General features: G+C 65.1%; 42 protein-coding genes and 1 pseudogene (1 of these 43 running past the window's edge). 19 read left to right on the top strand and 24 right to left on the bottom strand.

From position 1 onward, the window contains the following. Positions 1–210: the 3' end of an NAD(P)/FAD-dependent oxidoreductase gene (locus tag ABQJ48_RS03955; RefSeq protein ID WP_367836125.1), read on the top strand. 1065 nt of this gene lie to the left of the window's left edge; only the last 210 of its 1275 coding nucleotides appear in the window; its start codon lies beyond the left edge, outside the window; its stop codon occupies positions 208–210. A gap of 119 nt (positions 211–329) precedes the next feature. On the opposite strand, the gene guaD is transcribed toward ABQJ48_RS03955, so the two are convergent. The 10 genes from guaD to ABQJ48_RS04005 form a co-directional block, all read right to left on the bottom strand. After that, on the bottom strand, positions 330–1712 hold the full coding sequence (gene guaD, locus ABQJ48_RS03960) for a guanine deaminase (RefSeq protein ID WP_367836126.1): 1383 nt from the start codon (positions 1710–1712) through the stop codon (positions 330–332). 101 nt (positions 1713–1813) lie between these two features. Beyond that, positions 1814–2866, bottom strand: coding sequence for an adenosine deaminase (locus tag ABQJ48_RS03965; protein ID WP_367836128.1), 1053 nt, complete (start codon positions 2864–2866; stop codon positions 1814–1816). Positions 2867–2954: 88 nt separating this feature from the next. Beyond that, on the bottom strand, positions 2955–3971 hold the full coding sequence (xdhC, locus tag ABQJ48_RS03970; protein WP_367836129.1) for a xanthine dehydrogenase accessory protein XdhC: 1017 nt from the start codon (positions 3969–3971) through the stop codon (positions 2955–2957). A 152-nt stretch (positions 3972–4123) separates the two neighbouring features. After that, positions 4124–6553, bottom strand: coding sequence for a xanthine dehydrogenase molybdopterin binding subunit (xdhB, locus tag ABQJ48_RS03975; RefSeq protein WP_367836517.1), 2430 nt, complete (start codon positions 6551–6553; stop codon positions 4124–4126). Beyond that, positions 6553–8127 carry a xanthine dehydrogenase small subunit gene (gene xdhA, locus ABQJ48_RS03980; protein ID WP_367836131.1) on the bottom strand — a complete coding sequence of 525 codons (1575 nt, stop codon included), beginning with the start codon at positions 8125–8127 and terminating at the stop codon, positions 6553–6555. The genes xdhB and xdhA overlap by 1 nt, the downstream gene beginning before the upstream one ends. Before the next feature lie 451 nt (positions 8128–8578). Then, a complete protein-coding gene (locus ABQJ48_RS03985) occupies positions 8579–9088 on the bottom strand; it encodes a disulfide bond formation protein B (protein WP_367836132.1) in 510 nt (169 codons plus the stop codon). Positions 9089–9210: 122 nt separating this feature from the next. Further along, positions 9211–10590 carry an amidase gene (locus tag ABQJ48_RS03990; protein WP_367836133.1) on the bottom strand — a complete coding sequence of 460 codons (1380 nt, stop codon included), beginning with the start codon at positions 10588–10590 and terminating at the stop codon, positions 9211–9213. A 122-nt stretch (positions 10591–10712) separates the two neighbouring features. Then, on the bottom strand, positions 10713–11393 hold the full coding sequence (locus ABQJ48_RS03995) for a GntR family transcriptional regulator (protein ID WP_367836134.1): 681 nt from the start codon (positions 11391–11393) through the stop codon (positions 10713–10715). 150 nt (positions 11394–11543) lie between these two features. After that, on the bottom strand, positions 11544–12896 hold the full coding sequence (locus ABQJ48_RS04000) for an MFS transporter (protein WP_367836135.1): 1353 nt from the start codon (positions 12894–12896) through the stop codon (positions 11544–11546). Positions 12897–12903: 7 nt separating this feature from the next. Next, positions 12904–13590 (bottom strand): DUF2848 domain-containing protein, encoded by a 687-nt coding sequence (locus tag ABQJ48_RS04005; protein ID WP_367836136.1) that lies wholly within the window; start codon positions 13588–13590, stop codon positions 12904–12906. Between the two features lie 195 nt (positions 13591–13785). On the opposite strand from ABQJ48_RS04005, the pseudogene ABQJ48_RS04010 reads away from it, so the two are divergent. The 3 genes and pseudogenes from ABQJ48_RS04010 to ABQJ48_RS04020 all read left to right on the top strand — a co-directional run bounded on the left by ABQJ48_RS04010 (position 13786) and on the right by ABQJ48_RS04020 (position 18541). Beyond that, a pseudogene (locus ABQJ48_RS04010) lies at positions 13786–15543 on the top strand (cation:proton antiporter). Between the two features lie 206 nt (positions 15544–15749). Further along, positions 15750–17306: a gamma-glutamyl-gamma-aminobutyrate hydrolase family protein gene (locus tag ABQJ48_RS04015; RefSeq protein ID WP_367836138.1), complete on the top strand. Its 1557-nt coding sequence runs from the start codon at positions 15750–15752 to the stop codon at positions 17304–17306. A 467-nt stretch (positions 17307–17773) separates the two neighbouring features. Beyond that, positions 17774–18541: a DUF2968 domain-containing protein gene (locus ABQJ48_RS04020; protein WP_367836140.1), complete on the top strand. Its 768-nt coding sequence runs from the start codon at positions 17774–17776 to the stop codon at positions 18539–18541. A 73-nt stretch (positions 18542–18614) separates the two neighbouring features. Here the strand turns inward: ABQJ48_RS04020 and ABQJ48_RS04025 are convergent, their stop codons facing one another. Next, positions 18615–19976: a hypothetical protein gene (locus ABQJ48_RS04025; protein WP_367836141.1), complete on the bottom strand. Its 1362-nt coding sequence runs from the start codon at positions 19974–19976 to the stop codon at positions 18615–18617. A gap of 334 nt (positions 19977–20310) precedes the next feature. After that, on the bottom strand, positions 20311–20835 hold the full coding sequence (locus tag ABQJ48_RS04030; RefSeq protein WP_367836143.1) for a GNAT family N-acetyltransferase: 525 nt from the start codon (positions 20833–20835) through the stop codon (positions 20311–20313). 321 nt (positions 20836–21156) lie between these two features. Here ABQJ48_RS04030 and tcuC point away from each other — a divergent pair, with 321 nt between their 5' ends. Further along, positions 21157–22458: an MFS transporter gene (gene tcuC, locus ABQJ48_RS04035; RefSeq protein WP_367836144.1), complete on the top strand. Its 1302-nt coding sequence runs from the start codon at positions 21157–21159 to the stop codon at positions 22456–22458. Between the two features lie 131 nt (positions 22459–22589). On the opposite strand, the gene ABQJ48_RS04040 is transcribed toward tcuC, so the two are convergent. After that, positions 22590–24437: a tetratricopeptide repeat protein gene (locus tag ABQJ48_RS04040; protein WP_367836146.1), complete on the bottom strand. Its 1848-nt coding sequence runs from the start codon at positions 24435–24437 to the stop codon at positions 22590–22592. Between the two features lie 235 nt (positions 24438–24672). Between ABQJ48_RS04040 and ABQJ48_RS04045 the strand changes: the two genes are divergently transcribed. The 3 genes from ABQJ48_RS04045 to ABQJ48_RS04055 all read left to right on the top strand — a co-directional run bounded on the left by ABQJ48_RS04045 (position 24673) and on the right by ABQJ48_RS04055 (position 28127). After that, positions 24673–24996 carry an ArsR/SmtB family transcription factor gene (locus ABQJ48_RS04045; RefSeq protein ID WP_367836519.1) on the top strand — a complete coding sequence of 108 codons (324 nt, stop codon included), beginning with the start codon at positions 24673–24675 and terminating at the stop codon, positions 24994–24996. Next, entirely contained in the window at positions 24993–26177 is a 1185-nt protein-coding gene (locus tag ABQJ48_RS04050; RefSeq protein WP_367836148.1) for a cation diffusion facilitator family transporter, read from the top strand. Before ABQJ48_RS04045 ends, ABQJ48_RS04050 begins: the two co-directional genes overlap by 4 nt. 225 nt (positions 26178–26402) lie before the next feature. After that, entirely contained in the window at positions 26403–28127 is a 1725-nt protein-coding gene (locus tag ABQJ48_RS04055; protein WP_367836149.1) for an FAD-dependent monooxygenase, read from the top strand. Positions 28128–28216: 89 nt separating this feature from the next. On the opposite strand, the gene ABQJ48_RS04060 is transcribed toward ABQJ48_RS04055, so the two are convergent. The 4 genes from ABQJ48_RS04060 to ABQJ48_RS04075 are packed head-to-tail and all read right to left on the bottom strand — an operon-like array spanning position 28217 to position 33507. Further along, positions 28217–28471 carry a formate dehydrogenase subunit delta gene (locus tag ABQJ48_RS04060; protein WP_367836150.1) on the bottom strand — a complete coding sequence of 85 codons (255 nt, stop codon included), beginning with the start codon at positions 28469–28471 and terminating at the stop codon, positions 28217–28219. Between the two features lie 7 nt (positions 28472–28478). Further along, positions 28479–31448, bottom strand: a complete 2970-nt coding sequence (gene fdhF, locus ABQJ48_RS04065) for a formate dehydrogenase subunit alpha (RefSeq protein ID WP_367836151.1) — start codon at positions 31446–31448, stop codon at positions 28479–28481. 14 nt (positions 31449–31462) lie between these two features. Further along, positions 31463–33025 carry a formate dehydrogenase beta subunit gene (locus ABQJ48_RS04070; RefSeq protein ID WP_367836152.1) on the bottom strand — a complete coding sequence of 521 codons (1563 nt, stop codon included), beginning with the start codon at positions 33023–33025 and terminating at the stop codon, positions 31463–31465. Next, positions 33022–33507: an NAD(P)H-dependent oxidoreductase subunit E gene (locus tag ABQJ48_RS04075; protein WP_367836154.1), complete on the bottom strand. Its 486-nt coding sequence runs from the start codon at positions 33505–33507 to the stop codon at positions 33022–33024. The genes ABQJ48_RS04070 and ABQJ48_RS04075 overlap by 4 nt, the downstream gene beginning before the upstream one ends. Before the next feature lie 135 nt (positions 33508–33642). Between ABQJ48_RS04075 and ABQJ48_RS04080 the strand changes: the two genes are divergently transcribed. Together ABQJ48_RS04080 and ABQJ48_RS04085 are read left to right on the top strand one after the other, a co-directional pair. Further along, complete coding sequence (locus ABQJ48_RS04080) at positions 33643–34719, top strand: substrate-binding domain-containing protein (protein ID WP_367836156.1); 1077 nt, start codon at positions 33643–33645, stop codon at positions 34717–34719. A 148-nt stretch (positions 34720–34867) separates the two neighbouring features. Then, positions 34868–35134, top strand: coding sequence for a hypothetical protein (locus ABQJ48_RS04085; RefSeq protein ID WP_367836157.1), 267 nt, complete (start codon positions 34868–34870; stop codon positions 35132–35134). A 79-nt stretch (positions 35135–35213) separates the two neighbouring features. On the opposite strand, the gene ABQJ48_RS04090 is transcribed toward ABQJ48_RS04085, so the two are convergent. Next, on the bottom strand, positions 35214–35582 hold the full coding sequence (locus ABQJ48_RS04090; protein WP_367836159.1) for a COG4315 family predicted lipoprotein: 369 nt from the start codon (positions 35580–35582) through the stop codon (positions 35214–35216). Positions 35583–36314: 732 nt separating this feature from the next. Here ABQJ48_RS04090 and ABQJ48_RS04095 point away from each other — a divergent pair. The 5 genes from ABQJ48_RS04095 (at position 36315) to ABQJ48_RS04115 (ending at position 43641) form a co-directional block, all read left to right on the top strand. Continuing rightward, positions 36315–37268, top strand: coding sequence for a lysophospholipid acyltransferase family protein (locus ABQJ48_RS04095; RefSeq protein WP_367836160.1), 954 nt, complete (start codon positions 36315–36317; stop codon positions 37266–37268). Positions 37269–37361: 93 nt separating this feature from the next. Continuing rightward, positions 37362–38555, top strand: coding sequence for an HlyD family secretion protein (locus ABQJ48_RS04100; protein ID WP_367836161.1), 1194 nt, complete (start codon positions 37362–37364; stop codon positions 38553–38555). A 2-nt stretch (positions 38556–38557) separates the two neighbouring features. Continuing rightward, positions 38558–40660 carry a peptidase domain-containing ABC transporter gene (locus tag ABQJ48_RS04105; protein WP_367836163.1) on the top strand — a complete coding sequence of 701 codons (2103 nt, stop codon included), beginning with the start codon at positions 38558–38560 and terminating at the stop codon, positions 40658–40660. Continuing rightward, on the top strand, positions 40653–42188 hold the full coding sequence (locus ABQJ48_RS04110; RefSeq protein WP_367836164.1) for a TolC family outer membrane protein: 1536 nt from the start codon (positions 40653–40655) through the stop codon (positions 42186–42188). Before ABQJ48_RS04105 ends, ABQJ48_RS04110 begins: the two co-directional genes overlap by 8 nt. A 499-nt stretch (positions 42189–42687) precedes the next feature. Next, entirely contained in the window at positions 42688–43641 is a 954-nt protein-coding gene (locus tag ABQJ48_RS04115) for a LysR family transcriptional regulator (RefSeq protein ID WP_367836165.1), read from the top strand. On the opposite strand, the gene ABQJ48_RS04120 is transcribed toward ABQJ48_RS04115, so the two are convergent. From ABQJ48_RS04120 to ABQJ48_RS04130, 3 genes are all read right to left on the bottom strand, one after another. Beyond that, positions 43638–44582 carry a cupin domain-containing protein gene (locus tag ABQJ48_RS04120; protein WP_367836166.1) on the bottom strand — a complete coding sequence of 315 codons (945 nt, stop codon included), beginning with the start codon at positions 44580–44582 and terminating at the stop codon, positions 43638–43640. The genes ABQJ48_RS04115 and ABQJ48_RS04120 overlap by 4 nt on opposite strands. A gap of 540 nt (positions 44583–45122) precedes the next feature. Then, a complete protein-coding gene (locus ABQJ48_RS04125; protein WP_367836167.1) occupies positions 45123–45374 on the bottom strand; it encodes a nickel-binding protein in 252 nt (83 codons plus the stop codon). 42 nt (positions 45375–45416) lie between these two features. After that, entirely contained in the window at positions 45417–48590 is a 3174-nt protein-coding gene (locus ABQJ48_RS04130; RefSeq protein ID WP_367836168.1) for an ATP-binding protein, read from the bottom strand. A gap of 133 nt (positions 48591–48723) precedes the next feature. On the opposite strand from ABQJ48_RS04130, the gene ABQJ48_RS04135 reads away from it, so the two are divergent. Both ABQJ48_RS04135 and ABQJ48_RS04140 read left to right on the top strand, forming a co-directional pair. Then, positions 48724–49080 carry a hypothetical protein gene (locus ABQJ48_RS04135; protein ID WP_367836169.1) on the top strand — a complete coding sequence of 119 codons (357 nt, stop codon included), beginning with the start codon at positions 48724–48726 and terminating at the stop codon, positions 49078–49080. A 262-nt stretch (positions 49081–49342) separates the two neighbouring features. Next, positions 49343–50872, top strand: a complete 1530-nt coding sequence (locus tag ABQJ48_RS04140; protein WP_367836170.1) for a CYTH and CHAD domain-containing protein — start codon at positions 49343–49345, stop codon at positions 50870–50872. A 76-nt stretch (positions 50873–50948) separates the two neighbouring features. Here ABQJ48_RS04140 and ABQJ48_RS04145 read toward each other — a convergent pair whose 3' ends face one another. Next, positions 50949–51296, bottom strand: a complete 348-nt coding sequence (locus ABQJ48_RS04145; protein ID WP_367836171.1) for a hypothetical protein — start codon at positions 51294–51296, stop codon at positions 50949–50951. Positions 51297–51798: 502 nt separating this feature from the next. Here ABQJ48_RS04145 and ABQJ48_RS04150 point away from each other — a divergent pair. After that, positions 51799–53652, top strand: a complete 1854-nt coding sequence (locus ABQJ48_RS04150; protein WP_367836172.1) for an EAL domain-containing protein — start codon at positions 51799–51801, stop codon at positions 53650–53652. Between the two features lie 270 nt (positions 53653–53922). Then, the gene (locus tag ABQJ48_RS04155) at positions 53923–54132 is read left to right on the top strand and encodes a dihydrofolate reductase family protein (RefSeq protein WP_367836173.1); all 210 of its coding nucleotides are present in this window, start codon (positions 53923–53925) and stop codon (positions 54130–54132) included. A gap of 256 nt (positions 54133–54388) precedes the next feature. Here the strand turns inward: ABQJ48_RS04155 and ABQJ48_RS04160 are convergent, their stop codons facing one another. After that, positions 54389–55165 carry an alpha/beta hydrolase family protein gene (locus ABQJ48_RS04160; RefSeq protein ID WP_367836175.1) on the bottom strand — a complete coding sequence of 259 codons (777 nt, stop codon included), beginning with the start codon at positions 55163–55165 and terminating at the stop codon, positions 54389–54391. A gap of 14 nt (positions 55166–55179) precedes the next feature. Then, positions 55180–56322 (bottom strand): DUF3182 family protein, encoded by a 1143-nt coding sequence (locus ABQJ48_RS04165; RefSeq protein ID WP_473094095.1) that lies wholly within the window; start codon positions 56320–56322, stop codon positions 55180–55182. Positions 56323–57671: the final 1349 nt, after the last annotated feature.

Here is a 57671-nt window from a genome sequence, read left to right on the forward strand (position 1 = left end):
CGCAAGGGCATCGATACGTTCCGCGCGTTTGTCGAGCGCTGGTACAGCGGCGAGTTGCAGGACATCATCTTTCACGCGGACCAGACGCCGTCGATCCGTCGCATGATTACGGCGGTGCTGGCGGGCTATGCGTGGGATGAATCGAACCCGTATGTCGCGGATCCGGTGCGGCGGCTCGCGGCGTTGCATGAGGTGTGCGCGCAGCGGTGAGCGGCCTGAAGACCTGAGTTGAACGGACTGGACCTTGTTTCAAGGCCTGAAGCGAGAACGGCGCTTCGCGAACGAGGCGCCGTTCTCATTGAACCACCCCAATTCCTGTCGCAGCACGATCAAGCCGCGATCCGCGCTGCTCGCGCCACATGCCGACGCGCATCGTCGCGACGATGCACCCGCTTGCCGGCCGCATACGTTTCATGAACCGCGCGATCGTCGCCGAGCAGCGCGAACGCGAACAGCAACTCTTCCAGCGATTCGCGGCGCGCGGTGCGGCGCGCGAGCAACGGCGTTGCCTGCGGATCGAGCACCACGAAGTCCGCCTCGGAGTCCGGCTTCAACGTGCCGGCCTTGTCCGCGAGATCGAGCGCTTCGGCGGCACCCGCGCTCGCCAGATAGAACATCCGCGTGGCCGTCAGATGATATCCGCCCAGACGCGCGACCTTGTGCGCTTCGTTCATCGTTTGCAACATCGAGAACGATGTGCCGCCGCCGACGTCGGTCGCCAGCGCGATCGGCATGCCCGCCGCGTCGGCCTTGTCGAAGTCGAACAGGCCGCTGCCGAGAAAGAGGTTCGAAGTCGGGCAGTGCGAGGCGAGCGCGCCGGTTTGCGCCATGCGCTTGCGGTCCTCTTCGTCAAAGTGGATGCAATGCCCGTACACCGCGCGGCGGCGCAGCAGGCCATAGTGATCGTAGACGTCCAGATAGCTGCGCTGGCCCGGGAACAGCTGCGCGACCCATTTCACTTCGTCGGTGTTTTCCGCGACATGGCTCTGGATGAACACGTCCGGATGCTTGCTCGCCAGCACGCCGCACGCTTGTAGCTGCGCTTCGGTCGAAGTCGGTGCGAAGCGCGGCGTGAGCGCGTACAGCTGGCGCCCGCGGTTGTGCCAGCGGCCGATCAGCTCGGCGCTGTCGTCGTAGCCCGATTGCGCGGTGTCGCGCAGGAACTCGGGGCAGTTGCGGTCCATCAGCACCTTGCCCGCCACCATGCGCAGATTGCGCGCTTCACTCTCGGCGAACAGCGCGTCGGCGGATTGCTTGTGGACCGTGCAGTACACGAGCGCGGTGGTCGTGCCGCACGCGAGCAGTTCGTCGATGAAGAAGCTCGCGGTCTCGCGCGCATAGGCGGGGTCGGCGAAGCGGCGTTCGGTCGGAAACGTGTAGGTGTCGAGCCACGGCAGCAAGCCCGGCGCCGGCGACGCGATCATGTCCGTCTGCGGGAAATGAATGTGCGTGTCGATGAAACCCGGCACGATCAGCTTCTCGCGCATGTCCTGCGCCTCGATGCCCGGCGCGAGCCGCGATGCGAGCGCCGCATACGCGCCCGCCGCCGCCACGCGACCGTCTTCGACGATCAACAGCCCGTCCTCGTGGAAGACCGCCGCATCGGGCGATTGCGCAGGGTCGCCGGTGAAGGTCAGCAGTTGCGCGCGAAATGCCGACTGCGCTGCTTTGGCCGGGCTGCCCGCGCTAGTCGGGTGAGTCGATTGAGTCATGGAAAAACCGTCTCCAATGTGAGCAGCCGACAGCGCGGACGACGGGTTCATGCTGTGTTCGAGAGCACCCGCGCCGCTGTCGGCCTTCTTGTGCCGGCCCGTCAATGCGGGCCGCTTCGATGCCAGTGCGCGTCGAGCTTCGAGATCAGCTCGCGGCGCTCCTCGGGCGTCACGAACGATGCTTCGAAGCCGTTGCGAATGATCGTGTAGACCTCGGCATCGTTGAGCTTCAACGCGTCTATGGTGGCGAAATAATTGGCGTTGACGTAGCCGCCGAAGTAGGCCGGATCGTCGGAATTGACCGTTACCGCGACGCCGCGATCGAGCAGGTCCTTCAGCGTGTGCCTCGTGAGATCGTCGAACACGCACAGCTTCAGGTTCGACAGCGGGCACACGGTGAGGGCCACGCGCGAGTCGGCTAGCCGCGCGACCAGCGCCGGGTCCTCGATGCTGCGCACGCCGTGATCGACGCGGTCCACCTTCAGCAGATCGAGCGCTTCGTAGATGTACGCGGGCGGTCCTTCCTCGCCCGCATGCGCGACGAGCTTCAGGCCGAGCGCGCGCGCCTTCGCGAACACGCGCTCGAACTTCGAAGGCGGATGGCCGCGCTCCGACGAATCCAGCCCGACACCGATCAGCCGATGCTTGTACTGCTCGAACAGCGGCCGCGCTTCTTCGAAGGTGGCGAGCGCGTCCTCTTCCGGCAGATGACGCAGGAAGCACAGAATCAGCTTGCTCGACATGCCGCGCTTTTCCGCGTCGGCGAGTGCGCGTTCGATGCCGGCCACCACCGTCGCGATCGGCACGCCGCGTTCGGTGTGCGTCTGCGGGTCGAAGAAGATTTCACTGTGAACCACGTGGTCGGCAAGACACCGCTCGACATACGCCGTCGTCATGTCGTAGAAGTCCTGCTCGTGCAGCAGCACGCTCGCGCCCGCGTAGTAGATGTCGAGAAACGATTGCAGGTCGGTGAACGCATACGCGGCGCGCAGCGCGTCGATCGAGTCGTACGCGAGCTTTACGCCGTTGCGCGCGGCGAGTGCGAAGATCAGCTCCGGTTCGAGCGAGCCTTCGATATGGATATGCAGCTCGGCCTTCGGAGCCCGCGCGGTTTTGTCGGCGAGCGATGAGATGGGTGCGGTCGTTGTAGTCATGGTCGGTTATGAGTTTGTTGGAGTGCATTCGCGCCGGATACGCTGTCATGCAGGTGCGCCGGTGCGGTAGCGGCCGGCGTGCCGCGCCTCACACCGGCTGCGTCGTGCGAGGCGCGCTCGCGTGCATATCGACGGCTTGCAGCAGCTGCGCGGCCGCCGAAATCGCGATGACCTCCGGCGACTTGTCGACGATGCCCTCGACGCCGAGCGGGCATTTCATCCGCGCGATCCGCGCCGGGTCGATGCCGCGCGCCGCCAGCCGGTGCTCGAATTGCTTGCGCTTGCTATGCGAGCCGATCATGCCGAAGAACGCGAAGTCGCCGCGCCGCAAAATGCGCTCGGCCAACTCCAGATCGCGCGCATGATTGTGCGTCATCACGATGAAGTACGTGTTGGGCGCGGCCTCGTCGATCGCTTCGTCGGGCGCGTCGTTTGGATCGAGCTTGACGTTCGGCGCGTGCAACGATTCGACCGGCGGAAACTGCGCATCGCGTTCGTCGACCCAGCGGACCGTGCAGGGCAGTGTGGCCAGCACGCGCACCAGCGCGGCGCCGACGTGACCGGCGCCGAATAGCACGACGGGGAACTCGCGCGGCACGATGGTCTCGGTGAGCAGCGCGCTGCTGTCGTCGAAACCGGCGCCGTCCCACAGCAGGCAGTCGGCGGCATCGACGCCCGGCTCGGGGTCGGACAGCATCACCGCGTCGGGCGCAGGACCGAACGACACGCTGCGCACCGTCGAAAGACCGGCGGCCACGCGCTTGGCCAGCGACGAAATCCAGCCGAGGTCGCCGATGTCGAGCCGCTCGAATGCGAGAATCACCGCGCCGCCGCAGCACTGGCCGAGGCTCGGGCCGAGCGCGAAGCGCTCGAGCCGGCGCATGTGCGGCGAGCGCGTGCCGTCGCGCAGCACCTGGCGCGCGGTCTCGATGGCCTTCCATTCGAGGTGGCCGCCGCCGATCGTGTGCCTCGCCGAGTCGCGTGTGACGATCATCTTGGTGCCGGCTTCGCGCGGCGCCGAACCTTCGACGCGCGCGACCGTCACCAGCACGGCGGCGTCGCCGTGCGCGAGCAGTTGTTGCAGCTCAGGTAGCCAGGCTTGCATCCGGCGGCTCTCCATGGGTGCCGCGCGAGGGTTCCGCGCGGCCGGTTGTGTTGATGCGCTATCGCGTCCAGGTGCGGCCCGGCACGTTCGGGTCACGTCAGGCCGTTGCTTTGTTTCGCTTCGATCGTTCGCATGACTCGACGAGCCGGTGTTCACGCCGTTGTGTCGATGATGGCCGGCTCGGTTGGGGGCTCAGCTGCGCAGCCCGCCTGCAACGTGTCCAGCGCATCGAGTATCGCTTCAGGCGTGGCCGGCGCCCGCAACGGCGGAGCCTGTTGCGCGCCCGGCACCGCCGCCGCGATGGCGTCGCGAATCGCAAGAAACACCGAGAACGGCAGCAGCAACGGCGGCTCGCCGACAGCCTTCGAGCGGAACACGGTCGGCTCCGCGTTCTCGTTGCGGTAGAGCTGTACGTTGAACGCGGCGGGCGTATCGCTCACCGCGGGGATCTTGTACGTGGACGGCGCGTGCGTCATCAGACGGCCATCGCGGTTCCACCACAGTTCCTCGGTGGTGAGCCAGCCCATGCCCTGAATGAAGCCGCCTTCCACCTGGCCCAGGTCGATCGCCGGGTTGATCGACTGGCCGGCGTCGTGCAGCACGTCCACGCGGATCAGCTTCCATTCGCCGGTCAGCGTGTCGATTACGACTTCCGATACCGCCGCGCCGTATGCGAAGTAGTAGAACGGATGACCGGTCAGCGTTTTGGCATCCCAATGGACTTTCGGCGTCGCGTAGAAACCGTCCGACCAGAGCTGCACGCGTGCGAGATACGCCGCGCCGACCAGCTGCTCGAACGGCATCGCGCCGCCGTTCACCGACACCACGCCGTGGGCGAACGTCACGTCGTGCGGGTTGCCGCCGAGTTGTGTCGCCGCGAGTTCGGCAAGCCGCGCGCGGATCGTTTGCGCGGCGGCCTCGGCGGCTTTGCCGTTTAGATCGCTGCCGGTCGAGGCCGCGGTCGCCGATGTATTGGCGACCTTCGATGTGTCGGTGGCGGTGACGCGCACGCGCGAGAGCGGCAAGCCGAACTGATTGGCGACCACCTGCGCGACTTTCGTGTTCAGCCCCTGGCCCATCTCGGTGCCGCCGTGATTGACGAGCACCGAGCCGTCCTTGTACACGTGCACCAGCGCGCCGGCCTGGTTCAGAAACGGCACGTTGAAGGAGATGCCGAACTTGACCGGCGAAAACGCAAGGCCGCGCTTGAGCACCGGGCTCCGTGCGTTGAAGTCCGCGAGCGCCGCGCGGCGCGCGCGATAGTCGCTGCTCCGGAGCAGCGCGTCGGTGAGCGGCGCGATGATGTTGTCCTCGACGCGCTGACCGTAGGGCGTCGTATTGCGCTCGCCGACGCCGTAGTAGTTGGCGACGCGCACGTCGAGCGGATCGCGCTTTAACTGACGCGCGATGCCGTCGAGCATCACTTCCATCACGAGCGCGCCTTGCGGACCGCCGAAGCCGCGGAACGCGGTGTTCGACTGCGTGTTGGTCTTGCAGCACAGCGCCACGATGTCGACATCGGACAGGTAGTACGCGTTGTCGAAGTGGCAAACGGCGCGCGTCGCGACGGCGCCGGAAAGATCGGCCGAATAGCCGGCGCGCAAAGCGATTTCGACGCGCGCGCCGAGAATGCGGCCGGCGTCGTCGAAGCCGGCTTCGTACTCGTACACCGCATCGTGCCGCTTGCCGGTGATCATGAAATCGTCGTCGCGGTCGGCGCGCAGCTTGACCGGACGGCGCAGCCGTTTCGCCGCCAGCGCCGCCACGCACGCGAACAGCGCCGACTGCGATTCCTTGCCGCCGAAGCCACCGCCCATGCGCCGGCATTCGCACACCACGTTGTGCGCGGGCCAGTCGAGCATGTGCGCGACCACTTGCTGCATTTCGCTCGGATGCTGCGTCGAGCTATAGACGAGCATGCCGTCCATTTCCTTCGGCACCGCATAGGCGATCTGCCCTTCCAGATAGAACTGCTCCTGGCCGCCCACTTCGAATGTGCCGCTGATTCTGTGCGGCGCGGCGGCGATCCTCGCGTCGGGCTCGCCGCGTCTGAGATGCAGCGGCGGCAGCACGAACTGCCTTGCGGCCTTGGCCTCGGCCGCAGTAAGGATGGCTTCGAGCGGTTCGTAGCGGACCACGTCGTCGCTTTTCGCGAGCGCGGCGGCGCGGCGCGCCAGCTCGTGCGTCTCGGCGATGACCGCGAACACCGGCTGGCCGAGGTACAGCACCTCGCCGGCGGCGAGAATCGGGTCGTCGTGCAGCACCGGGCCGCAATTGTTTTCGCCGGGAATGTCATCGGCGCTCAGTACGGCGATTACGCCGGGCGCACGTCTGACCGCGTCCAGATCCATCGACAGGATGCGTGCATGGGCATGGCGCGACAGGCCGAGCGCGGCGTGCAGCGTGCCTTGCAGTTCGGCGATGTCGTCGGTATAGGTGGCCTCGCCGCTCGCGTGCAGCGCTGCCGATTCGTGCGGCAGCGGCACGCCGATCGCCGCGTCGGGTTCGCGCTCATGCGCGGACGCGGGCTGCGCGGCAAGCGTGCCGCCGGCGTGTTCGACGAAAGCATCAGTGCGGTTCATCATGACGGCTCCTTCGCAACGGCCCCGTCCGCTGTGCGCGAGACTTCCGGCAAGCCCGGCATCGCGGCTGCGAACGCGAACGCATTCACGTCGAGAAGGGCGAGCGGTGCGTCAATGCGCGTTTCGAGGTGGAAGCGCCACAACAGGTTGCGCGCCACCTTGAGCCGATAGGCGCTCGATGCGCGCATGTCGGTGAGCGGCTGGTAATCGGCGACGAGTGCGTTCATGGCTTGCCGCGCGGTGCCTTCGTTCCAGGGCGCGCCGTTCAGCACGGCTTCGGTCTGCGCGGCGCGTTTGGGGGTAGCCGCCATGCCGCCGAATGCGATGCGGGCTTGCTGAATCGCGCCGTCGTCGCCCAGTTGCAGTGCGAACGCCGCGCACACTGCCGAGATGTCCTGATCGTAACGCTTCGACACCTTGTACGTGCGAAAGCGCAGATGGCCCGCCGGACGCGGCACGCGCAGCGCCACGACGAATTCTCCGGCCGCGAGCGCGGTCTTCTGATAGCCGACGTAGAACGCGTCGAGCGGCAGGGTGCGCGTTGTCCCGCCGTGGCGCAGGACGACCTCGGCGCCTAGCGCGAGCAGCGCCGGCATCGAATCGCCGATCGGCGAGCCGTTCGCGACATTGCCGCCGAGCGTGCCGGCGTTGCGGATCGGCAGCGAGGCGAAGCGCGTCCAGAGTTCGGCGAGTTCGGGATAGTCGGCGGCGAGCGCGGCGTACGCGTCTTCGAGCGTGACGGCCGCGCCGATCGTCAGCGTTTGCGCATCGCGCTCGACGGTCTTCAGTTCGGCGACGTTGCCGATGTACAGGACGTCGCCGAGATCGCGGAACTGCTTGGTGACCCACAGGCCGACGTCGGTGCTTCCCGCGAGCAGCCGCGCCTGGGGATGCGCCGCGCGCAGCGTGGCAAACGCGTCGAGTGTGAGCGGAGCCCGGAAGGTGGGCGAGCCGAACGCCGCGCCGCGCGTGTCGGGCGCGCTGTATTCGAAGGTGTCGTCGCGTTGCAGGCTGCGCAGTGTGTCCACCACGGCGTCGCGCTGGAGCGTCACCCGAGGGTATTGCGCGTAGTCGAACATCTTCTGCGACGCGTCGACGATCGGCCGGTAGCCGGTGCAGCGGCACAGGTTGCCGGACAGTGCGGCGTTGATTTCGTCGCGGGTGGGCAGGCCGGCGTCGGGCGGCTGGTTTTCGTAGAGCGCCCACATCGACATCGCGAAGCCGGGCGTGCAGAAGCCGCATTGCGAACCGTGGCAGTCGACCAGCGCCTGCTGCACGGGGCGCAGCGCGCCGTCGGCTGCGCGCAGGTCTTCGACGGTGAAGAGCGCCTTGCCGTCCAACGTGGGCAGGAACTGGATGCACGCGTTGACCGCCTTGAGCGCGAGCGCGCCGCGCGCGTCGAGTTCGCCGACGACCACGGTGCAGGCGCCGCAGTCGCCCTCCGCGCAGCCTTCCTTCGTGCCGGTGCAATGGAGGTCCTCGCGCAGGTGCTGAAGCACGGTGCGCGTGGCCGGGACGCCCGCCACTTCGCGGATGGACCCCTGGTGATAAAAGCGGATGGTGTGCGTTGTCATGGCGAATCCAAAAGACAGTGCGGACCGGGCGCGCGTTACGCAGGGGGTCGCCAAAGCCCACCTCGCGCACGTAGATCGCCATCCAGTTGCGAAGATAGCATTAGCGCGCGCCGAAAATATTTCCGGTGTCGCATGAAGCTTATGCGGCAGCGGTCATGATCCACGCGAACCAGGGAAGTTGCTGCGGGAGCGGACGGATTGAGCGAGCCCGGGAGGTTGCGGTGCTTGCGAGCGGGCTCGTGCGAAGCCGGGAAGTTCCAGCGCAAACCAGCGGAGTGCGCGAAGCCCGGCGGCGCGGGCCTTGGCGGGCATGGACGGCGGGCCATTGGCCGGATCGCGCGGCGGCGCGTCAGGGCGGGGACGCCGCACGCACGAAAAGCCGACCTGGGCGACGCGAAGCCGTGCCTCGTATCAGCGCTCGGAGCGACGACTCGCCAACCGCCCAGCCGAATCAGACGAACCGGCGGCGATTGCGCAGCAGGCTCAGCGCCAGCGGAATGAACGCCGCCACGAACGCGACCAGCGACCACATCGGCAGCGTCAGGCCGAGAATCGGCGGATAGGCCGTTTCGCATAAGCCCGCGACCTTGAACACGCCCGGCAACCAATGCGCGGGCGGCAGGCTGTCGACCGCCGGCTGCAGCGCGTCGAAGCCGCAACTGAAGCCTGGCCGTGCCTGCACATACACATGCCGTGCGGCGGTGACGATGCCTGCGAGCGCCGACAACGCCGCCAGCAGTTCCAGCAGGCGCACGCCGCGCCAGCTGTGAAACCGCGCGCCGAGGAACGCGAAGACCGCAATCAGCAGGAAGAAATAGCGCTGGATGATGCACAACGGGCACGGGTCTTCGTGCAGGAAATACTGCAGATACAACGCGCCGCCCACCAGGGCGACGCAGATCAGGCCAAGCAGAACCAGCAGGGAGCGCTCGCGGCGCAGCATCACAATGTCGTTATTCATGGATCTTTGGAGCGCTCTCGAAGCAAAAAGTAGGGGCGGGTGCCCGCGATTCTAGCGCGAACCCTCATCCCGACGCTTATCGCACTATTGCGCGCCTGCCCGCGCCGCCCCGCCCCGCTGACTCAGCGGATCGCGCTGAGCACCGCCTCGGCGCCGCGGCCGATCGCCAGCAACGCGTCGTCGGCGTACGGCGCACCGGCGAGCATCAGACCGACCGGCGCATCGCCACGCAGATGACAGGGCAACGACAGCGCGCAGCTGTCGAGGAAGTTGAACACGCCCGGGTTGCGCAGGATCAGCGCGTTAGTGCGGCCGAATGCGTCGTCGTCGTGGATCAGGTCGGCCACGCGCGGCGGCACGACCGGCACGGTGGGCGCGACCACCGCGTCAAAGCGCTGCCACAGCGTGCGGGCGGCTTCCTGCAGCATCGCGTCGCGCTCCGCGACGAGATCGAGGTAGTCGGCGGCGCTGGCCGGCTGGCCTTTGAGAATGCGGGTGAGCACGCGCGGGTCGTATTGCTCGCGATGCTTGTCCAGCAGCGGACGATGCCACGCATACGCTTCGATCGGCGAAAAGCCGAAGCGGTTGATCTCCGGCAAGCGATCGAGCGGCGCGAAGCGCACTTCGCTCACGATCGCGCCGGCGGCTTCCAGATGCTTGAGCGCGGTGTCGATCGCGGCGGCGACCGCCGGCTCGACGCCATCGGTGACGTAGTGAGTCAGCACGCCGAGGCGCACGCCTTCGAGCGGCCGGGCGGCCGGGATGCGCGGTTCGAGCCCCGCGAGCATCCGGTCGACCAGCGCGCAGCACGCGACCGACACGCCGATCGGCCCGAACGAGTCGAGCGTCGACGACAGCGGCACGCCGCCTTGCCTGGGGATGCGCGCGGCGGTCGGCTTGAAGCCGGTCAGGCCGCACAGCGCGGCCGGGATGCGGATCGAGCCGCCGGTGTCGGTGCCGAGCGCGACGGCCGCCATGCCGTCCGCGACCGAGGCCGCCGCGCCCGACGACGAGCCGCCGGAAATGCGTTCGTCGCCTTTCACATTGCGCCGATACGGCGACAGCGGGTGACCGTAGTGCGGGTTCAGGCCCAGCCCGGAAAACGCGAACTCGCTCATATTGGTGCGCCCGACGATCACCGCGCCGGCCCGCTTCAGCCGCGCGACCGCAACGGCGTCTGCTTTGGCGGCGGGGGCGTCGGCGAGCACGATGGAACCGGCGCGGGTCGGCTGGCCTTCGATGTCGAACAGGTCCTTGACCGACACCGGAATGCCGGCGAGCGGCGAGAGCACCGTGCCGGCGGCGCGCAGACGGTCGTGCGCGTCGGCGGCGGCGCGAGCGTTGTCGGCGTCGACGTGCATGAAGGCGAGCGCGCCCTGGCCGGCTGGATCGGCGATACGCTCGAGCGCGGTTTCGACGAGCGCGCGGCTCGTGGTGCGGCCGGCCGCGAGGTCGGCGGCCAGTTGGGCTAGCGGCGGGAAGGGCGTGAATTCAGTGGCCATGATGTGGGTAGGAATCCGGTTGAGCGGGGTGAAGCCGGTTGATCGGCGAAACGCGGCGGCGCGCCAGTGGTCTGCCCGCTGCGGGTCGTGGCAAGCCGCGCGGCTCGCCGTGTTGCATGCGTTCAGATCCGCTTGAACAGCGTCGCGCGAAACGCCTCGATATGCTTTTGCACCGATCGACGCGCGCCTTCGGCATCGCGTTCGCGCAGCAGGCCAAACAGTTCGAGATGCTCTTCGTGCACGTCTTCCAGATGATGCGGCTGCGACAGCGAAATGAACCAGAAGCGCAGCGAGCGTTCATGCAGACCGCGCAGGATATCGGCCAGCACCGGGTTGCGCGAGGCGGCCGAGATCGCCAGATGGAACTCGCGGTCGATCTCCATCATCCCTTCGATGTCGTGCGCGGCGACGCAGCGCGAGGAACGCTCCAGCAGCGCCTGCATCGCGTCGTAATCGTGCTGCTGCGCGTGGCGTGCGGCCAGTTCCACGCAGTAGCTTTCGTTGACGAGGCGCACGTCGATGATCGCCAGCACGTCGTCGAGCGAAACCGGCCTCACCATGATGCCCTTTCTCGGCATGATGGTCAGCATGCCCTCGTGGACGAGGCGATGCAGCGCCTGGTGAACCGGGGTTCTGCCGATCCCGGTCAGCGCCATCAGTTCGGCTTCGTTGAGCACTTCGCTCGGCCGCAGCCGCATCGTGATGATCTCGCGCTTGACGAATGCATACGCCTGCTCGGCGAGGCTCGCGGCGGCGCTCGCGCGGGTGGGCTGGGAAGGGCGGGCGGTCTGCGAAAGCGTCATGGCAAAGGCGGGCGGGCAAGGTCGTCCGCATTGTAGAGCAAGGTTTTGCTTGAGCGGGCAGGCGAGGGCGGTCGGCGCGCCCTCCACCCGCGCCCGCGCGCAACGCAGTCGCAATCCGGCGGCATGTCTGTGACAAAGGTCGGCGACAACTCAGGCACGCCCCGGCGACACCGCCGCCGCATGCTGCACCTTCACGCGCGGCATCGTCAGCGTCACCAGTCCGCCGACGATCAACGCCCCCGCAATCAGCACCAGTCCGAAAGTCACGCTGTGCGTCGCGTCCTTGACGATGCCGAGCACGTACGGGCTCACATAGCCCGCGAGGTTCGCAATCGAGTTGATCACCGCGATGCCGGCGACAGCGGCGGTGCCTTGCAGGAAGGTCGTCGACATCGACCAGAAGATGCCGAAGCCCGCGAGGATGCCGATATACGCGATCGACAGGCCGGTGACGGCGAGCGGAATCGAGTTCGTCACCGACGCGCTGCCCAGCAGCCCCGCCGCGCCGACGAAGCAGCACACCGCGTAATGCCAGCGCCGTTCGCCCGTGATGTCCGACGAGCGCCCGATCACGATCATGCCGATACCCGCGGCCAGATACGGAATCGCGGTGACGAAGCCATTGCTGACGAGATTGGTCACGCCGAGGTCCTTGACGATCTGCGGCAGCCAGAACGAGAAGCCCGCGTTGCCGGTGACGAGGCAAAAGTAGATCAGCGTGAGCAGCCAGAAGCGGCCCGAACGCAGCGCGGTGGCGAGACTATGCTCGGCGCCGGCCGCCGCGGCCGCGCTGTCGTCTCGCGCGATGCGGCTCGTGATCACGCGCTTTTCGTCGGCGCTGAGCCACGCCGCTTCGGCGGGTGTGTTGCGCAGCACGGCGAGCGCCCAGCAGCCCGCGAGGATCGACGGAATGCCTTCGATCAGGAACATCCACTGCCAGCCGCGCAGGCCGTGCGCGTCATGCAGGGCCGACATCAGAAAGCCCGACAGCGGTGCGCCGATGATCCCCGCCACCGGAATCGCCGCCATGAACACCGCGACCATCCGCGCGCGCCGGTCGGACGGAAACCAGAAGGTCAGATACAGCACCACGCCCGGCACGAGCCCCGCTTCTGCCACGCCGAGCAAAAAGCGCAGCACGTAGAACATCGTTTCGCTGCGCACGAACATCATGAGGCACGACAGCAGGCCCCACAGCATCGTGATGCGGGCGATGGTGGCACGCGCCCCGAACTTCTTGAGCAGCAGATTGCTCGGCACCTCGAACACGAAGTAGCCGAAGAAAAAGATCCCCGCCCCAAGTCCGTAGGCCGCGTTCGACAGGCCGAGGTCGCCGGTGAACTGCAGCTTCGCGTAACCGATGTTGACACGGTCCAGGTACGAGAGCACGTAGACGAGAAACAGGAACGGCATGATGCGCCAGGTGATCTTGCGCAGCGCGGCGGCTTCGAGCCACGCGTCGGACGAGGCGTTGGCGCTGACGGAGGGCGAGCGGGAGTTCATGCGGGCCTCATTCGACGATGGGTAATGCGCGCACGCGATACGTGTGGCGCAGCGAGCGGTTCAGGATGGGGTCGTGCAGTTCGAGTTCGAGCGCGTCCCCGTCGGCCATTCCGACGATGTCGCCCTGCACCGCCAGCGTGCCGCAGAACATCGCGGCGCCCGGCGCGAGCGGCGCACGCGCGACCAGCTCGGCGGCCGGCAGCAGGGACGCGACGCTGCCTTCCTGATACACACGCCGCGCGCCGTTCGCCAGCGCATAGGCGCGCAGTTCGAGCTGGTCCCAATGCCCGGCGATCTCATCGAAACGCCATGCGTCGCGTGCGAGCGGCTTCGGGCAGACCTGCTTGGAGACGGTTACGCCGTATGCCTCGAGCTCGCGGTCGGTGTGGTCCGAGCCGATCGTGACGAGCACGCCGGTGTGCGACTGCACCAGCACGCATTCGGCTTCACCGCTCGACTTCACGCCGACCACGTCGATCTGTTCGGCCTGCGTCAGCAGTTGCGCGCCCAGGCGGTAGAAGCACGGCGTAGTGGACGGGCGCTTCACGCCTAGCTCGGCCAGCTCGGCAATGTGGTGCTCGATGGCCGCCTGATCCCGACCGGCCCACCCCGCAATCGTCAGGCGGGCCACCTCGACGTGCACGGCGCGATTCTCTCCGGCGCGGTCTATAACATTGAACGACAACTGCGGCATGGCTCGGCTCCCCGAAAAATATTCCGCAAATATTATTGTGATATTTCACAGACGTCCAGTGTGTCAAAAACATTCCGGGGCGGCCAATGGCAGTTCGTCCGCCCTGCCGCTTGCAAGGAATTTGTGAGATTCGGTGGCGCTGCCGCGGCTGCTACACTGCGCTTCTTTTGATTACTTTTTGTAAGGAATGCATTCATGCACCACGGCATTGGCTTCATTCAGGACCTGGCGGTCGTGATGGCGCTCGCCGGCGTCGTCACCGTGCTGTTCCATCGCCTGAAGCAGCCGGTGGTGCTCGGTTATATCGCCGCGGGGGTGATCATCGGGCCGTACACGCCGCCGTTCCAGCTGATTCACGACGAGCAGACGATTCAGACGCTCGGCGAACTCGGCGTGGTGTTCCTGATGTTTTCGCTGGGCCTCGAATTCAGCCTGCGCAAGCTCTTCCAGGTCGGCGCGACCGCGATCGTGGCGGCGCTCTCCGAGATCGTGCTGATGCTGTGGATCGGCTACGAAATCGGCAGCGCATTCGGCTGGAGTTCGATGGATTCGCTGTTCCTCGGCGCGATCCTCGCGATCTCGTCGACCACGATCATCGTCAAGGCGCTGTCCGAGTTGGGCTTAAAGCGCGAAAGCTTCGCGCAACTGGTGTTCGGCATCCTGATCGTCGAAGACATTCTGGGCATCGCGATGCTCGTGCTGCTCACCGGCATCGCGCAGAGCGGGTAGCTGAGCGCCGGCCTCGCGATGGTCACGCTCGGCAAGCTGCTGCTGTTCATGACGGTGTCGCTGCTGATCGGCGTGCTGGTGGTGCCGCGCGCGCTGAACTACGTGGCGCGCACGCGCAGCGACGAGATGCTGCTGGTGTCGGTGCTCGGCTTTTGCTTCGGTTTCTGTCTGCTCGTCGTCAAGCTCGACTACAGCATTGCTCTGGGCGCATTCCTGATCGGCGCGATCATGGCCGAATCGCGCCATTTGCATCGGATCGAGCATCTGATCGCGCCGTTGCGCGACGCCTTTTCCGCGATCTTCTTCGTGACGATCGGGCTGATGCTCAACCCCGCCGTGCTGCTCGACTACGCGTGGCCGATTGCGGCGATCACGGTGGCGGTCATCTTCGGCAAGATCGTCTCGTGCGGGCTCGGCACGTTTCTGTCGGGAAAGGACGCGCGCACGTCGATGCGCGTCGGCATGACCGTTTCGCAGATCGGCGAATTCTCGTTCATCATCGCGTCGCTCGGCTTGACGCTGAAGGTGACCAGCGCGTTTCTGTATCCGATCGCGGTGGCGGTGTCCGCGTTGACGACGCTGTTCACGCCGTATCTGATCCGCGGGGCCGATCCTCTCACGCGGCGCCTCGGCCGCGGGATGCCGGACACGCTCGCCAACGTGTTCAGCCTGTACGGACAGTGGTTGCGCAGCCTCAGCACGGCGAGCGGCGAGCCGACGCTATTCAGCATGACGCGGCGCATCGTGTTGCAGATTGCCGTCAATCTGGCGCTGGTGGCCGCGATCTTTCTCGGCGTTTCATACAGCGCGCCTTACACGGGCAGGGTGCTCGCGCACTGGATCGATGCCGAACCGATGCAGCGCGCGGTGCAGTGGGGCGTCGCGCTGGTCGTGTCGATGCCGTTTCTGGTGGCGGTCTACCGCAAGACGAAGTCGCTCGCGCTGCTGCTCGCCGAAGTCAGCGTGCAGCCGGCGACCGCGGGCCGCTTCACGAGCGCGCTTCGTTATGCGATCTCGGATCTGGTGCCGGTGGTGTCGATGGCCGGCGTGTTTCTGCTGGTCGCGGCGCTCTCGGGCAGCATTCTGCCGCCGGCGGGTTTGCTCGCCGCAGTGCTGGTCTGCGCGGCCGTGCTGCTCGCGTTCGTATGGCGCTGGTGCGTGAAGATTCACGCGGCGATGCAGATCGCCTTGCGTGAAACTTTCGAGGAGCAGCCGGACCCGTGAGTCGTTGCAATCTACGGGCCGTTTTCTAGCACGCTTCTTTCGACTCGGCGACTCGGCGACAAGGCACGGGCAAGGCACAACGGCACATTCCTTTAACGCTTCGCAACAATGTGAGCAATTGTGTGCGGATTTGCCGGGCGTGCTGCGCTAGCGGATAATCAGGGCATATTCATTCCGTTCGCGTGTAAGGCGCCTGTCTGACTGTCATGAGCGAAATAAAACCCGACAACGCAGCAACGCCCGGCAGCCCACCGTCGTCATCGGCGTCACCGGTGCCGTCCGGACCCACCTCCGGCGCGCACGAGCCCAGCGCCACGCCGGCCGAACCGGCAGCTTCGCTCGCTCCCTCGCCTGAAGACGCGATCCAGTCGCCGATCAAGGAACCCCTGACGCGGGCCGCCGAAGAAGCGGTCGCGAGGTCATCGACCGACGAGCCCGCCAGCGCGTCGGCCATCACGCCCACCGCTGCGCCCACGGCCCGGCAACGCGACGCGGCCCTGGCGCGCAGTTCGGCTGCGGCATCCACCGCGAAGCAGGAAGCCGAGGTTCATGAGCGCGAAGCGCGGCGGGCCGGAGCGCCTGCGGCGCGGCCGGAGATCATGAAAGGCGCGGTGGGGTTGCAGGGGACGGCCAGTAGCCTGGGCAGCGCAGGCACCCTTGGCACCATCGGCACCGCGACCACACAGACCACGTCTTCCGCGCCGAGCTTCACGAGCAGCGAGCCGCTGGCAGGCGAGCTGACCCAGTCCGCCGACGACACCGTCGCCGAAGAAACCGCCGCGACCCGCGCGCGTGCAGCTGGCGCGCCGCCGGCCGGCTTCGGCGCGGCACCCGACTTCACCGCGGCCAATCCGCCGCCGCCCAACGCGTTGCCGCCGTCGCCGCCGCGCTATCTGAGGCAGAGCGATTCGGCGTGGACCGTGTTCGGCCGCATCGTCGCGGCGCGCGCGCGTCAGCTGTTCGATCGCGCCGGGCAACGGATCACGCAGCGCACGCTGCGCATCGGCGTATCGGCGCGCATCTTCCATCCGGAGCCGGGCGCAAAAGGCTTGCGCGGCAAGACCTTGCAGTACCTGGAAGAGTCGATCGCACATTGGGTGATGTCGCGCGACGTGCTGGTGTTCATGATCCCGACGGTCGGGCATCAGGGCATGCTGCATCCGAGCAATATCCGCCTGCGCGACTACGCGAAGCATCTCGATGGCCTGCTGCTGCAAGGCGGCGCCGACGTCTCTCCGCAGACCTACGCGGAAGCGGCGACCAGTCACGAGTGGCCGGGCGACCGCGTGCGCGACATGTACGAGCTGGAGCTGCTGCACGAGTTCATCGAGTCGGGCAAGCCGGTGCTCGGCGTGTGCCGCGGCTGTCAACTGATCAACGTCGCATTCGGCGGCACCTTATATCAGGACATCGCGACCGACGTGCCGACCGCGGGCACGCACGTCAACGAAAACTACGAGCAGCACCGCCACGGGATTCACTTTCCGGATGGCTCGACGCTGGTGAACATGTTCCCCGGCCGGCGCGATGCGATCGTCAACTCGATCCACCATCAGGCCGTGAAGACGCTCGGGCGCGATCTGAATATCGAAGCAGTATCGGCGTCGGACGGCATCATCGAAGCCGTGCGCTACCGGCGCGCGCCGTTTGTCATGGGAGTGCAGTGGCATCCCGAGTTTCATCGCGCGGGCGGTCCGGAGTTGCTCGATTGCACGCCTTTGCTCGACACCTTTCTGCGCGTTGCGCGTGAGACACGGTTTTGAGATGGATGGGGGCGTGAGGTTTGTCACTGCGCGGCGTGGTTCGGGTCTCGTCCACGCTTGAGTTTGCGGTCCCGCGCCGTTTCGTTGACGAATGCTGAAGCGCGTGGCCCACCGTCGCGGTAGAAGGCGGTGCGTGTCGCTTCGTTTCGCAATTTCAAAACACAATCGATTATCCATCGGTTCGCGTGCACGGTCCGCTTGTCCATCGCAATATTGCAAACCGGCTCACGCTTCTATTTGTCCCGGTCGATCGAAGATTCGGAACCGTCCGAGCGAGTCCGTTTGCCGTGTTTTCGCCGCATCTCGACACGTTTTGATATCCGATGGGCGGGTGCATTTGCCGGGAATCATCTCCTTCCGTTTTATCTCAATTTAGAGGGTCTTGACGCGACCTTTGCCTGCTTCGCTTAACGGCCAATCCGCGCGATAATCTGCGGCTATTTCGGCATTGCATGGAGCAAGCAGGTATGAAGTACCCCTCAATAACGCGGCGTGCGGTGCTGCTCGCGGCCTTGTGTGCGCTGTTGCCGTATGGCGGCAGTGCGCAGGCGGCGCAAAGCGTGGAAGCAGCATTGATAGCCGGTATGCGGCCGGTGGTGGGCGCGCAGTCGGCCGATGGCGCCGCGCCACCTCACACGCAGGCGGTCGAGCCGGACGCAAAGAACCCTGCGGACACAGCCAACGCCCCAGGCGCAGGCGATACGCCGGCCAACGACGCGCAAGGCGTCGTCGCCGAATTGACCCAGATGATTCACGACGCAAAGCTGAGCGAACTGCGCACCACCTACAACGGCAGTTATGGTGCGAGTCTGTTTTTCTATCCGCAGCAGGTGACGTACTACGTCGCTTTGTTTCAGAACAAACATTTCTGGCGCGTGATCAAGTCGGAGAACGTGGAGCGCGCAGAAGCGATTTACGCCGATTTTGCGCAGCAAACGGCGCAGCTCTCCGAAGTCGAAATTCGCCGCGTACGGCTGCAGGCGCAAAAGGCGTACATCGAAGACATCATTGCGATTTCGCAGGATCACGCCAACCGCTTGCAGGCCGATCTCGACGTAGCGCGCACGCAGCAGGCGGAGGTCAACGATCATCAGCGTCAGGCGCTGGGCGAGGCGCTGATGCTGCATGCCGAGAAGGAAAGGGCGCAGGCGCAACTGCGGCAGGTGCAAAGCGAAATCATGGAACTACAGCGGCAGTCCGAAGAAGGATTGCCGGCCTCCAGGCTGCCGCGCTGAATGAAGAAAGCACCGGTTACCCATTGCCGGGCTTTCTGTGCGCCGCGTTTTTCCGGCTAGCGGCGCACTCAAGCTACTTCGCGAACTGATCCGGAATCTCGGTCACGCGACGCTGTGACATATGACTCATCCATTCCGTCGAACTAGCTGCCGGTACACGGTTGGACGTGGCCGAGCGGGACGACGCCATATCGCGCACTGGCGTCGCGGCGGACATCGTTACGTCGGCGTATTCGTCGAAACCGGGTTGTGCCGGCGCGGGCGGTGAATAAGCGCCCCGTGCAGACGGCGCTGGCGACGCTCGTTGCGCGGTTCGAGGCACGGCGATGCGCGGCATGTCGTCGCTCATTGGCGCGACTCGCGCGAACCGGTTTGCTATAGCGCTGCGCGCCGTGCGGTGGTCGTTTGTTTCCCGTGGTTTGTTCACCGCTTCGCGGCGGCGCGAGAACGCATCGTTGTTCACTGCGTGCGTCGCTGGCCCGGCGCTGAGAGAAGCGGGCGTATGGGCATGCCTGGGCGCAACGCGCCCGTTTGCCGATGCGACGCTTGCAGGCGGTGCCTGCAACTTGCCGGCAGCTCCTTCACTCACTGCTTCGCGGCCCAACCCTTCCGCTGCCGCATCAGAGTTGCGCCGCTGCGCCGCCCGTGTTTCGCCGCTCGCAGTTCCATTGTCCCCTGGCTTCGCCGCGTCAATGGCCGGGCCATGCGCCAGATGAGTGACTGCTTCGCGGCTCAACGCTTCGACCGCAGCCGCATCAGAGTTGCGCCGCTGCGCCGCCCGTGTTTCGCCGCTTGCAGTTCCGTTGTCCGCTGGCTTCGCCGCGTCAGTGGCCGGGCCATGCGCCAGATGAGTGACTGCTTCGCGGCTCAACCCTTCGACCGCAGCCGCATCAGAGTTGCGCCGCTGCGCCGCCTCTGTTTCGCCGCTCGCAGTTCCGTTGTCCGCGGGCTTCGCCGCCTCAATGGCCGGGCGATGCCCCAGATGAGTGAACGCGATCCACGCCAGCATTGCCGCGCCGCTAAGTGCGCACACGCCGCCCGCCAGCACTGCCCGATGCGGCGACGAGCGCCGGGACACGGAGCCAAGCGCGGGCCGTTCCCGTTCCGGCAGCAGCGTTGGTTCGGCAAGCGGCTGCGCGGCATGCGTGCGCGGCGCCTCCAACACGGTTGCACGCATCGCGGCCGCAGCGCGATCAGGAGCCGCGGCACGCGTCGCGCTCAATGGCACCCATCTGCACAACGAAAGAATGGTCTTGTTGCTCATGCAGAACGTGTGCAGCATCGCTGCATACAGCGCCTTGAGTTCCACCCGCCAGCTGTGGCCTGGCGGCAGCAGCGCCCAGTCACGGCCGAAGGGTGCTGGCAGACGGTCGAACGGCCGCGCGCGCGGGATTGCAATGGAGCCTTCGACGAAGGTAAGCGGAATGGTGGACATGGGTCTGTCGCGGCGCCTCTTAGTGGGGCCGCCGGTGGGCGGCCGCGGGGTCGTAGGAACTCAGGCCTCGGGGCGATGCGCGCGGAACGCCTTCATGCACGCCGTGCGATGGTGCGAACGCAGATGTTCCGCATGCGGAATACGGCATGCGCGTAAAGCGAAGCCGGACATGAACGGATGATGGGTGCGCGGATGCCACGCGGTGAAGCCATCGGCTACCCACGATGATGCTTGCAGCGGGCCGATCCGACGATCAGATAGGTCCGAAAAACGTCACGGTCTGCTCAGCCACGGACGACGCACCGCCGGCGGCCCCGTCCCCGCGACCGCGCGATCAGCGTTTTAGCCTATACACGTAGCGCAATGCGGTGATGTCGACGCCGCCCATATGATCCGGCTCGGCGCCGACAAACTGCCAGCCCTGCCGTTCATAGAAGCCGATGGCGGATGTGTTGCCTTCGAGCACGTACAGATACAGTTGCGTCTCGCCTTGCGCGCGGGCCCAGTCCTCGGCGGCGCGCATCAGCAGTTTGCCGACGCCCATGCCCTGGTAGCCGGGCAGCGCGTGCAGGTTGTCGAGCAACACGCCCCACGCCGACCCCGGCTGCCGTTCGACGCACACGAAGCCGATCGGCTCGGCCGCCAACTCGGCGATAAGCACGATGCGGCGCTCTGCGCCCGGCGCGCCCAGCCGTGCTTCCCAATAGGCGGCGCGCTCGCGTGCGACTTCGCCGTCGAGGAACGCGTCCGGCAGCAACCCCCGGTACGTGGCTTGCCAGCTCGCGCTGTGGATGGAAGCGATGAGTGCGGCGTCGGCGAGGGTCGCCGGGCGCAGCGAAAGAGCGGAGGTGGTTTGCATCGGCATCATGTTCAACGGAAAGGCGGGGCCGCAAAGTCTACAGTGATGATGCCCGTCCGACGCGCCGGCGGCCAGTCGGTCAGTAAGCAAACCGTATGCTTTTCGCGACTCCCCATCAACGGTAACATGACCGGACGCGGCCCCCCCCCAAAACTACAACCTGTATCTGATGTCGCGTAAAGGCGCTCCATGTGAGAATGCCGCGCCCGCGGCGCGGCCTTTCCCGCCTGTTCGCCCGCGGCGTCCGCGCCCCATCCCGGCGGATTGTTCAAACCGCCTGCCCGTCGTCTCCCATTGGCGGCAGGTTTCTTAGAGAATCTCATGTCTACTGCGTCGCACGCGCTTTCCGTTAAGAAAGAATCCAAGCTCAAGTCAGTTTTCCGGGTGGTCAGCGGCAACTTTCTTGAGATGTACGACTTCATGGTCTACGGCTACTATGCCTCGGCGATCGCCAAGACCTATTTCCCTAGCGGCAACGAATTCGCGTCGCTGATGCTGTCGCTGTCGGTGTTCGGCGCAGGCTTCCTGATGCGACCGCTCGGTGCGATCGTGCTGGGCGCGTACATCGACCATCACGGCCGCCGCAAAGGCCTGATCCTCACGCTCGGCCTGATGGCGCTCGGCACGCTGACGGTCGCGTCGATTCCGGGCTACGCGAGCATCGGTCTCGTCGCGCCGGTGCTCGTGCTGCTCGGCCGGCTGTTGCAGGGTTTCTCCGCCGGCGTCGAACTGGGCGGCGTGTCCGTGTATCTGTCGGAGATCGCCACCAAGGGCAACAAGGGCTTCTACTGCTCGTGGCAGTCGGGCAGCCAGCAGGTCGCCGTGGTGTTCGCAGCGCTGATCGGCGTGCTGCTGAACAAGCTGTTGCCCGCCGACCAGATGACCGCGTGGGGCTGGCGTGTGCCGTTCCTGATCGGCTGCCTGATCGTGCCGTTCCTGTTCATGATTCGCCGGTCGCTGAAGGAGACCGAAGAATTCGAGGCGCGCAAGCATCGTCCCAGCATGACCGAGATCATGAAGTCGATGGTCACCAACTGGGGCGTCGTGCTAGGCGGCATGGGCATGGTCATCATGACCACGGTGTCGTTCTACATGATCACCGCTTACACGCCGACCTTCGGCAGGGAAGTGCTGAAGCTCTCGGCGATCGACACGCTCGTGGTCACGGTCTGCGTGGGCCTGTCGAACCTCGTCTGGCTGCCGCTCTCGGGTGCGCTGTCGGACCGCATCGGCCGTCGTCCGGTGCTGCTCGCGTTCACGGTCCTGACCATCGTCACGGCGTATCCGGCGCTGCAATGGCTGGTCGCCGAGCCGTCGTTCGGACGCCTGCTGGCGGTCCAGTTGTGGCTGTCGTTCCTGTACGGAAGCTACAACGGCGCGATGGTGGTGGCGCTGACCGAAGTGATGCCGGTCGAAGTGCGCACCGCCGGGTTCTCGCTGGCTTACAGCTTGGCGACGACGGTCGGCGGATTTACGCCGGCGATCGCCACGCTGCTGATCCACGTTACGGGCAACAAGGCGGCGCCTGGCCTCTTCCTGGGCGTGGCGGCGATCTGCGGGCTGATCGCGACGCTGGTGCTGTATCGCACGCAGGAGTCTCGTAATCAGTATCGGGCGGCCTGACCCGGCGATTTGGGCCAACACCCCGCGTTCGCGAGAAGGCGGGGTTTTTTATTGAAAGCAGCGCGGCGAGGTTTAATGCAGCGTTGCGTTGCGTTGCCTTGCGTGGCTTGTGCCACGAACCGCGCGCCCGGCTAGCCTTTGCGCAATTCGTTCGCCACCACGTCTACGACCGCGTCCCACGCGCCGGGACGCGGCTGACGCACCAGCGTGGCGCCCGGATACCACGGGCTGCGCGTCTCGCCGACGAACCAGCGCCAATCCGCCGCGAACGGCAGCATCAGCCACAGCGGCTTGCCCAGTGCACCGGCCAGGTGAGCGATGGACGTGTCGATCGACACGACCGCATCGAGCCGCTCGATGATCGCCGCGGTATCCGCGAAGTCGCCGATCCGCGCGTCGAAGCGATGAATCGACGCGGCGCGCGGATGCGCGTCGAGCGCCACGCGTTGCTCGGCGTCCAGTTCGGGCTGCAGCACGATCCAGTCGATGCCGTGGAGCGCGAACAGCGGTTCGAGGGCGGCGAGCGGCATGGAGCGCGTTTCGTTCTGCTGGATGCGCCCCGACCACGCGATGCCGATCTTGCGTTTGGCGTGACCCCCGAGCGAGCCGCGCCATTTGCGGCCATAGGCGGGCGGCACGCGCAGATAGGGCGTGCGCTGAGCAATGGTGTCGAAGCCGATGCCGAGCGCGAGCGGCAAACTCAGCAGCGGGCATTGCAGATCGGCGGCGGGGCGCGGCGCGCCCTGGGCGATCAGCGTCACGCGCCAGGCCTGGGCGGCGGGCGCCAGCAAGGGCAGCAGTTTCGGCTGCACTTCCAGCACGACGCGTGCGGCGCGCCGCGCGGCGAGCGGCACGAAGCGCACGAATTGCAGCGTGTCGCCGAAACCCTGTTCGGCATGGATCAACAGCGTGCGCTGGTCGATCGGCTCGCCGTGCCAGCGCGGTAGCGTCTGGATGACCGGCTGCGCGGCGATTTGCAACCGCCATTCGTACTCCGGCAGGCCGCGTGCGAAATCGCGCTGCGCCAGCCACGCGAGCGCGCGGTTCAGATGCGCGCTCGCGAGGTCGGGGCGCAGCCGCAGCGCCTGGTCGAACGCGCGCACGGCCGGCGCATGGGCGTTCAGCGCCTGGTGCGCGCTGCCCAGGCTCAGCCAGGCGAGCGCGAATTGCGGATCGAGACCGACCGCGCGCTCCAGATACGGCAGCGCCTGCGCGGGGCGTCCCTGGGCCGCCAGCGCGTTGCCCATCCCGTAGATGGCCGGCGGCAGATTGGGCTGGTAGCTCAGCGCGGCCTCGAACGACGCGACCGCTTCGGCATGCCGGCCGATGGCGTCGAACGTATTGGCGAGATTGAAGTGCGCCGCGACGAAGCGCGGCTCGACGGCGAGCGCCGCCTGAAAGCAGGGGATCGCCTCATCGGCGCGGCCCAGTGCGTTCAGCGACATGCCCATGTTGTTCAACGCGCCGGCGTGGCCCGGACGCAGTTCGAGCGCGCGCTGAAACGACGCGATCGCTTCCGTGTGCCGGCCGAGCGCGTGCAGCGCGTTGCCCAGGTTGTTATGCGACGACGCGTCTTCGGGTTGCAGACGCAGCGACTTCTCGAACGCGTCGGCGGCGTCTTCGTGGCGGCCCAGCGACGCATAGGCGTTGCCCAGGTTGTAGTGCGCCATCGGAAACGTCGGCGCCAGCGTCAGCGCATTGCGGAACTGCTCGATCGCGTCGTCGATCTGGCCGAGCGCCTTCAGCGCATTGCCCAGGTTCAGTTGCAGCGCGGCGTCTTCCGGGCGCAGGTGCACCGCGCGCCGCACTAGGTTGGCGGCTTCGGCGTGCTGGCCTTGCTGGTGGCGCAGCACGCCCAGCAGGTGCAACGCGTCGACGTGCGTGGGATTGCCGTCGAGCGTCGCGCGATAGCCGCGTTCGGCGTCGTCGAGGCGGCCGTCACGATGCGCCGCGAAGGCGCTCTCAAATACAGATTGCATGACGGAGGATGGTTCTGGATGAGGCAGAGGCCGCATTTTCCCACACTCGTTGCACGACCCTCGGATTTGACCGCTTCGGTAGCCGTCTATAACATTTGAACGGCTGTTCATATGTGGCTGCTGTCGCTGTGCCTTTTTTGGGGAGTGTGCTTTGGGTCCGTCCGCTGCTGGCGCTGTTCCGGTTGCCGCTTGCGCTGCCTCTGCCGGCGGTGGCGGTGGTGTCTGCGCTTCGGCTTTGCCGCCGGTGAGCGCGCCGGATGCCGTCGTGCCGCTCGCCGAACTGTTCCGCCTGCTCGGCGACCCGACTCGCTTGCGCATCGTGCTCGCGTGCGTCGACGGCCAGCGCGCGGTCGGCGCGATTGCGCGGGCGCTGAACCTGTCGCCGTCGCTGGTTAGCCATCATTTGCGGTTGCTGCGCGCGGCGCGGATCGTGCGCGCGCAGCGGCAGGGCAAACAGGTGCTCTATCGCGCGGCGGATAGCCATATCAGCGCAATGCTGGCCGGCATGCGCGAACACGTCGCCGAGCCGGCCGACGACTTTTCCCAGGACGAGCGATGAAGAAAGCCGATAGGCCGGACCGCGATCATGAAGCGCAAGGTGAGTTTGGCGGGCTTGCCGGGCATGAAGGCCATCGTCGCGAGCAGGGCGATCATGAGGTCGCCGGTAACCAGCTGGGCGGGCAGGACCACAGCGGTCATGAGCATAGCGGTCATGGCCGCAGTGGTCACGACTCCATTGCTCACGACCACAGCGGCCACGACCACGGCAAGCACGACCACCCAAGCTCCACCGGCAAAGTTGCTCACGCAAACCACGCGCACCATTACGCTGGCCATCATCACCACGCGCACGCCCCCGTCGAAGGCCACGGCCGCGCGTTCGCCATCGCGGTGGCGCTGAACATCGCGATCGTCGTCATGCAGGCGGTGTACGGCGTGCTCGCGCACTCCACCGCGCTGCTCGCCGACGCTGGCCACAACCTCTCCGACGTGCTCGGCCTGCTGCTCGCATGGGGCGCCGCCTGGCTCGCCACCTGGCGTCCGTCGGCGCGTTACACGTTCGGCTACGGCGGCTCGTCGATCCTCGCATCGCTCGTCAACGCGGGACTGTTGCTGTTCGCATGCGGCGTGATCGTCGCCGAGGCGCTTGGACGGCTGATGAACCCCGCGCCGGTGGCCGGCCTCGCGGTGTTCGTCGTCGCGACGATCGGTATGGTGATCAATGGCATCTCCGCATGGCTCTTCATGCGTGGTCAGCACGAAGACCTCAATATCCGCGGCGCTTTCCTGCACATGGCTGCCGATGCCGGTATCTCGGCGGCGGTCGCGCTCAGCGGCCTGGCGATTCTGTACACGCACTGGCTGTGGCTCGATCCGGTGATGAGCCTGCTCGTGGTCGCCGTGGTGGTGGGGGGCACCTGGGGCCTGTTGCGCGATTCGCTGCGCCTTGCGCTCGACGCGGTGCCGTCCGGCGTCGATCTGCAAAGCATCCACGAGTACCTCGCGGCGCAACCCGGCGTGATCGACGTGCACGACCTGCATGTGTGGGCGCTGTCGACCACCGGCAATGCGCTCAGCGCGCATCTGGTGATGCCGGCCGGCCATCCCGGCGACGAGTGGCTCGATTGCGTCGTCGTTGCATTGCACGAGCGCTTTTCGATGCAGCACGCGACGCTGCAAGTCGACCTGGGCACCACCAGGCATCGCTGCGCGATGGATCACGCGCCGCACGCGCATTGACGTTGTAACCACGCCGGGCTTTCAACGCCCGACGCCCAACGCCCAACGCCCGACGCCCAACGCCCAACGCCCAACGCCCAACGCCCAACGCCCAACGCCCAACGCCCCGGACATGCAAGCCGCATCATCCACCCCATCCAGCAAGCCCGCCAATGATGCACCGCACCGCTAGGCAGGGCCCGCGCGGCGTACACTAGAGCGCATTTGCTGCCTCCGGAGTGCCGCATGGACGCTGCTGCATACAATGCGTCGCCGGTGCTGATCGTCGGTGCGGGTCCCACCGGGCTCGCCGCGGCGATGAGTCTGGCGCGTGCCCACATCCCCGTGCGTCTGATCGACAAAGCGCCGCAGCCGAACGCCTATTCGCGGGCTATCGGCATTCAGGCGCGCACGCTGGAACTGCTCGAACAGCATCGGCTGATCGAACCGTTTCTCGAACTCGGCCATCGCGCGCGCATCGCCAATCTGTTTTCGAACGGCATGCGTCTCGCGCAACTCGACTTCGACCCGCTGCACACGCGCTATCCGTACCTGCTGTTTCTCGATCAGTCCGTGACCGAGCGCCTGCTCACCGAGCATCTCGCAACGCTGGGCGTGCAGATCGAGCGGGGCGTCGAACTGACGATGTTCTCGCAAGGCGCGGCGAGCCTGCAAGCCACGCTGCGCCGCGCCGACGGGCACACCGAAACGATCCGGCCGTCCTACATGATCGCCGCGGACGGCGCGCATAGTTCGATCCGTCATCAGCTAGGTCTGAACTTCGAGGGCAAGAGCTTCGAGCAGACTTTCCTGCTCGCCGATCTGCACGCCGAAACCGATTGGCCCGACGACGAGTTCCATATCTTCGCGTCGGGCGAGGGCCTCGTGGCGCTGTTTCCAATGGGTCACGGGCGCCATCGGCTGATCGCGGATCACGCGGCGGAGCCGCCACCCGTCGCCGCGCCCCTGACGCCCGCGGTGCTGGGCGAGCCGCCGCTCGACCGGGTGGCCGCGCCGTCGCTCGAGCAATGCAAGGCGTTGATCGCGCGGCGCGTGCGCGAACGGGTGGACGTGTCCGAGCTCGCCTGGTCGTCGTATTTCCATGTGAACAGCCGCATGGTGGACCGGTTGCGGGTCGGCCGCATCTTCCTTGCCGGCGACGCCGCGCACGTGCACAGTCCGGCCGGCGCGCAAGGGATGAACACGGGCATTCAGGAAGCCTTCAATCTGGGCTGGAAGCTTGCGCGCGCGCTCAAGGGCGCGGCCCCGGACCGCCTGCTCGACACCTACCATCTCGAACGGCATCCGATCGAGCGCGACGTGCTGCGGCAGACCGGCTTCATCACGCAGTTGGCCGAGGCCGATCATGGTCCGCTGAAACTGCTGCGCGAGCGCGTGATGCCGGTGCTGGCCGCGCTCGGCCCGCTGCGCGATGCCGCGCGGCTGACCATCAGCGAGTTGTCGATCCAGTACCGGCGCAGTCCGCTCACGCTCGAACGGGTGCTCGACGGAGGGCCGCGCGCCGGCGAACGCGCGCCCGATGCGCTGGTGCATGTGGTGGACGGACCGCTGGGTCGCGCGCCGGGTGTCGGCTGCATTTTCGATTTGCACGATCCGGCGTTCTTCTCGCTGTTTCTACTGCTGCGGCCGCTGTCCGTCGACGACACCCCGCTCGATCCGGCCGCCAAACATGCACCGGCGCAGGACGCGGAAGTGGAGCGGCTCGCCGCCGAGGTCGAGCGGCTGTTGCCGGACGCGGTGCGGATCTGGCGCATCACCGATACCACCGGCGATGGCGGCCCGCCGCTCTCGGAATCGTATGGGCGCACGCGGCCGTCGTTCTATCTGGTGCGGCCAGACGGGTATATCAGCGCGCGCGGGCGCACTGGCTCCGATCTGCTGGCGCTGCTGCGGCATTGCGAAGCGTGGCTGACGGTGGGTGGTGAGATACCGGAGCAAGCCGCGCTGTGATGCGCACCCGTGTCCGGTCGTCGACTGTGACGCACTGAACGAAGCGGCGTGGCGCGCGAGCGGCTCGAACCGCAAGTGCGCCGCGTCGCCTATGCCGGCGTCGCGGCCGCAGGCATCAACTCCTCGCGGTGCTTGACGAGCGCTTCCCGGACGAACGCCGACATCACGACGCCGTGCGCGTTAGGCGCGTCGTCGAGCGTGGCCAGCAGCTCGCGACGCATGCGGGGTTCCCAGAAGTGGCGGATATGATCGGCGGCGCCGGTGAGCGCCTCTTCGCGGTCGGGCATCGAATCGAAGAAGTCGCCGATCCGGTTCGCCATGTCGATAAGGTTGTCAGTGTCCATCGCCGCCTCACTTGCCCGACGTCGCGTTGGCCAGCTCGCGCTGTTTGAGCAGCGCGAGCTGCTCGGTATTGAAGCGCGAATACGCCTGCTGCCATTGCGACGGCTGCTGCACCGGCATCACCTGCACCGCGGTCACCTTGTATTCCGGACAGTTGGTAGCCCAGTCGGAGCTATCGGTGGTGATCACGTTCGCGCCCGACTCGGGGAAGTGGAACGTGGTGTAGACCACGCCCGGCTGCATCCGCTCGGTCACCTTCGCGCGCATCACGGTCTGTCCCGCACGCGATTCGATGCCGACCCAGTCGCCGGTCTTGATGCCGCGCTCTTCGGCGTCGTGCGGATGCAGTTCGAGCAGGTCCTCTTCATGCCAGCGCGAGTTCTCGGTGCGGCGCGTTTGCGCGCCCACGTTGTACTGCGACAGAATCCGGCCGGTCGTGAGCAGCAACGGGAATTTGCGCGTGACCTTTTCCGGCGATGCGATGAACTTCGTAATCACGAACCTGCCCTTGCCGCGTACAAACGTATCGACGTGCATGGTCGGTGTGCCCTGCGGCGCCGCGTCATTGCAGGGCCACTGGATACTGCCGAGCTCGTCGAGCTTGCGGTACGACACGCCGCGGAAAGTCGGCGTGAGACGCGCGATCTCGTCCATGATCTGCGACGGATGCGTGTAGTCCATCTCGTAGCCGAGCGCGCGCGAGAGCAGCATGGTGACTTCCCAGTCGGCGTAGCCCGGGATCGGCGGCATCACCTTGCGCACCCGCGAAATGCGCCGCTCGGCGTTGGTGAAGGTGCCGTCCTTTTCGAGGAACGACGAACCGGGCAGCAGCACGTGCGCGTATTTGGCGGTCTCGTTGAGGAAGATGTCCTGCACGACGATGCATTCCATCGACGACAGCGCCGCCGACACATGATGCGTGTTCGGGTCCGACTGCACGATGTCTTCGCCCTGGCAGTAAAGACCCTTGAAGGTGCCGTGCACGGCGGCGTCGAACATGTTCGGAATGCGCAGACCGGGTTCGGGCTGCAGCGTGACGTTCCACGCTTCTTCGAACAGCGTGCGCGTGAGCGTGTCGCCGATATGGCGGTAGCCCGGCAGTTCGTGCGGGAACGAGCCCATGTCGCACGAACCCTGCACGTTGTTCTGGCCGCGCAGCGGATTCACGCCGACGCCTTCGCGGCCGACGTTGCCGGTCGCCATCGCGAGGTTGGCGATACCGATCACCATCGTCGAGCCCTGCGCGTGTTCCGTGACACCGAGCCCGTAGTAGATGGCCGCGTTGCCTCTGGCACTTGCGCTGGCCTTGCCGCCGGTCGCATAAAGGCGGGCGGCTTCCCGCACTTGCTGGGCCGGCACGCCGCTCAGCGCTTCGGTGGCTTCCGGCGCGTTCTCCGGCAGCGCGACGAAATCGCGCCATTGCTCGAACGCGCGCGCTTCGCAGCGCTCGGCGATGAAGGCTTCGTCGAGCAGGCCTTCGGTCACGATCACGTGCGCGAGGGCATTCACGATGGCGACGTTGGTGCCCGGCCGCAATTGCAGGTGATGCGTTGCCTTCACATGCGGAGTATCGACGATGTCGATACGCCGCGGATCGACGACGATCAGCTTTGCGCCTTCGCGCACGCGGCGCTTCAGACGCGAGGCGAACACCGGGTGCCCGTCGGTCGGATTCGCGCCGATCACCATGATCACGTCGGACTTGTCGACCGACGCGAAGGTCTGTGTGCCCGCCGATTCGCCAAGTGTCGTCTTCAACCCATAACCGGTCGGCGAATGGCACACGCGCGCGCACGTATCGACGTTGTTGTTGCCGAACGCGGCGCGCACCAGCTTCTGCACCAGATAGGTTTCTTCGTTCGTACAGCGCGACGACGTAATGCCGCCGATCGAGTCGCGCCCATGCTTGGCCTGAATGCGGCGGAACTCGGACGCGGCATAAGCGATCGCTTCTTCCCAGCTGACTTCGCGCCACGGGTCGGTGATCTTTGCGCGGATCATCGGCTTCGTGATGCGGTCCTTGTGCGTGGCGTAGCCCCATGCGAAGCGTCCCTTCACGCACGCGTGGCCTTCATTGGCCTGGCCGTTCCTGTACGGCACCATCCGCACGACCTGGTTGCCTTTCATCTCCGCCTTGAACGAGCAGCCGACGCCGCAATACGCGCAAGTGGTGACAACCGAATGCTCGGGCTGGCCGAGCATGACCACGGACTTCTCCTGCAACGTCGCCGTCGGGCACGCGGCGACGCACGCGCCGCACGACACGCACTCCGATTCCATGAACGGCTGGTTCTCGCTCGCCGCCACGCGCGATTCGAAACCGCGCGCCGTGATGGTCAGCGCGAAGGTGCCCTGGGTTTCTTCGCACGCGCGCACGCAGCGGTTGCAGACAATGCACTTCGCCGGGTCGTAGGTGAAATACGGGTTGGACTCGTCTTTCTTGTCCTTGAGGTGATTCGCGCCGTCAAAGCCATAGCGCACTTCTCGCAGCCCTGTCACGCCCGCCATGTCCTGCAGTTCGCAGTCGCCGTTGGCGGGGCAGGTGAGGCAATCGAGCGGGTGATCGGAGATGTAGAGCTCCATCACGTTGCGGCGCAGCGATTGCAGACGATCGGTTTGGGTGCTGACCTTCATGCCCGCTTCGACCGGCGTCGTGCACGACGCGGGATAGCCGCGCCGGCCCTCGATTTCGACGAGGCACAGTCGGCACGAGCCGAACGGTTCGAGCGAATCGGTCGCGCACAGCTTGGGCACGTTGACGCCGGCTTCGGCGGCCGCGCGCATCACCGAAGTGCCGGCGGGAACCGTCACCGTCTGGCCGTCGATTTCGAGCGTGACGTCGACGTCCGCATGACGCGCGGGCGTGCCGTAGTCGATGTCGTCGAGGAAGGCGCCGTTCGCGCGTTGTCGGGCCTGCGACTTGCACGCGCAGTTGCCCGAACCGCAGCCGCCGGTGGGGGAGTTGAATACGTCGGACATGGTGGGCTCCTGGGTCAGGCCGCAGCGGCGTTGGTGGGCACGTCGGCGAGACCGAAGTCTTCGGGGAAATGGTCGAGCGCGGACAGCACAGGGAACGGCGTCATGCCGCCCATCGCGCACAGCGAGCCGGACACCATCGTGTCGCACAGATCGCGCAGCAACTGCACCTGGCGGGTGGACGTGTCGCCGTTGCGGATCCGCCCGATCACTTCGACGCCGCGCGTCGAGCCGATCCGGCAGGGCGTGCACTTGCCGCACGATTCGATCGCGCAGAAGTGCATCGCGTACTGCGCGAGTTCGGCGAGATTGGAGGTGTCGTCGTGCACGACCAGGCCGCCGTGGCCGATCACCGCGCCGACGGCCGCATACGCTTCGTAGTCCATCGGAATGTCCCACTGGCTTTCGGGCAGATAGGTGCCGAGCGGGCCGCCTACCTGTACCGCGCGTGCGGGCCGGCCGCTCGCGGTGCCACCGCCGTAGTCGTACAGCAATTCGCGCAGCGTCACGCCGAACGCGAGCTCGACGAGGCCGCCTTGCTTGATGTTGCCGGCGAGCTGGAACGGCAGCGTGCCGTGCGAGCGGCCCATGCCGTAGTTCCTGTAGAACGCCGCGCCGCGCGCGAAGATGATCGGCACGGTGGCGAGCGTGATCACGTTATTGATCACCGTGGGCTGACCGAACAGGCCCACGAGCGCCGGCACCGGCGGCTTTGCCCGCACGATGCCGCGCTTGCCTTCGAGCGATTCCAGCAGCGCCGTTTCCTCGCCGCACACGTACGACCCCGCGCCCTTCGCGACGAACAGCTCGAAGCGATGCGCAGGCGAACCGAGCACGCTATCGCCGAGCCAGCCTGCGGCGCGCGCGCGGGCGATGGCCGCTTCGAGCGTCGCGATCGAGTGCGGATACTCGCTGCGCACGTAGATGTAGCCGACCGTCGCGCCGGTCACGACACCCGCAATCAGCATTCCTTCGATCAGCAGGTACGGGTCGCTTTCCATCACGAGGCGATCGGAGAACGTACCGGAGTCGCCTTCGTCGGCGTTGCAGACGATGTACTTCTGCGCCGCCTGGGTCCCGCGCACCGTGCGCCACTTGATGCCGGCCGGGAAGGCGGCGCCGCCACGCCCGCGCAGACCCGACTCGATCAGCGCTTCACAGGCGGCGTCGCCGTCGGTTTCGAGCGCGCGGCGCAAGCCTTCGAGGCCGCCATGTGCGACATAGTCGTCGATGGAGAGCGGATCGGTGATGCCGATACGCGCAAAGGTCAGGCGCTGCTGCTTCTTCAGATAGGGAATCTCGTCGACCACGCCGACGCGCCGCGCATGCTCGCCGCCGTCGACGAGGCCCGCATCGAACAGGCCCGCCACGTCGTTCGCTTCGACGTTCGCGTAGCCGACGCGACCGTCGGCGGTAGCCACTTCGACGAGCGGTTCGAGCCACAGCAGACCGCGGGTGCCGTTGCGAACCAGTTCGATCTCGATGCCGCGGCGGGCGGCTTCTGTCTGGATGGCCCGCGCCACATCGTCGGCGCCGAGCGCGAGTGCCGACGAATCGCGGGGAACATAGATGCGCGTCATGCCGTCACCTCCACGCATTTGCTCGCGGCGGCGAAAATCGCGTCGAACTTCTGCGGCGTGACCCTGGCGTGCAGCGTGCCGTTGACCATCATGGCCGGGGACAGCGCGCATTGGCCGAGGCAATACACCGATTCCAGCTCCACGGTGGCGCCGTTCTGGTGCCCTGCGTCGAAGCGACAGCCGGTGTGCGCCTCGATGTGCTGCGCGAGCGCTTCGGTGCCCATGCTGCGGCACGACTCCGCGCGGCACAGTTGCACGGTGACGGGCGCGGGGGGCTCGCTGCGAAAGTGGTGGTAATAGGTGATGACGCCGTGCACTTCGGCGCGCGACAGGTTCAGCGCACGCGCAAGCGGCGCAACAGCGGCCGGGGGCACGTAGCCGAGTTCGTCCTGAATCGCATGCAGCACGGCGAGCAGCGACATGCCTGGCCGCGCGTGCTTCTGCACGACCTGCTCGGGCGCGATGGCGTGGGAATCGTCCAAAAGGGGGCTCCTCCGAAAGTCATATATGCACTTGTCATTCATAATGCGTGCACGTATGCTTCGTTTCGTCAATGTTGTATAGCCGAACGATAGGCGGGTGGACCGGCGCGCGCAATAGGAAATAGTGGAACATATATGATCAGGGTCGAATGCCAAGCGCAGCTCATGGTGACGGGCGCGGACGGCCGCGAGGCAAGCCTGTCGGACCTCGTGCCGCTGCTCGCGCTCGTCGACGAATCCGGTAGCATCGCCCAGGCGGCGGCGCTTAAGGGTTTGTCCTACCGGCACGCGTGGGGGTTGCTGCGCAGTATCGAAGAGCGGCTCGGTGGTCCGCTGATCGCCAAAGAGCGCGGCCGCGGGTCGGTGCTGTCCGAATTGGGGCAAGCGGTGCTGCGCGCGCAGCGTCTGTGCGGCGAGCGGCTGAACGGCAATATGCAGGCGCTTGCGAGCGAAGTGGCAAGCGACCTGAACCGCTGGCTCGCGTCCCCTGTCAACGACGTGCGCATACACGCGTCGCACGGCTACGCGGTGGCCGCGCTGGTGACGGCGCTGGTGGCCGACCATCTGCCGGTCACCATCAAGTATCGCGACAGCGCGGAAGCGGTCAGCGCACTGGCGCGCGGCGAGTGCGATCTGGCGGGCTTTCACCTGCCGCTCGGCGAATTCCGCGCGGTCTGCGCCGATACGTACCGGCGCTGGCTCGATCCGCAACGTCATGTGCTGGTGCATCTCACGCGGCGCATGCAGGGGCTCTTCATCGGCAAGGGTAATCCGAAGCGGATCGGCGGCTTGCGCGATCTCGCCCGCGACGACATTCGCTTCGTCAATCGTCAGCCGGGCTCCGGCACGCGCATGCTGCTCGATCTCGCGCTGCGCCAGATCGGTGTGGATCCCGACCGCGTCAACGGCTATGCGTCCAGCGAACTCACGCATTCGGCGATCGCGGCGTTCGTCGCGAGCGGAATGGCGGACGTGGGTTTCGGCGTGGCACCCGCGGCGCATCACTTCGGGCTCGACTTCATTCCTGTCGTCGACGAGGATTATTACTTTGCATGCGAGCGCGCGAGTCTTGAGCGCGCACCGCTCGCGGGGGTGATCAGGTTGCTGCGAGACAGCGCGTTTTTGCACAGCGTCGAGCATCTGGAAGGCTACGATCCGCGTGAATGCGGCAAGCTGGTCGATGTCGCGGCCGCGCTCGGCGAACCGCGCTGATACTGGCAGTGAGAAGCTGCTGTGACAGGCCGCAGTAAGACCGGGTAACCATCGCGCCGCCTTTATCGCTGCGCAAGGCTTCCGTTTCCGCTAATCTCTCACCTTCCGTCCCGCCTTGATGCGCGCCACGCCGCGCCCCTGAATCGATATGAAAGTTCTTCTACACACGTGTGCCGCCGCCGCAACGGCGGGTGTGCTGCTCGCCACCATGCCGCTTGTCTTTGCCCAGAATTCGCCCGGCGTGCCGGGCGGCATCCTGCAGGACCAGTTCCGTCTTGCCGAGCATCCGCAAATGCCGTTCGCCGCGTCGGCGCCTTCGGACAAATATCAACACGGCAAAGTCTCGGGCCGGCGCAAGCGCGGCGACATGGGCGACCCGAACGGCTGCAATCTGCAGTGTCCCAAAGACGAGTGACGTCACGCTCGCCGCGGCGCCGGCGTAACCAGGCGCCGCGGCTAGCGGCCCGTCTGCAGCAACAGCAGCCGGCTCGCGCTCAGGGCTTGGCCGTGTGCCACATGTCCTTGAAGCCGTCTCCCTTCGCATCCCCCACCTCCTTGTCCGCCGCGTAGCGATACAGCGGATGGCCCTTGTACGCCCATTGCTGTTTGCCGTCGGCGCCCGCAATCAACGTCCAGTCGCCTGATGGCTTGTCGGTCGGGCTCGCGTTCGCGGCCGGCCAGTTGCTCATGCAGCCGCCGGTGCAGGCGCTCGCGCCGGGCGTCGTGTCCTTGTCGAACGTGTAAAGCGTCATGCCGTCAGCGCTGACGAAGCGGCCGTTGCTGAGTCTCGGCGGGTCGGCGAGCGCGCTCTGTTGCAGCGCGACCAGCGCGAGCGGGGCGAGAAAGAGGATCGTCTTGCGCATGATATGGCTCCTGAATTGACAACATAGGGTTCGAGCAGAGGTGGCGGGCGGCCGTTCGCCTGCAATAAACGCATGGATGCCAGGGATATTCCATGAGTTGGGGTGATCCCTGGCGTGGCGACGTAATTTTGTCGCGCAACTAAATGAGCGTTAATTGATGAATGGGAATTCGTCGAATCGATTTGGGAAATTTCCGTTGAGCTTCGGATATTTGTTGTTGCTGATTTTCGGTTTCGTCAGATTCACTCATCTGTCCGCAAGTGGTTAATTGGTTGCGTCAGATTAATTATTGTCTGAATGGCCAACAAACAGCTCGCTTTGCCTTCTGGTCAATCCGGACAGGCCGCCTTGACGCGCGCCACCGGCCTATCGTGGCTGCCGCATACTGGGAGCGCAGCTATTCGGACGACAACGCGTTTGATCCAATAAAGCGAAATTTCCTAAAATAAAGCAGGTCGTGGCGGCTCAATAATTTCTAATGTTAGGATTGCGTTGCTCGATGCAGGGAATTGCTTTCGAGCTAATTTATTCAATCGCTAAAAGGTACTTGAACAATGCAAAAAATTAATCGCAATGAACTGGCTAAATCCGCTGTCGCGGGGGGCTGCTGCAAGACTTCCTGCGCGACGACGCCGACAACGCCCGCGCCGGTAGTCAAGGCGTAATAGCCGGCATGCCGGGGAGGTCCGCGCGGACGTCTCCCCGGTCTAACGCATCAACGTGGAGCCAAACATGGGGTGGTGGGTCAACGGGTCGGTTCTGCTGGCTTCGCTGCGCAACGGGATCGCGCGGGTAATGCGCCGACTGCAAGGCCGATTGATCGCCCGCATGCCGGCTTCGGCAATCGAACCATTCGCTGCTGCCGTATGGACAATCCACAGTCTCGTCGACGCGCGCACGCGCTGGAACGGTATCGCTCGCTGTGAGATCGGCCGTGACGTGTTGCGGCTCGAGCGGTTCAGCGCAATACATGTGTCGTCCGGCAGCCTGCGCGAAAGACTGATCGACCAGCGGATCTATTATGGCCGGCAGTCGCGCGGCAGCGAGGTATGGCCGGATCTGCAAGCCGTCGCGGCAACGCTTGCCGGAAAGATCCGCCAGTTGCAGGCGGACGCGCCGGCACGGCCCGTCATCGTGTCGCCGTTTCACTATGTATCGCAATATGCAAACATTTATGTGATCGACGCGCTGCGCGAATTGCTCGGGCTCAATTCGATCTCCGTGGTGTCCGGTGTGCCACGCGACATGTACGGCGAGGACCAGACGCTCATTCCCAGCGTCACCGTGCTCTACACGTACGGCGAGAGCGACCGCAACGGGCTGGGCCTGCGGGTGGCCCGAACCTTGAGACGCAATGGCGTCGCGGTGCTGTTCGCCGATGTGCCGCCGTTCACGCTGTACCGCTACCCGATGGAGACCGTTAGCGTGTCGATATTCGGACGTGACGCGCGCATCCATAACGGCGTGTTCCGGCTGGGCGCACCGTTCGACGCAGTGCTGTTGCCGTTTTATCTGCGTTTCGAGCGGGGCCGCTTCAGCGGCGAATCGTTCGAGCCGCTGCCGCTCGCCGGTCCCGACGCGCCCCAACGGCTAGCCACGTACATAGAACGAGCGGTGCGTGACAACTATCGCGACTGGCTCGTCGCCGGACACCCGTCGATGTACGCGTTCGCGCCAACCCGCTAGACATTCGTCCGTGAGGCAATCCCGTCGCGCGGCCCGACGCCCGCCTCGGGCGGACAGACCCAGCGCCGGTTGCCAACCGACGGCAATAACCCTATGGAACCCATTCAACTTCCGCAGTTCAGGGACATCTCGTGGCGCTGGATCGCGTATGCGACATCCACGCTCATAGCCGTCGCGATCGCGTTCGCGTTTGTTCGCGAGGTCGAATTGAAGCAGGACGTGCGCGCCGAAATCGTGTCGCCGGCCGAGATCAAGATTCAAGGGCTGAGCGGGCTCATATCGGAGATCTACGTGAGCCGTGCGTCGCGCGTGGCGCCGGGCGAGCCGTTGTTTCGTCTCGACCGCGATTTCTCGCTCGCGAGCAACGGCCTGCAACGCACGGCTTTCGATGAACATGAGCGCGATGAGCAGATTCGCACGAGCGATGCCCAGTACCTTCAGCGCAAGGCCGATCTACGCGCACAACTCGATGCCGCGCGGCTCGCCGCGCAAAGCCGGCACGCGGAAATCGCCGCGCTCGGCGAGCAGTTGGCGCAAAACCGCGCGCTCGCCGATGAAGCTGGCCGCAAACTCGCGCGGCTCGAGTCGGTGGCGGACTACGTCGCCGCCGACCGCATCGAGCAGGCGAGCGCCGACACGCATCAGGCGAAAGTTGCGCTTGCGCAAAGCGCTGCTCGTCGTCAGCAGCTCGCGGCGGATCTGGGTGCCGCGCTCAGCACTCAAGCGGGCCTCGGCGCCCAGCTCAACGAACTCGATGCGCGCCACGCGCGCGAGTTGCAGGACATTCGCATGCGCTTCGAACAAAGTCGTCACGACGCCACGATTTCCGCGCCGAAAGCGGGCGTCGTGACCTATTCCGCACTGGTTCCCGGGCGCACGCTCGCGCCGGACGACGTGGCGCTCGTCATCTCGACCGGCGAGAAGGGCGCACTGCGCGCCGCGTTGCGCATTCCGTCGCGGCGGCGCGGCTTCGTCCGCGAAGGGCAAATCGTGCGGCTCAAATTCGACGCGTTTCCGTATGCGAGATTCGGCAGTTACCCAGCGCGGATCGACTCGATTTCCCGCACTACGGTGCGCTCGCCGATGTCGCAGGCAGGCGCCTCCGAGCCGCGCAGTCCAGAGGGCGATTACATGGCATGGGCCACGCTGGGCGGCGACACGTTCAACTTCGAGCGGCAACGCTTCGACATCCTGCCCGGCATGGTTGCGACGGCGAGCATCGTGATCGAGCGCCGCACCATCGCCGAATGGGTGCTTGCGCCACTGTTCCGTGTGCTGCGAGGCTGACGGTGCGCGCAATCTATCAGAACGAAGTCGCCGAATGCGGCTACGCCTGCCTCGCGATGGTGCTGTCGCACTTCGGCCGGGCGACCGAAGTGCACGAATTGCAGGCGTTCAGGCCGGTCTCGGCAAACGGCTTGTCGCTGATGGACCTGTACGACGTCGCCATCGAATTCGGGCTGGCGGTGCAGGCCTACCGTTTCGCCAGCGGCGATCTTCCGAGCGTCAAACGCGGGTCGATCCTGCATTTCGGCGGCGCGCATTTCGTCGTGTTCGAGAAATGCGGGCGCGGTTATGTGCAGGTGATCGATCCGGCATGCGGCCGTCGGCGCATTTCGATGGACACCTTCGTCGCCAACGTATCCGGCTATCTGCTCGAATGCGCGCCCAGCGCGACGATGCCGCGCATCGGCAACAAGTCGCGCGTGCCGGCGGCGCTCGCGCGGGTGCGCGCACTCAATCCGCAGCTCAGCGCGCAGATCGCCAAGGTGATGTTCATCGCGCTCGGCAGCCAGTTCGCGATTCTCGCGATGCCTTATCTCGGCAATCTGGTGCTCGACGACGTCGTCGCGGCCGACAACCTGAATCTGCTCAACGTTCTGGTCCTGACGTTCTCCGGCATCTTCATAGTCGGCGCGCTGAGCCAGTACATCGAAACCTACCTCGTCGAACTGTTGCACGGCCTCGTGCAGATGAACCTGACCGAGGGGCTGCTGGCGAAGCTGCTGAGCAATCCGATCCCGTACTTCGAGAAGCGTCACGTCGGCGACCTGTTCGCGCGCGTGAAAGCGCAGGACGAGATCAGCGCGTACGCGACTCGTACCATGATCGCGCTCGGCATCGACCTGGTGGTCGGCTTGCTCGCGCTGGCGCTAATGCTCGCGCAAAGCCCCCCACTGACGTTGATCGCGCTGCTTGTTTTCGTTCTCTACGTGGTGGTGTCGTTCGCACTTTTTACGCGCATGCGCGACACGCACGCGCTCGTGCTGGAAGCGTCGGCGCGCTGCGACGACACGCTGATCGAGACGATTCGCGGCGCGTCGCTGATCAAGCTGTCGCAGGGGGAGACGCGGCGTACCGCGATCTTCATGGCGAAGTACCGCGCGTATTTCGCGGCGCTCGTGCATAACAGCCGCCTCGGCAGCGCGCGCGACGCGATCCTCAAGCTGGTCAACTACGCCGACATGATTGCGATCACCTGGTTTGCCGCGCGCCTGATGCTCGGTGGCGCGATCTCGGTGGGCGTGTTCTATTCGTTTCTGATCTACAAGTCGTTGCTATCGGAGCGCTTCGCGCGCTCGATCAACGCGGCGTTCGCCTACTTCATGCTGAGCGTGCCGGTCGCGCGGGTGGGCGATATCGTCGGCGTCGAAGCGGAGCGCTACACGCCGCCGGGCGACGTGCATAAGACCGTCGAGGTGCGCAGCTTCGAGCGTATCGACGTGCGCGACGTCACGTTCCGCTACGGTGTGTCGGATCAACCGGTGCTCAGGAATGCGAACCTGGTGATCCGCAAGGGCGAGAAGATCGTTATCACCGGCGCGTCGGGCAGCGGGAAGTCCACGCTGTTCAAGCTGCTCGCCGCGGCTGAGCCGGTTCAGGAAGGCGAGATCCTGCTGAACGGCATCGCGTGGCCGAATCTCACCGTCGACGAAATCCGCCGGCATGCCGTTCATATGCGGCAGGGCGATCTGATTCTGCACGGCTCGATTGCGGATAACGTATCGCTCTTCGCCGGCAACGCGGACGAAGCGCGCATTCACGCGCTGCTCGACGATGTCGGCCTGCTGCCCGACGTGATGCGCCTGCCGATGCGCACTCGCACCGTGATCAGCGACACGATCGCGAACATTTCGGCCGGGCAGCGGCAGCGTTTGCTGCTAGCGCGGGCGCTATACCAGCAACGCGAACTGCTGCTGCTCGACGAACCGACGTCGAACCTCGATCCCGCGTCGGTGCGCAAGATCGTCGGATTGCTGCGGCGTATCGAGCGGACCATCGTGGTGATCACGCACGACATGTCGCTCGCGGCTGCATTCGATACGCGTTATCGGCTGGTCGACGGTGCGCTGCTTTGCGAGGCGCGTGCGGAAGCGCTCGTCGATGAATAAGCGGATGGCGCCGGGCCTGCTGATCGCGCTCGCGTCGCTCGGTTACGCGAGCCCCGCCGCAGCCGTCAACCTGCTCACCGTTGCCGACCAGGCGGTCGCGCACGACGCGGAGCTGGCGGCGTCGCGCGCGGGCTCGAGGGCCGCGCGGCTCGCGGTGCCGAAGGCGCGCGCCGCGTTGTTGCCGCAACTGGCGGGCGGCTGGGGGCGCGCGTATAACCGAACCTCCATCGACGGTGTTCCGACCGATAGCTATTGGCAAAACGGCTGGACCGTCACGCTGACGCAGCCGGTCTTTGACTGGAGCCGCTGGACGACCTACCGCCAGGCCGACTTGATCAGTGCGCGCGGCGCGCTCGACGCTGCGCGAGCGCAGCAAGGGGCCATCCTGCAGGCGGTGCGCGCGTACTTCGACGAACTCGCCAGCGAAGACGAACTGGCGCGCGCCGACGACTACACGCTCGCGCTCGAACAGCATATCGAGCAATTGCAGCGTCGGCGGGCGGCGGGCGAGGCGACCGTCATCGACTTGCGGGACGCTGACGCTGCGCGCGAGCAGGCCCGGCTGCAGCAGGCCGATGCACGCAGCGATGTGCAGCTGCGGCGCCAGGCGCTAGAACAGATCACGGGCCAGCCGTTTACGTCACTGGCGCATTTGTCGGAGGCCGCATTGATGCCACGCTTGAGTCCCGACGACCGCGATAGCTGGGTTGCTCGCGCACAGGCGCACGACTACATGGTGCAGTTGAAGCAGATCGACGAGCGGATCGCGCAGTTCGAAGTGCAGAAAGCGCGCGCGCGGCACTTGCCGGTCGTCAATTTGACGGCGAGCCATACGCCGGCTGGCGCGGCCTCCGGCTACGTGCGGCCGACCACCACCACGACCGCGATGCTGTCGGTGACGATTCCGATTTTCGAGGGTGGCGAGACGGATGCGATCATCGACGAAACCCTGGCACTCCAGGACAAAGCGCGCGAGGAACTGCTCGGCGCGACGCGAATAGCGGGCGCGACCGCGCGGGAAAACTGGTCGCGCTTCCACGACGGCGTGACGCGGGTCGAACAGTTGATGCGGGTCGTGCAGACCTCGCGTGCCGCGTTGAACGCGACGCAGGTGGGCTACAAGGTGGGCAGCCGTACGAGCACCGATGTACTGCGAGCAGCGGATTCGTTTTATACGGCCCGTCGCGATCTGATTCGGGCGCGTTATACGGCGATTGTCGCGTTGCTGCAGCTCAAGGCCGCGACGGCGGCGCTGGACGCGGACGAGGTTGCGCGGGTCAACGGGTTGCTGGCTGATGCTGCGGAGGACGGCGGCTTCGTGGTGGAGCGGCCGGCGGTGGTCGTAAATCCCGCAGCTGCGGCTGCGATGGCGGTCGCTGCGGCGGATCGGCCGGCGCATGCGCTAAATGAGCAAAGTGCCGTCGTCCAAAGCGGGCAACAGCCAGCGGCGGATGCGGGTACGCCGGTGATGACGCCGATTGACGCGTTGCGCCTCGCGCAGCACCGAGCGCTTGCGGCGACGCGCTGACCAGCGCGCCAAGCGATTTGGCAACAAAACCCCCGCGAGCCTCAAGCGAGCGGGGGTTTTGTAAAAGCAGCGTTGCCTACGGGATGTTTGGTGGGGCGGGCGACGGCCAACATCATGCTGCCTTCCTGTTTGCTGACCGCGCGAGACTAGTATTCCGCGGCTGCCCGGCGGTCCGGTTGAGGTGCGCCTCAACTGGACGACACACAGGCTTGTGGGATGTAAGGCAGTGCGCGGCCAACAAGCGACACTCGCGGACCTGTAACCAGCGGCCGAACGGTCCCGTGAAGCGGACTTTCGCATTTCAACGCTATGGCTTTGACGCTGCGATCGGCTCCTCTTCACGTTAGCAGCGCCGTACCAGTACACTACCCGCCTAAGCAAATCCGGATTATCCGGTTCGCGCGCATGCGCCGAGGTCCCGCGGACAGAGCGTTTCGCGGGTTCCGGTCCTCACTTCGTGAAGCTCCTTGCAGAACGCTCAATTCGCGTCAGAAATGCCATGGATTATTTTGCCGCGGTACGGGCCTTCGTTTGCGCAGCGGAACTGCAGAGCTTCAGCAAGACGGCCCATGAGATGGCAGTCAAGACCTCGACCATCTCGCGCTACGTGAGTGAGCTGGAAAAGGATCTGGGCATTGCCCTGTTTAACCGGTCGACGCGGGGGCTCGTCCTGACGGAGGGCGGCAAGCTATTTCGTGAACACGCCATGGTTGCCCTGCAGGCGCTCGATGACGCGCGCCAGGTTACGTCGTCACTGAATCGCACACCGCAAGGCGTGCTGCGAATCACGATGCCGCCGGCATTCGGGCGCCGGCATATCGTGCCGCATCTGCCAGCGTTTATGACGCGCTACCCTGACATCGACCTCGATATCGTATCGACCGACGAAAAGCTCAACATGATCGAAGCTGGCATTGACGTGGCGATCCGTATCGGCGTGTTGCCGGATTCGTCATTGATGGCCAAACGCATTGCGCCGCATCGTCGTATCGTCTGCGGCAGCCCGGCGTATTTCGAGCGGAGCGGGATGCCTCGTGTCCCTCACGATCTGGCCGCGCACGATGCGCTTCGCTTGGCCCTGCTGCCCGACGACAAATGGTCTTTCACTTGCACCGCAGATGCACAGGCATCGCCGGAGCAGGTGCAGGTGGAATTGCAAGGGCGCTTGCGCGCCGACGACTCCGAAGCCGTGCTGGAACTCGCTGTGGCCGGCTGCGGCCTTGCTCTCCTGCCGACCTGGCTTGCGGCTACGGCCCTGCGCGAAGGGCGCCTGCAGCACGCGCTGCCTGCATGGGAGGCGCGCACGGGGCGAGCCGAGCCAGCCGTCTGGGCGGTCTACCCGCCGAAGAAAATCGTATCGTCGAAGGTACGCGCCTTCGTGGATTTCTACGCCGAGGCGATTGGCGAGCCGCCGTACTGGGACGACGGACTCGCGCAGGCGCTTCGGCCTTAGCGGGCGAAGCGGATGTCGAGCGTGCGCAACCAGGTTTGCAAGCCGGCATCCTGGATCGGAATCACATAGGCGTTCTCGTTCGTTTCATTGAAATGTGCATGCCAGTATCCCGGCGGTGTAACAAACGCCATCCCGGCTTCCCAATCGACGCGTGTCGGATTCGCGATATTGCCGTTCTCGTCCAGTTCGGTACCGACTAGCGTATAGACGCCTGGCGTGCCCCCGGCGATGAAGTCGAGTGCAATCGACTGGTGGCGGTGCGGCTTCTGCATTGAGTTGGGCGGCACGATGCCGAACATGGCCCACAACACATGCGTGACCGTTCGCGTCTGCGGGAAGTTGGCGTTGCCCATCAGCACGCTGATGCGGTTTCGGCGGCCCGCATTGGCTTCTTCCGAGACCTTACGCAATTCCGCCTGCGCCTGGGCGGCCGGATAGAGCGTCGGCGCAAAACGCGCCCGGACGCCGGTCGTGCCGAGATAGGTGAGCAGCGGCGCGTCGTTGACGTAATAGAGCGTGGCCGTCGCGTCGGCGGACAGCACAGCGGCTTCGCCGCCTGGTAGGGTGAAGAAATCGCCCTGCGCGAACGGGAAGCGGGTCTCAGCCTGCGTGACGCTGCCGGTTCCGCTGATGACGTAGCAAACCTGCGAGGTCGCGTTCGGGGCGAGCGTCAATGCGTCCCCCGCGTTGATGCGCAGGAAACTGGCGCTCAAGCCGGGACCGGTCGCGGGGCCGGGGCAACCCAACTCCGCTGAGAGGTCGAGCGGCACGACTCGGGTTGCGCCGTCCGCGTACAGCGAAGGCGGGAAATTGCGGAAAGGCACGCGGGAGATGAGCTTCGCGCCGATCGGATTGGCGGACGACGTGTACTCGAAGTATTGCGCGTCCAAGGTCGCGACAGCTGGTTCGGCGAGAAGCGCCGGGGACGTCTTGGTCAACATGTTTTGCTCCTTCAGATTAGGGAAGCTTCGTGCGGGTCCCCTCATGCAGTTGGGGATAGCGTCCGAAAGCTGATCCGACTATAGGCGCGGGTCGCTGGCCTCAGAAGTGCCGGGAATCGAAATCACCTTTGCGCAAAGGGGCACACCGTGCGTCTGCTTCGGGGACGCCGCTGGTTGTTCGGGATGGGGCCGGTGCGGCAGTTCGTCGTCGACCCCGGTTCGTAGGAAGCGACGTCAACAATGGCGTGTTGAAGGGCCGCAATCTTGGTGACAGCAGACGTTTGTCGTCCGACATTAATCGTCCGCTCGGGGTCGGTTTGGTGCGTTCGCCGTCGGCGCGGATTAAACATGAGTGCTTTTCTAGTCGTCCTGCCGTTCGGTCGTTCCTGGTTGTGTCACGAGTCTCCCATTACACGCATGCCGGTCCGGTTTGTAAGTCTTCTCCGAACGCGTCAGCAGACTAGCAGGGCCGAGTACCGGCGCGCTCGCCGCAGCAAGGAGTTCCTTGACGCCTGGTCGAGGCTCTCGGCTCCTGCGGCTTCAGCTTCCTATCACCTCGCCTGACCAGATGTGGTCAAAGGCAGCGCCAGCTTCCCGTTGCACCTTGCGGACGGTTTCCGCGTCGGGGGCATCGTATTCGCAGATCATATGTCTGCGATCCAGGGAAACCACGCTGCGCTTCCAGATGACGCCGTACATTTCGCTGCACGGTGCGAGGCGGTCTTCCACTATGGACAGGTCCGCATCCGACTGTGGCCTCGGAAAGCTCCTTTCAACGACGACGTGCGACATGGTAATGCTCCGTGGGGCGAGAAAAACTGCATCTGCTGCAATCTATTCCATGTGCGTTTGAACGATGGTTGTAGTCGAGGGGTAGCGCTCAGGGATTCGTTGCAGTGCTGCCTTGCTCCCAGGCGAAATCGGCTTGCCGGCGAGCAACTCACGCAGCGAAGCGAGAAGGGACTCGGCGGATTCCATCTCGCTTCTCGCGAGCGCGGCCTCGACCAGCACCGCTGTCGCAACGATTTTCCCGGTCGGTGAATCGAGGACTTTCGCTGCCTCGAGCGCTTCACTTGCGTGAACGCTCGCACGGCCGCTGTCTCCACAGTCCAGACAGATCTGCGCCACCGCGTTGAGCGCATAGCAAAGATGCCGCTTGTCGTCGGCCTTGCGTAATGCGTCGAGCCCTTCGAACCCGCACGCGCGCGCGTCGCCGCCCGTCAGACGGAGCGACGCAATGGCGCTGATGACCTCGGCGTAGGGCGCACCCGGGTAGCCCATACGACGCGCGGCCACGCCGATCGCGTCGGCCAACCGCGTGACCTGCGAGTAAGCGCCGCGCTCGAAATCGACGGTCGCGAGCCAGACGAGACACTGATACTCGCGCCAGTGGTCCCCGATCGCTTGCGCCTGCCGGACCGCGTCGTTCAACTGTGCGGATCCCGCATCCAGTGCTCCGTCGGCTCGCGCAAGCAGCGCTTCGCCCCACATCAGTTCCACGACGCGCAGATCGAGGCGTCCAGCCAGCTTCTGCGCTTCCTCCAGAACGGTGCGTGCCCGCTGCAGGTCGCGCTCCAGTTCGAGCAGACACCGCCCGGTATTGGCAAGCTGTTTGCACCGCGTCGCCGCATCGGCTTTGCGCGCCGCAGCTGCTGCGCGGATCGTGACTTCACGCGTGCGTTCGACGTCGTTCGCCTGTTGTGTGAGCCACGACAGGCTATGGAGACCTTCCACCACCTCAGCATGTAGCGACAGCGCTTCTGCTTCCTGAATGGCCTGCTCAAATTCCTGTTCCATCGACGCAGGACATGCCGAGCCGGAACTCGCCATGGATACGAGTCGCGCGGCGAGTAACCGGATTTCGAGCCGAACCCGCTCGCTCCCGCGCGGCAATGAGCGCGCATGAGCCAGACCGCGTTCCGCGACAGCGCGAGCCTCGCTGGCCGCGAACACTGCCTGGCAGTGGTGGCTGGCTTCGACGCACGCTAGCGCCGTCATGCGCGAGTCGCCAGCCAACGTCGCGTGATGAACGACTTCGCCGTGCAGTCGCGGGTCGTGCGGGCTCGCGGCCAGCAGTTGCCGCGCGATCTGCTGGTGAATCGCTCGCCGGTGCGGCTGCGGGAGCATCCGATAGACGATCTGTCGCACCAGATCATGGGTGAAATCGAACCCAGTCTGGGAGACCGCGGCAAGAACGCGTCGACGTTGCAGTTCGGCCAGGCTCGACAGCACGTCGGCGAGCGGTCGGTCGAGCAGATGCGCAAGCTGCTCGGGCGCGAATTCGCGCCCGATAGAAGCCGCGAACGACAGCAGGTCGCGCGTGCGCGCATCGATCGGTGCGAGCCGCTCCCCGATCAAGGCCTCGACATTGGGCGTCGAGGCTTCACGATGCGCGCATTTTGCGCGGGCCATTTCGAGCACAAAGAGGGGATTGCCGCCACTGTCTTTCATCGCCTGTTCGATCTGGAGATCGCTTCCCGACGCGTCGATCAGTGCGGCCACCTGGGCAGCGGATAGTGGCGCCAACTCGACGCGCGTCACCTTGCCGTCGCGCGCGAGCGACTGCAGCAAAGTCGCTGCAAACCGGTTGTCCTCGGTTTCGGCAGGACGCGCGGCGGCGACAAAGACAACCGGCAGGTCGGGCGTAAGCCGCCGCAGAACGAAATGCAGGAGCGCCGCCGATGCTTCGTCGAGCCAATGAACATCGTCGAAGACGACGGCCAGCCGCTGTTCGACCGACAGACGGCCGAGCAGGGCGACGACCGCCTCGAAAAGCCGCTCGCGGCTGCCCTCATCGCGCTGCATGTCGGACGTGCTGTTGACAGTTGTACGTAAGAGCGGCGCGAGCGTTTCGTCAACGGCCTGAGGCGCCGTGTCGCTCGTGGCGTGGCGCAATGCGTCTATCCAGATGCCGTATGGGCGGATCGTCTCGGCTTCGTAGCAACGAGCACGCAGCACGCGATAGGCGGCATTCGAAGCGCACTGGCCGAAATACTCGAGCAGGCGCGTCTTGCCGATGCCCGGCTCGCCCGTCAACAGCGTCAACGTTCCGGCGCCCGACGACGACGCCAACACGTCATCGAGCCGTGCGCGCTCCACTTCGCGCCCAACCAGAGGCAAACGCGAGCCCGGTTCCTGATCGCGGGTGCTCCCATACCCGCGTTGCACGGCAGTCCGGAGACGGTCATCAGGCGCAAGATTGTCAGCGCGCTGCACACGATCGCTACCGTGACCGGCGCGACGCCGGCATGCCTCTTCCCGATTGCGCCGAACCGCGTCGTCGAGGCTCGCACACGCGCTCCCGCCCATCTCGCGTTGGAGCAACTCGCGCGCATATTGGTAATGCTCCTGCGCATCCGCATGACGGTCTGCCGCGTCCAGCAGGCCGATCAGCGTTGCGTGGGCCGACTCGTCGAGCGGATCGGCGTCGATCAGTTCGCGCCCGTACTGCAACGCGCGCGGTACATCTGACGCCAGCGTCGCGACCAGCGTGCGCAGCACTGCGCCACGAATCCGGCCGAATCGTTCACGCTGGCTAACACACCAGTTGTAGAAGCGGTAGCAGCTGGGAAGCTCGAGCCCGCCAAGAAAGTCACCACGCAGCAACTGCGCTGCTTCCTGCAGCGCAGCAACGGGTGTCTGTTCCACTCCCCGTCCGAGCAGCGCCTGAAGTCTGGTTACATCGATAAATGCATCGGCGGCTTCAAACGCCACATACGTGCGGCTCGCCACGATGCGTTCGTGCGATGCGTCGTCGAGCAGAGGGCGCAGCTTGGACAGACCCCAGCGAAGTGCTGCGCGCGGATCGTCGGGACCCTCCCAAAGCAGGTCGCACAGCGCCGATCTCGATACCGGGTCGCCGACCACAACGAGATAGCCCAGCAGCGCGCGCGTGCGGCGCGATGCGGGCAACGGAATCCGGGCGCCACCGCGCGTCAGTTCGAGTTCGCCGAGGAGGCGAATACGCAGTGGGCCGCACGAAGCGTCAGCAGTTTCGACGTTTCCCACGATGGCTCCAACGCTCAATACAACCTTCCGGGCGCACGCTGATTCCGTCAAACAGCAAACATCCGATCGCCGCTTACGCCCAGATTACTACCAGAGTGGAATGCGCTGCTACCGGAAATCAATGGAGGTCAACATGGCTAACTATCAGGGCAAGCTCTTCGAATACGTCGGCGCAGTGGTGCATCGATGCGAGGCCTCAGGTTCGGAAGCAACGCCGGCCCAAGTGGACGCGCTCCGCTTGTATGGAGCACTCGCTGACAATCCCATCTCCGCCCAGCAGCTTGCGAAGAGGACGGGGACCGATCGGGAGGCAGTGCTTCAGTGGTTAGGGTGTCAGGTCTCGCGCGGCCATGTTCAGTACGATGCCGCGCAGCAGCGATACTGGATCAGCACGTCACAGGCATCTGCAATGGGCTGCGAGCCGGGAGTTTGCCTTGTGCCCGCTGCTTTCGTGGCCTCATCGATCCATACCGGGCCACTCGCGCGGTGATGCGGCATGAGGCGGCAGCAGGTGCTTCGGCCGCCGCTTGCCCTTCGCGTCCACAACCCGCGAGCGAAGGAGCAGCGGGCGTGACTCGTTTGACGACGGTCGGGGAATTGGGTGCATCGTTTTTCCGCGGACATCGGTCGGACCAAGCGCAACGTCTGGCATCGAGCGTCAAGTATCGCACTCGCCAGCGAGCCGCACGCCTGACGTGCAATCTCGTGGTTTCGGTATAGGCTGATAGTCGGGAACGCAAATAGGAGGCAGCATGGAACGGGAGTTGAAGCTGCGAATCCCCACCGAAGATCTCGAGACGTTGCGCCGCGCGCCTTTGCTTTCGCCACTGAAAGGCGAAGGGGACGCTCCCCGATTGCTAGTAAGTACGTATTTCGATACGCCCGAGCTTGCGTTCCACTGGTGCAAGTCTTCGCTGCGCGTGCGTGCCGCGGGGAACGAGCGAGTCCAGACGCTGAAACTGGAAGGATCGGTGCAGGCGGGCTTGTTCGACAGGGAGGAGTTCGAGATGCCCGTCGATGGCGACACGCCCGATCTGAAGTTGCTGCAGGACCAGATCTCCGCTGATACCGACTGCGGCAGGCTGATCCGTGACAGTGCCACTGCCGCCCGGTTAAAGCCGGTGTTTGTCACCCGGATCAATCGATCCGTCATTCCGCTGCGCTTGCCGTCCGGAGATGAACTCGAAGTTGCGCTCGACGAGGGGACTGTCGAGGCGGAGTCCGGCTCGGTGCGGATCGCGGCTGTGGAACTGGAGCTGAAACACGGCCAGCCAGAGAGCCTGTACGGCGTCGCGCTCGAGTTGCTGGAAATCGTGCCGCTGCGCATCGACCATCTCAGCAAGGCCGATCTTGGCTACGAACTGCTCGTAGCGGAGCACAGCGACGCGGTCAAGGCACAACCGGTGCATCTGAACAAGCGCGATTCGATCGAGGACGCATTCTGCAATATCGCGCGCAACTGTCTGGATCAGGTCCACGCGAACGAACGTGGCGTCGTGTCCGGCCACGATCCGTCGAGCGTGCACCAGATGCGCGTGGGGCTTCGTCGTCTCCGCTCGGCGCTGGATCTGTTTGCAAAGCTGATCCCCGCTTACTCCGGCCTTGACGACGAACTGCGCTGGATTGCATCGGAGCTCGGCGCCGCACGTGACTGGGAAGTGCTCGCGGGATCGACGCTCGAACATGCGGGGACCAACGGCAACGCGGACGAAATCCTGCCTGTCCGGCAGGCGTGCGAGCAGATCGCTGTCAGCAACCGGCAGCGGGCGGCAGCCGCAGTCGAGTCGGTTCGCTATACCCGGCTGGTTCTCCAACTCTCGCTCTGGTTGAACCGAAAGGGATGGCAGGACGGGATGTCGGACAAGCAGCGTGAGGGAATGGGCAGGCCCGCCCGGCAGTTCGCCGCAGAAGTTCTGCGTGGTCGACACAGGAAACTGATCGAACGCGGCAAGCGGCTCGCCGATCTTGACGATCATCGTCGTCACCGCGCCCGCATTGCCGCGAAGAAATTGCGATACGCCACCGAGTTCTTTGCGTCACTGTGCCCGAGGCGCGCCGTCCGACATTATGTCAGTGCGTTGACCGAACTCCAGGATGACCTAGGCTGGCGCAACGATGCCGTTGTCGCCGACCAGCTGTTGAAACTGCTGCCGCGAACATCGCCCCAAGCGACGTCGGGTGCGGCCTTCGCGCGAGGTTATCTCGCTTCACGCGTGGCTGCCGATCATCAGACATTGAAGAAGCGGTGGAAACGTTTCAGACGCCTTTCGCCACCGCACTAAGCAAGCCTGTGGCTCCAAGGGAAAGGTCCGCTTTCCGGCTTGCGGAAGTGGGACGCTTTCGACGGCAGACGCTTGCTCAGCCCTTCGTTGGTCGTCGCTGTGACTTCTTGCTGCCGATCATGTCGTCCGTCTCGCGCAGCGCGGCATTGGCGTCAACTAACAATGCCGCGTCGTGGTCAAGCAGCACTGCCTCGACGGCTTCAAAGGCCTTCTTTAGCTCCTTCTGCCCAGGTTTCGTGGCGTTGCCGCCTTCCGAAATGGCATCAGCTTCCTTTTTCAATCGCTTTACGAGTTTCGCAGCGCACCGGCTGTCGAGCGATCTGTTCTGGACGAACTTCGTGATCTGTATTGTCAATGCCACCAGTGCCTGTTCAGTCGTTTCGTTGGAGGCGCTGGCATCGTCGGACAGCGATTTCTTCCTCATCAAAATTCTCCAAAGTGTATAGACTCCCGGAGCGCGGCAGCGAGGAGAAAGTGTAACCTGGCGAACTGGGATACCTAAGGTACCCTTCTCCGAATTCGAGTGATCACCGTCCTCGGCTAGTGCCGCCCCCCCCCTCGACGAACACATGAAAGTGAATGTCATCAGTCGCGCTCACCCGAGCATTTACCTGGCAAGTAGCGGGCGTCGCCAAAGGCGATAACGGCCTGACTTCGGTCGTTCGGTCTTGAGGAGGCTGAAAGTCCGTTCGGGATAGCTATGAAGCGGTTTACATAGAGCAGAGATTTTTTTGATTACCGATCGCTGGCTCGCTCCGACTCGCCTGTTCACCCGTCAGTAGCCGGCGATAAATGACACAGTTCGAGAATCCTTTGTACTGCGCTGCGAAGTGCACGATCGTCAGCAATCAACGGTGTCACCCAAGATTCATTGAAGTTACTGCGATTGCCGCCGTTACGTGGATATCCTCCCCTGAAATCCTGCCATGTCACTTGACTCGTCTCCGCCATCCGCTGCACCCGGCATCGAGGATTTGATCGCCCGAGGTGATCTGTCGGCTGTCTTCCAACCCATTGTCGATTTGAAGGAGGGTGCAGTTCTTGGCTATGAAGGATTGATTCGCGGGCCGGCCGGCACGCCGCTTGAAACACCGTTCGCGCTGTTTGCACAGGCGCTCGTCGAAAACTGCGCGATGGAACTCGAACAGGCCGCCGCGCGCACCTGTATCGAAGCGTTCGCGCGACTCGACTTCGACGGCAAGCTGTTCCTCAATTTCAGCGCGGGCGCGATCCAACAACTGGCTGAAACGCGCGATGAGACGCTGGCGCTGCTGCGTCCGCTCGGTCTCGATCCGCGGCGGATCGTGATTGAGCTGACCGAGCAAAGTGCAATGTTCGACGTTGGCAGCCTGATGCCGGCGATTTCGGCGCTGCGCATAGCCGGCGCGCAATTCGCGCTCGATGACTACGGTACCGCGAATGCCAGCATGAGTCTCTGGGTACTCCTACAACCGGACGTCGTGAAGATCGACCGCTTCTTTATCGACGGCATCGCGAGCGATCCGCTGAAGTTCGAAGCCGTGCGCGCGATGCAGCACTTCGCCAGCACGAGCGGCGCGCGCCTCTTGGCCGAGGGCATCGAGACCGAAGCGGATCTGATCGTGGTGCGCGACATGGGGATCGGCTGCGGCCAAGGCTACTTTTTCGGTCGCCCCCATGCCAAGCCGGCCCGCAAGGTGACTGACGACGCCCGCGACGCGCTGCGCGCGCGCCACATCGCCGTGTTCCCGGAGACCACGCGCGCGGCAAGCGGCGAGTCGCCCTCGGGCGGGAGGGCCTCGGCGAAAATGCTCGTGCATGCGCCCACGCTGCCGCGCCACGCCACCAACAACGACGTGCTCGAACTGTTCAGCCGGCTGCCGGATCTGCACGCGGTCGCGATAGTCGAACAGGACGAGCCGATCGCACTGATCAACCGCCGCGCCTTCATGGACCGTTATGCGCTGCCGTATCACCGCGAGCTGTTCGGCAAGCGCCTGTGCATGCAGTTTGCGAATGAGTCGCCAGTCATCATCGAGAAATCCATGAGCGTCGAACAGATGGCCAAGCTGCTCGCGAGCGACGACCAGCGTTATCTCGCCGACGGCTTCGTTATCATCGACAACGACGGCAAGTACGCAGGCCTCGGCACCGGCGAGAGCCTGGTGCGTGCGGTAACAGAGGTGCGCATCGAAGCGGCGCGCTACGCGAATCCCCTGACCTTCCTGCCTGGCAACATCCCGATCAGTGCACATATTGCCCGCCTGCTGACGAACGACGCCGGTTTCTGCGCGTGCTACGTCGATCTAAACCACTTCAAGCCCTTCAACGATCAGTACGGCTACTGGCAGGGCGACGAAGTGCTGAAGTTCGCGGCCGGCGTGCTCGCCGACATCTGCGAGCCGACTCGCGATTTCCTGGGCCATGTCGGCGGCGACGACTTCCTGATTCTGTTCCAGAGCGACGACTGGCGCGAGCGCGTGCTGCGCGCAATTAACCTCTTCAACCAGGGCGCACAGCGCTTTTACGCCGCTGCCGACCGGCTGGCCGGCGGTATCCATGGCGAAGACCGGCTCGGCGTTCCCACCTTCTTCGGCTTCGTGACGATGGCGATTGGTTGCGTGCGCGTCGCGTCGAACGGCCGCCGGTCGCTTTATGGCAGCGAAGAAATCGCTTCCGTGGCCGCGTTTGCGAAGCGCCGCGCAAAGCAGCACCCCTCCGGCTTCGTATTGATCGATGCGGACGAAAGCTCGGCGCTGCTGGGCCGTCACCCCGACGGCGAAATACCGCAATCGGCTTGACGTCCGGCCGCTGCCCGTCCGTCGTCAGAGACAAGCGGCCGATAGCGTTATCCGTTCGCCAGTGGCTGGCAACGCTTTCTGGTCCACAGCCTGCAAAATCCGGCGCTTGCCAAGCTCGAAGGCAAGCATCAACTGTTTCGGGGTCTCGCTCAAGCAGACTTTCGCCTCGACCTGCTGCTGGGACGCGGCACATATGACATATCCGGGGGGTATTGGCCGCATGTGCCGGCCGGCTAACCGAGCCGCGGCATCGCCGACTTGTTCGATTGCGTGGCCAAGCATGTGGCCACGCATCGGCTCGAGACGCTCGACTGGCAAAACGGCCGCGCGATCGGGGAAAACCTCGCCGACGCGATACGCGCACCCAAACAGCAGCACGGACAGCAGGACGGCGCGAATCTATTGACGCTCGGCAGCGGCAACATGGTCGCCCAACTGCGCGCCGCTGATCTGGTCGACGAGCTACGGCTTCTGATTTAACCGGTGCTACTGGGGCGCGGTAAGCGTCTATTCGCCGACAACGCGCCTGCCTCTGCATTCAGACTGGCGCAGTCGGTCAGCACGTCTCAGGGCCGCCATCATCACTCGCTATATGCGCGACGGGCAGGTGCGACTGGATCATTCGACGCAGACGACCAAGGATTGGCGCTTAGGAGTCCGTGCGGTACACAAAGCGTCACGGCGTATCAGCGGAGAATGCAAGCGGTTTGCCGGGGCGAGAAATCGACCTGTTCGCCTACACATTGGGGTGATTGCGCGCCGCGCCCCGGCTGCCTGCACGGGAGCCCTGAACCATCTCCGAAAGCCAGTTCACTATCAGGTCCGTGTAAGCGCGCTGGCTGCCGACATCGGAGAGGCCGTGGTCCGCGCCGTCGATCACGCGATAGGTCAGCGAATGTGAGTGCAGAAACGCCTGCAAATAGCTCGCAATGACCGTGTGCGGAACGATCTGGTCATGCTCGGATTCGACCAGCAGCACATCGCCGCGGAAGTTCGCAGCGGCACGCAAAGCGCGGTTTTCCGTCGGTGGCACAATGCGCTTGCGATACGCGACAAGATCGTGCTCGACATGCAGCGCGCGCTTTGGCGTGGTCCAGCCTTCGTCGAGATACAACGCGGGTACACGCAGACCCAGCCAGCGCACGGGACGCAGCTCTGTGAGAATCGCCGCGAGATAACCGCCATAGCTGCTGCCGATTACCGCGATCGCATCGCGGTCGATGGATGGATGCGCCGCGAGCGTGTCATATGCGGCAAGCAGATCGTTGAGATTCGTTTCGCGCGTGACCGTCTGCTGCTCGTTGTGCGTGCGGGCATGGCCTGTCAGGTCGAACGTCAGGCAGACGCAGCCCAGGGCCGCCGCCTGTCTCGCGCGCTCGAGATACTGCTCCTGATTGCCGCCCCAACCGTGGACGAACAACACGCCGGGCACTGCTGTTTTTGGAACGAGCATCGTGCCGTCGAGATGGCCATGTTCGAGCTTGATTTGTAGCTGGTAACGATCTGCGGTCATGCGTCGCTGCTCCTTTACACCTTGTCGCGATTGAGCGTGTAGAACTTCGTGAGGGGTCCAGCCTGCGTATCGACGCCGCGATATACGAGGCAAGCGCCGTCGGGCAGCGCCACGTCTTTCCCGTAGATTTCGCGTGTCGATGCGCGCACCAGACAGGTCTCCGGTTCGGCCCTGAAAGTGCGCAACGCGCCGATCTCGGCGCCGGTCGCGCCGCCGACGCGCCACGATTGCTCGAGCACGCCGCAATGACGCACGCCCGCTTCGTCGATGCCGCAGGCCACGTCATAGTTGCGCCGGGACGCGAAGAACCCGGCGTAGTCGATCTGCACGGCGGCATCGAACGCGCGCGCTTTCGCAATGCATTCGCGCAGGTCTGCCGTGAGGTCGAGCCGTTCGAGGACGTCGAAGCCGCCGCGCACCACGACGAGATCCGAGCCGCCGTAGACATCGTGGCCATGGTTGTTGCGCGTCAGATGCTGCACGCCGTAGTAGCTCACGACCAGATCGTCGAGCATGACCTGGCCCACGCTGAACGTGTTGATCGCCTCCAGATGACGCTCGATCGAAATGCCGTCGGTTCTGAGCGCTTCATCGCCTAGCGCATCGAGTTGCGCATCGAGTTCGTCTGCGTTCGCAATCAGCGCCTGTCCGGCGCCGCCGATTCCATATGGAAGCTTGACGCGCACGCGGCCGCCTCTCCAGAGCGCGCGTGCGGCGCTGCGGGCGTCGTCGCGCGAAAACGCCGCATAGCCGGGCAACACCAGCGACGCAATGCGCGCACCGAATGCATGCGACCAGCCAGCCGGAGCGGCACTCGCGCCTGCCGGCAAGCTGTGCGCGATCAGTTTTGTCGCGACAAACGGAAACGGCACGACGCCGCCGTACAGGTCATGCACCGAGCAAACTCCAAGCTTGTGCGCTTGCGCAAGGGTCAACGTATCGTCGGGGATCAGATACCGATGTGCGGGATACACCCGAGCGTGGCGGAATTCACCCGCAACGCGCGTGCCCTTCAACTCGGCGATCTGGCGCGCCAGCTCGCGCAGCGTATCGCCTTCATGACCGGCCCGAGGGGCTTTACCCCTGTGCTGATACACGAGGGCAACAGACAAGCCTGGTACTGCTGATTTGTCTGTCACGACCGATGGATCCACCATGCTGGCCTCCTGGGCGGGGAGTCGCACTGTTGCTGCCTTGCAGGCGTCGGGATATCCGTGGACCGGCATGATCCGCGGGAAACCAGTCCAGCTCCACCGCAGTGCGCTCCATGGTCGCCTCCTCCAATCCGAATCAACTTAAAGATAGCTCGCGGCAAAGCCGCGTTCAAGCGTGCATGCAGTTCGACAATCCCGCGAGAATGGTCGATGCAGCGGCAGCCGGAAATTCCCATGCATGTGAGTCAAGACTTATCCACTTGCGTCGCGGACAGCATGAACTATCCACAGAATCTGTTCACAAATCTGTGCATAACTCGCCCGCCTGCATAACGGGTAAGCGCGTGCGTCGTGACATCGGGGCGGCTTCGGCTATCGCCGGCACGATCGAAGGATCTATCCCATTGACCTCGGAACATGACCGCACGCCCAGCGTACAAGACGACTTTCTGCAGACGCTCGTAAGGGACGAAAGGGCGCTCGTTCCTCGATTCGTCAGCGTGCGGCTTTGGCTCTGGCTCGTCAGGTAATTTCGATGGTTGCCGGTGATTTTGCTGAAAGTACCGTGGTGTTTGCGCCGCTATCCGGCAACGGTGGAGACCCACCTCCGCTGTGATGTGATGCGACCGCGTTCCGGCTTCGTGAGGTTCCGAGATGACTGCTGGTTCGACTCACCGGATGGTGACTGAAACCGCAGGAGCCGACGGTCCGGTCGTCTATGTCGTCGATGACTACAAGGGTTGTCGGTATCGATTCAGTCACGTGTCCGATGGAGGGGCGCAGGAGCGCATGGGATGCCCTTGCCAGCGACTTCGATGCCCGCACGCTTGATGGAATAACCACGGTCGTCGAACTGGGCACCGTCTTCGCGACTGCTTGGCAGATTCTCAACGGGCGTGTGCGGGGAAGAACCGTGGTCCCCGCGCTTGCGCGGGTCGGGTCTGCTAGCTGCCCTGATAGATATCGCAGGACAGCCCCACCACGCACGGGGCACCGTTTCTCGCTCTGCCACTGCCGCTGCTTCCGCCGGGCTGGGGTCCGTATCCCAGGTCAGGGGTGCGGTCCATAGTCGTGGCCGGCTGTGCAGTTGTCAGGGGCTGCTGGGAAGCTGAGGGGCCGGCGTTGCCCGAAGGTTGCATGTCCTGCGAATGGGCGGCCCCCGCAGTGAGCAGTGATACCGCACTGATTACAGCGAAAAGTTGCACTTTCATCTCGTCACCTCTTTCTCGTACGCACCAGGCACGGCGGCCCGGTTAATTTCCGTGGTAAATATCGCAGAACGACCCCGCAATACAGGGCGCGCCGTGTGTTCGCCCGCTCGTTTGCGTTCTGGACGCCGGATGCCAGCCACC

The organism is Paraburkholderia suaedae (genome assembly GCF_040812055.1).
Taxonomy (GTDB): domain Bacteria; phylum Pseudomonadota; class Gammaproteobacteria; order Burkholderiales; family Burkholderiaceae; genus Paraburkholderia.

Coding starts and splice junctions, on each gene's coding strand:
- ABQJ48_RS04020 (WP_367836140.1), top strand. CDS start 17,774: ATGAAGTACCCCTCAATAACGCGGCGTGCGGTGCTGCTCGCGGCCTTG.
- ABQJ48_RS04015 (WP_367836138.1), top strand. CDS start 15,750: ATGAGCGAAATAAAACCCGACAACGCAGCAACGCCCGGCAGCCCACCG.
- guaD (WP_367836126.1), bottom strand. CDS start 1,712: ATGACTCAATCGACTCACCCGACTAGCGCGGGCAGCCCGGCCAAAGCA.
- ABQJ48_RS04125 (WP_367836167.1), bottom strand. CDS start 45,374: ATGTCGCACGTCGTCGTTGAAAGGAGCTTTCCGAGGCCACAGTCGGAT.
- ABQJ48_RS04025 (WP_367836141.1), bottom strand. CDS start 19,976: ATGTCCACCATTCCGCTTACCTTCGTCGAAGGCTCCATTGCAATCCCG.
- ABQJ48_RS04165 (WP_473094095.1), bottom strand. CDS start 56,322: ATGGTGGATCCATCGGTCGTGACAGACAAATCAGCAGTACCAGGCTTG.
- ABQJ48_RS04150 (WP_367836172.1), top strand. CDS start 51,799: ATGTCACTTGACTCGTCTCCGCCATCCGCTGCACCCGGCATCGAGGAT.
- fdhF (WP_367836151.1), bottom strand. CDS start 31,448: ATGTCCGACGTATTCAACTCCCCCACCGGCGGCTGCGGTTCGGGCAAC.
- ABQJ48_RS04115 (WP_367836165.1), top strand. CDS start 42,688: ATGGATTATTTTGCCGCGGTACGGGCCTTCGTTTGCGCAGCGGAACTG.
- ABQJ48_RS04050 (WP_367836148.1), top strand. CDS start 24,993: ATGAAGAAAGCCGATAGGCCGGACCGCGATCATGAAGCGCAAGGTGAG.
- tcuC (WP_367836144.1), top strand. CDS start 21,157: ATGTCTACTGCGTCGCACGCGCTTTCCGTTAAGAAAGAATCCAAGCTC.
- ABQJ48_RS03965 (WP_367836128.1), bottom strand. CDS start 2,866: ATGACTACAACGACCGCACCCATCTCATCGCTCGCCGACAAAACCGCG.
- xdhA (WP_367836131.1), bottom strand. CDS start 8,127: ATGACAACGCACACCATCCGCTTTTATCACCAGGGGTCCATCCGCGAA.
- ABQJ48_RS04145 (WP_367836171.1), bottom strand. CDS start 51,296: ATGAGGAAGAAATCGCTGTCCGACGATGCCAGCGCCTCCAACGAAACG.
- ABQJ48_RS03990 (WP_367836133.1), bottom strand. CDS start 10,590: ATGGCCACTGAATTCACGCCCTTCCCGCCGCTAGCCCAACTGGCCGCC.
- ABQJ48_RS04005 (WP_367836136.1), bottom strand. CDS start 13,590: ATGCCGCAGTTGTCGTTCAATGTTATAGACCGCGCCGGAGAGAATCGC.
- ABQJ48_RS04120 (WP_367836166.1), bottom strand. CDS start 44,582: ATGTTGACCAAGACGTCCCCGGCGCTTCTCGCCGAACCAGCTGTCGCG.
- ABQJ48_RS04040 (WP_367836146.1), bottom strand. CDS start 24,437: ATGCAATCTGTATTTGAGAGCGCCTTCGCGGCGCATCGTGACGGCCGC.
- ABQJ48_RS03985 (WP_367836132.1), bottom strand. CDS start 9,088: ATGAATAACGACATTGTGATGCTGCGCCGCGAGCGCTCCCTGCTGGTT.
- ABQJ48_RS04140 (WP_367836170.1), top strand. CDS start 49,343: ATGGAACGGGAGTTGAAGCTGCGAATCCCCACCGAAGATCTCGAGACG.
- ABQJ48_RS04080 (WP_367836156.1), top strand. CDS start 33,643: ATGATCAGGGTCGAATGCCAAGCGCAGCTCATGGTGACGGGCGCGGAC.
- ABQJ48_RS04160 (WP_367836175.1), bottom strand. CDS start 55,165: ATGACCGCAGATCGTTACCAGCTACAAATCAAGCTCGAACATGGCCAT.
- xdhC (WP_367836129.1), bottom strand. CDS start 3,971: ATGCAAGCCTGGCTACCTGAGCTGCAACAACTGCTCGCGCACGGCGAC.
- ABQJ48_RS04070 (WP_367836152.1), bottom strand. CDS start 33,025: ATGACGCGCATCTATGTTCCCCGCGATTCGTCGGCACTCGCGCTCGGC.
- ABQJ48_RS04060 (WP_367836150.1), bottom strand. CDS start 28,471: ATGGACACTGACAACCTTATCGACATGGCGAACCGGATCGGCGACTTC.
- ABQJ48_RS04090 (WP_367836159.1), bottom strand. CDS start 35,582: ATGCGCAAGACGATCCTCTTTCTCGCCCCGCTCGCGCTGGTCGCGCTG.
- ABQJ48_RS04135 (WP_367836169.1), top strand. CDS start 48,724: ATGGCTAACTATCAGGGCAAGCTCTTCGAATACGTCGGCGCAGTGGTG.
- xdhB (WP_367836517.1), bottom strand. CDS start 6,553: ATGAACCGCACTGATGCTTTCGTCGAACACGCCGGCGGCACGCTTGCC.
- ABQJ48_RS04100 (WP_367836161.1), top strand. CDS start 37,362: ATGGAACCCATTCAACTTCCGCAGTTCAGGGACATCTCGTGGCGCTGG.
- ABQJ48_RS04095 (WP_367836160.1), top strand. CDS start 36,315: ATGGGGTGGTGGGTCAACGGGTCGGTTCTGCTGGCTTCGCTGCGCAAC.
- ABQJ48_RS03995 (WP_367836134.1), bottom strand. CDS start 11,393: ATGACGCTTTCGCAGACCGCCCGCCCTTCCCAGCCCACCCGCGCGAGC.
- ABQJ48_RS04055 (WP_367836149.1), top strand. CDS start 26,403: ATGGACGCTGCTGCATACAATGCGTCGCCGGTGCTGATCGTCGGTGCG.
- ABQJ48_RS04085 (WP_367836157.1), top strand. CDS start 34,868: ATGAAAGTTCTTCTACACACGTGTGCCGCCGCCGCAACGGCGGGTGTG.
- ABQJ48_RS04000 (WP_367836135.1), bottom strand. CDS start 12,896: ATGAACTCCCGCTCGCCCTCCGTCAGCGCCAACGCCTCGTCCGACGCG.
- ABQJ48_RS04030 (WP_367836143.1), bottom strand. CDS start 20,835: ATGCAAACCACCTCCGCTCTTTCGCTGCGCCCGGCGACCCTCGCCGAC.
- ABQJ48_RS04110 (WP_367836164.1), top strand. CDS start 40,653: ATGAATAAGCGGATGGCGCCGGGCCTGCTGATCGCGCTCGCGTCGCTC.